General features: G+C 41.1%; 45 protein-coding genes and 1 pseudogene (2 of these 46 cut by a window edge). 35 read left to right on the forward strand and 11 right to left on the reverse strand.

Annotated elements, in window-relative coordinates; all coding sequences use genetic code 11:
• The 3 genes from ABTV71_RS07355 to ABTV71_RS07365 form a co-directional block, all read left to right on the forward strand.
• Positions 1-94: the 3' end of a SusC/RagA family TonB-linked outer membrane protein gene (locus tag ABTV71_RS07355; RefSeq protein WP_433902711.1), read on the forward strand. Its footprint begins 3,068 nt before the window's first position; 94 of the gene's 3,162 nt are visible here — the last part of the coding sequence; its start codon lies off the left edge, out of view; its stop codon occupies positions 92-94.
• Positions 95-113: 19 nt separating this feature from the next.
• Positions 114-1,622: a RagB/SusD family nutrient uptake outer membrane protein gene (locus tag ABTV71_RS07360; protein WP_433902712.1), complete on the forward strand. Its 1,509-nt coding sequence runs from the start codon at positions 114-116 to the stop codon at positions 1,620-1,622.
• 1,034 nt (positions 1,623-2,656) lie between these two features.
• On the forward strand, positions 2,657-4,201 hold the full coding sequence (locus tag ABTV71_RS07365; RefSeq protein WP_433902713.1) for a discoidin domain-containing protein: 1,545 nt from the start codon (positions 2,657-2,659) through the stop codon (positions 4,199-4,201).
• Positions 4,202-4,266: 65 nt separating this feature from the next.
• On the opposite strand, the gene ABTV71_RS07370 is transcribed toward ABTV71_RS07365, so the two are convergent.
• The 10 genes and pseudogenes from ABTV71_RS07370 to ABTV71_RS07415 all read right to left on the reverse strand — a co-directional run.
• Positions 4,267-7,206, reverse strand: a complete 2,940-nt coding sequence (locus tag ABTV71_RS07370) for a glycoside hydrolase family 2 TIM barrel-domain containing protein (protein ID WP_433902714.1) — start codon at positions 7,204-7,206, stop codon at positions 4,267-4,269.
• 124 nt (positions 7,207-7,330) lie between these two features.
• Positions 7,331-8,917: a RagB/SusD family nutrient uptake outer membrane protein gene (locus tag ABTV71_RS07375; RefSeq protein ID WP_433902715.1), complete on the reverse strand. Its 1,587-nt coding sequence runs from the start codon at positions 8,915-8,917 to the stop codon at positions 7,331-7,333.
• Positions 8,918-8,928: 11 nt separating this feature from the next.
• Entirely contained in the window at positions 8,929-12,336 is a 3,408-nt protein-coding gene (locus ABTV71_RS07380; protein WP_433902716.1) for a TonB-dependent receptor, read from the reverse strand.
• A gap of 108 nt (positions 12,337-12,444) precedes the next feature.
• Positions 12,445-13,605 carry a FecR family protein gene (locus tag ABTV71_RS07385; RefSeq protein WP_433902717.1) on the reverse strand — a complete coding sequence of 387 codons (1,161 nt, stop codon included), beginning with the start codon at positions 13,603-13,605 and terminating at the stop codon, positions 12,445-12,447.
• Positions 13,606-13,676: 71 nt separating this feature from the next.
• Complete coding sequence (locus ABTV71_RS07390) at positions 13,677-14,294, reverse strand: RNA polymerase sigma-70 factor (protein WP_433902718.1); 618 nt, start codon at positions 14,292-14,294, stop codon at positions 13,677-13,679.
• A 377-nt stretch (positions 14,295-14,671) separates the two neighbouring features.
• Positions 14,672-16,327, reverse strand: a complete 1,656-nt coding sequence (locus ABTV71_RS07395) for a hypothetical protein (RefSeq protein WP_433902719.1) — start codon at positions 16,325-16,327, stop codon at positions 14,672-14,674.
• Between the two features lie 37 nt (positions 16,328-16,364).
• Positions 16,365-16,523 (reverse strand): hypothetical protein, encoded by a 159-nt coding sequence (locus ABTV71_RS07400; RefSeq protein WP_165308705.1) that lies wholly within the window; start codon positions 16,521-16,523, stop codon positions 16,365-16,367.
• A 324-nt stretch (positions 16,524-16,847) separates the two neighbouring features.
• Complete coding sequence (locus tag ABTV71_RS07405) at positions 16,848-18,344, reverse strand: hypothetical protein (protein ID WP_433902720.1); 1,497 nt, start codon at positions 18,342-18,344, stop codon at positions 16,848-16,850.
• Between the two features lie 666 nt (positions 18,345-19,010).
• Complete coding sequence (locus ABTV71_RS07410; RefSeq protein ID WP_433902721.1) at positions 19,011-19,190, reverse strand: hypothetical protein; 180 nt, start codon at positions 19,188-19,190, stop codon at positions 19,011-19,013.
• 360 nt (positions 19,191-19,550) lie between these two features.
• Positions 19,551-19,943 (reverse strand): annotated as a pseudogene (locus ABTV71_RS07415) (DUF1016 N-terminal domain-containing protein); the annotation flags it as partial.
• A 447-nt stretch (positions 19,944-20,390) separates the two neighbouring features.
• Here ABTV71_RS07415 and ABTV71_RS07420 point away from each other — a divergent pair.
• The 6 genes from ABTV71_RS07420 to ABTV71_RS07445 all read left to right on the forward strand — a co-directional run bounded on the left by ABTV71_RS07420 (position 20,391) and on the right by ABTV71_RS07445 (position 24,260).
• Positions 20,391-21,158: a leucine-rich repeat domain-containing protein gene (locus ABTV71_RS07420; protein WP_433902722.1), complete on the forward strand. Its 768-nt coding sequence runs from the start codon at positions 20,391-20,393 to the stop codon at positions 21,156-21,158.
• A complete protein-coding gene (locus ABTV71_RS07425) occupies positions 21,130-21,621 on the forward strand; it encodes a hypothetical protein (RefSeq protein WP_433902723.1) in 492 nt (163 codons plus the stop codon). The genes ABTV71_RS07420 and ABTV71_RS07425 overlap by 29 nt, the downstream gene beginning before the upstream one ends.
• A 113-nt stretch (positions 21,622-21,734) precedes the next feature.
• Positions 21,735-22,082 (forward strand): hypothetical protein, encoded by a 348-nt coding sequence (locus ABTV71_RS07430; protein ID WP_183078874.1) that lies wholly within the window; start codon positions 21,735-21,737, stop codon positions 22,080-22,082.
• Between the two features lie 4 nt (positions 22,083-22,086).
• Entirely contained in the window at positions 22,087-22,452 is a 366-nt protein-coding gene (locus ABTV71_RS07435) for a hypothetical protein (protein ID WP_433902724.1), read from the forward strand.
• Between the two features lie 369 nt (positions 22,453-22,821).
• Entirely contained in the window at positions 22,822-23,904 is a 1,083-nt protein-coding gene (locus tag ABTV71_RS07440) for a redoxin domain-containing protein (RefSeq protein ID WP_433902725.1), read from the forward strand.
• 77 nt (positions 23,905-23,981) lie between these two features.
• A complete protein-coding gene (locus ABTV71_RS07445) occupies positions 23,982-24,260 on the forward strand; it encodes a hypothetical protein (protein WP_433902726.1) in 279 nt (92 codons plus the stop codon).
• Between the two features lie 43 nt (positions 24,261-24,303).
• Here ABTV71_RS07445 and ABTV71_RS07450 read toward each other — a convergent pair whose 3' ends face one another.
• On the reverse strand, positions 24,304-25,521 hold the full coding sequence (locus tag ABTV71_RS07450) for a hypothetical protein (RefSeq protein WP_433902727.1): 1,218 nt from the start codon (positions 25,519-25,521) through the stop codon (positions 24,304-24,306).
• A gap of 411 nt (positions 25,522-25,932) precedes the next feature.
• Here ABTV71_RS07450 and istA point away from each other — a divergent pair, with 411 nt between their 5' ends.
• The 26 genes from istA to ABTV71_RS07580 form a co-directional block, all read left to right on the forward strand.
• Positions 25,933-27,498, forward strand: a complete 1,566-nt coding sequence (gene istA / locus ABTV71_RS07455) for an IS21 family transposase (protein ID WP_433900457.1) — start codon at positions 25,933-25,935, stop codon at positions 27,496-27,498.
• 59 nt (positions 27,499-27,557) lie between these two features.
• Positions 27,558-28,307: an IS21-like element helper ATPase IstB gene (gene istB, locus ABTV71_RS07460; protein ID WP_286851113.1), complete on the forward strand. Its 750-nt coding sequence runs from the start codon at positions 27,558-27,560 to the stop codon at positions 28,305-28,307.
• Between the two features lie 125 nt (positions 28,308-28,432).
• Positions 28,433-28,765 (forward strand): DUF6984 family protein, encoded by a 333-nt coding sequence (locus ABTV71_RS07465; RefSeq protein WP_433902728.1) that lies wholly within the window; start codon positions 28,433-28,435, stop codon positions 28,763-28,765.
• Positions 28,762-29,127 carry a hypothetical protein gene (locus tag ABTV71_RS07470; RefSeq protein WP_433902729.1) on the forward strand — a complete coding sequence of 122 codons (366 nt, stop codon included), beginning with the start codon at positions 28,762-28,764 and terminating at the stop codon, positions 29,125-29,127. The genes ABTV71_RS07465 and ABTV71_RS07470 overlap by 4 nt, the downstream gene beginning before the upstream one ends.
• Before the next feature lie 413 nt (positions 29,128-29,540).
• Positions 29,541-29,738, forward strand: a complete 198-nt coding sequence (locus tag ABTV71_RS07475; RefSeq protein ID WP_433902730.1) for a helix-turn-helix domain-containing protein — start codon at positions 29,541-29,543, stop codon at positions 29,736-29,738.
• A gap of 634 nt (positions 29,739-30,372) precedes the next feature.
• Entirely contained in the window at positions 30,373-31,287 is a 915-nt protein-coding gene (locus ABTV71_RS07480) for a hypothetical protein (protein WP_433902731.1), read from the forward strand.
• 260 nt (positions 31,288-31,547) lie between these two features.
• On the forward strand, positions 31,548-32,093 hold the full coding sequence (locus tag ABTV71_RS07485; RefSeq protein ID WP_433902732.1) for a peroxiredoxin: 546 nt from the start codon (positions 31,548-31,550) through the stop codon (positions 32,091-32,093).
• Between the two features lie 101 nt (positions 32,094-32,194).
• The gene (locus tag ABTV71_RS07490) at positions 32,195-32,647 is read left to right on the forward strand and encodes a thioredoxin family protein (protein ID WP_433902733.1); all 453 of its coding nucleotides are present in this window, start codon (positions 32,195-32,197) and stop codon (positions 32,645-32,647) included.
• Positions 32,648-32,669: 22 nt separating this feature from the next.
• Positions 32,670-33,314 carry a peptide-methionine (S)-S-oxide reductase MsrA gene (gene msrA / locus ABTV71_RS07495; protein WP_433902734.1) on the forward strand — a complete coding sequence of 215 codons (645 nt, stop codon included), beginning with the start codon at positions 32,670-32,672 and terminating at the stop codon, positions 33,312-33,314.
• Between the two features lie 7 nt (positions 33,315-33,321).
• On the forward strand, positions 33,322-33,849 hold the full coding sequence (gene msrB / locus ABTV71_RS07500) for a peptide-methionine (R)-S-oxide reductase MsrB (protein ID WP_433902735.1): 528 nt from the start codon (positions 33,322-33,324) through the stop codon (positions 33,847-33,849).
• Between the two features lie 110 nt (positions 33,850-33,959).
• Positions 33,960-35,867 (forward strand): protein-disulfide reductase DsbD family protein, encoded by a 1,908-nt coding sequence (locus tag ABTV71_RS07505; protein WP_433902736.1) that lies wholly within the window; start codon positions 33,960-33,962, stop codon positions 35,865-35,867.
• Positions 35,868-36,014: 147 nt separating this feature from the next.
• Positions 36,015-36,602, forward strand: a complete 588-nt coding sequence (locus ABTV71_RS07510) for an RNA polymerase sigma-70 factor (RefSeq protein WP_433902737.1) — start codon at positions 36,015-36,017, stop codon at positions 36,600-36,602.
• A 100-nt stretch (positions 36,603-36,702) separates the two neighbouring features.
• Positions 36,703-37,839 carry a FecR family protein gene (locus ABTV71_RS07515; protein WP_433902738.1) on the forward strand — a complete coding sequence of 379 codons (1,137 nt, stop codon included), beginning with the start codon at positions 36,703-36,705 and terminating at the stop codon, positions 37,837-37,839.
• 222 nt (positions 37,840-38,061) lie between these two features.
• Positions 38,062-40,734 (forward strand): SusC/RagA family TonB-linked outer membrane protein, encoded by a 2,673-nt coding sequence (locus ABTV71_RS07520; RefSeq protein ID WP_433902739.1) that lies wholly within the window; start codon positions 38,062-38,064, stop codon positions 40,732-40,734.
• Positions 40,715-41,608, forward strand: coding sequence for a hypothetical protein (locus ABTV71_RS07525; protein WP_433902740.1), 894 nt, complete (start codon positions 40,715-40,717; stop codon positions 41,606-41,608). Before ABTV71_RS07520 ends, ABTV71_RS07525 begins: the two co-directional genes overlap by 20 nt.
• An 11-nt stretch (positions 41,609-41,619) precedes the next feature.
• A complete protein-coding gene (locus tag ABTV71_RS07530; RefSeq protein ID WP_433902741.1) occupies positions 41,620-42,990 on the forward strand; it encodes a RagB/SusD family nutrient uptake outer membrane protein in 1,371 nt (456 codons plus the stop codon).
• Between the two features lie 8 nt (positions 42,991-42,998).
• Positions 42,999-43,937, forward strand: a complete 939-nt coding sequence (locus ABTV71_RS07535; RefSeq protein WP_433902742.1) for a BT_3987 domain-containing protein — start codon at positions 42,999-43,001, stop codon at positions 43,935-43,937.
• Positions 43,938-43,952: 15 nt separating this feature from the next.
• On the forward strand, positions 43,953-45,092 hold the full coding sequence (locus tag ABTV71_RS07540) for a redoxin domain-containing protein (RefSeq protein WP_433902743.1): 1,140 nt from the start codon (positions 43,953-43,955) through the stop codon (positions 45,090-45,092).
• 11 nt (positions 45,093-45,103) lie between these two features.
• Positions 45,104-46,225 (forward strand): thioredoxin-like domain-containing protein, encoded by a 1,122-nt coding sequence (locus ABTV71_RS07545; RefSeq protein ID WP_433902744.1) that lies wholly within the window; start codon positions 45,104-45,106, stop codon positions 46,223-46,225.
• A gap of 432 nt (positions 46,226-46,657) precedes the next feature.
• Positions 46,658-47,065 (forward strand): hypothetical protein, encoded by a 408-nt coding sequence (locus ABTV71_RS07550; RefSeq protein ID WP_433902745.1) that lies wholly within the window; start codon positions 46,658-46,660, stop codon positions 47,063-47,065.
• A 165-nt stretch (positions 47,066-47,230) separates the two neighbouring features.
• Positions 47,231-48,904 (forward strand): DUF6377 domain-containing protein, encoded by a 1,674-nt coding sequence (locus tag ABTV71_RS07555; protein WP_433902746.1) that lies wholly within the window; start codon positions 47,231-47,233, stop codon positions 48,902-48,904.
• 212 nt (positions 48,905-49,116) lie between these two features.
• On the forward strand, positions 49,117-52,110 hold the full coding sequence (locus ABTV71_RS07560) for a SusC/RagA family TonB-linked outer membrane protein (protein ID WP_433902747.1): 2,994 nt from the start codon (positions 49,117-49,119) through the stop codon (positions 52,108-52,110).
• 12 nt (positions 52,111-52,122) lie between these two features.
• Complete coding sequence (locus ABTV71_RS07565) at positions 52,123-53,616, forward strand: RagB/SusD family nutrient uptake outer membrane protein (protein WP_433902748.1); 1,494 nt, start codon at positions 52,123-52,125, stop codon at positions 53,614-53,616.
• Positions 53,617-53,653: 37 nt separating this feature from the next.
• Positions 53,654-55,117: a SusF/SusE family outer membrane protein gene (locus ABTV71_RS07570; protein ID WP_433902749.1), complete on the forward strand. Its 1,464-nt coding sequence runs from the start codon at positions 53,654-53,656 to the stop codon at positions 55,115-55,117.
• 80 nt (positions 55,118-55,197) lie between these two features.
• Positions 55,198-56,949 (forward strand): glycoside hydrolase family 66 protein, encoded by a 1,752-nt coding sequence (locus ABTV71_RS07575; RefSeq protein ID WP_433902750.1) that lies wholly within the window; start codon positions 55,198-55,200, stop codon positions 56,947-56,949.
• 9 nt (positions 56,950-56,958) lie between these two features.
• Positions 56,959-57,671 carry the 5' end (the start) of a glycoside hydrolase family 31 protein gene (locus tag ABTV71_RS07580; protein ID WP_433902751.1) on the forward strand. Its footprint extends 1,792 nt past the window's final position, so 713 of the gene's 2,505 nt are visible here — the first part of the coding sequence; the start codon lies at positions 56,959-56,961; its stop codon lies beyond the right edge, outside the window.

A 57,671-nucleotide genomic window follows, 5' to 3' on the forward strand; every position in this document is an offset into this window, starting at 1 on the left:
GGGCCTCGATCCAGAGCAAACGGTAGGTGGAGTAACCTACTATCGCTACCCGGCACAGAAGTCATATGCACTCGTCCTAAATGTTTCTTTTTAACACTCATATTTAATTTACCATGAAATTAAAATATATCACCATTGTTTTTCCTTTATTGGCACTCTCATCCTGTCGTGACAGTTTCTTTGAGACTGCTCCCGCTACCCAGATTACGACTCCTGAGGTGTTTTCTTCTGAGAATAATATTGATGCCTTTATCAACGGATCAATCCGTTTTTTGATGGAAAATAGCACCTCTCAAGACAATCCTGGTCTCCCGACCATATTCCTCACTCATGAAGTGATGGGAGAGGACGCTATAGCACGGGATGGCCGCTATGGTTTTCGGGACTCATATCCCTATAAAGACCCATTTGACAATACCACCCGACGGGCGCTTTTCTTTTGGACCTTGCAATATAAATCTATCGACCATGCCAATAATCTGATCGCCAATATAAAAATTGACGATAACAGTAAAGAAACTCTAAAACACCTCAAGGGGCAAGCCTATGCCTTGAGGGGACTCAATTATCTCAATCTCGTACGTCAGTATCAGTTTACCTACGTGAAAGATCCAAATGCCAAGGCAATACCCATTTATACAGAGCCGACGACACCAACGACGGTTCCCCGACCTCTGGCAACAGTAAAAGAGGTTTATGAACAGGTTGTTTCCGATTTGAAAGAAGCCGAAAAATTATTGGTAGGTTTCAAGCGAAAAGTGAAGAACAGACTCGACCTCAATGTCGTTTATGGTCTACTGGCCAGAACATATTTAACACAGGAAAACTGGCCCCAAGCACGGGATTACGCAGCGAAAGCACGTACTGGTTATCCGATTATGACGGCGGAGCAGTACAAGGAAGGATTTAACGATGTCAGTAATCCGGAGTGGATCTGGGGACATCCTCAGACCGCTACCCAAAATTTGGGTGGAGCTTCTTTCTTAGCTTATATTGAGACTACTCCCTATGCGACAGATGCCAAAGGTGTAAACCTATATTTTGGTTATAATAGCATTATTCCCGATCCCAATTTTATCAGCTTATTTACAGCTGGTGATGTGCGTAAATCGCTCTTTGAGATTGCCAGGCAACCTGCTGAGGCGATCTATCGCTCCTATCGCTATCGTAAGTTTAGAAATAAACATCCCAATCGCGATGGACATATCGTTTTAATGCGATCATCAGAGCAGCTGCTTATCGAAGCGGAGAGTCGAGCTCGCCTGGACGATGTAAAAGGGGCTATAGACCTCTTAAACGAATTAAGACGTAAACGGACTCTGCAAGATCTTGATGTCGCAAATTTCGATAAGGCAAAGGCGGTACAGGAAGTTTTATTGGAGCGCCGCAAAGAACTTTGGGGTGAAGGTTTCCGTCTTTACGATATTCTTCGGACACAGACGGCGCCTGTACGTCGCGAAGCCAATGAGACCTTTTTGGATGATGCCGGCAAGACTGTAGCTGTAATGGGACATTATATTCTCAAGTTTCCGGATGGATCCAGCTTATCTCCAAATAGCAAATATTTTTTATTTCCAATTCCCCTAAACGAACTGAATAATAATCCAAATTTACAAAACTGATAGCTGATCAGTTGTTTTTAAGAGTCTCTGAGGCCACCTAGTAAAAACGCTGGGTGGCTATTGTATTTAGTCATATCAGGTATAGTTACTTTTAGATGCGTTAAGCTGATTTAGTCCTTGTTCCTTTGCTTCACTTATCATGATGTTAATTTATTAAATTCTCTTAACTTAATGTCCAGCTAAATGTAGCAACTTCATAGGCCTAAAACTGGAAAATGTTGAGTTTCTTACTGCCAATAATCAGGGTACGATTAGACTGACGGATTATATCACAAATGAAAAAGACCTGTTGTACAATGACAATCATTGCGTATTAGCACCCAAGGATAATTATGACGAGTATGGGACTCTCGCACCGATAACGAATTTTGTAAAAGAACATAGTCGTTTCTTTAAACCGGGAAAAGAGATACTGGGCTTATGTGATTAAATAAATTCAATCTTATTTTTTGTGATCAATGAAGGATAGCAATTTAGCTATCCTTTTTTATGTATTATATCAGCTGTTGAAATTTATGAAATTTCGGTATCTCCCCGTTACTGCTTACATATCGCTTCTTTTCCTCAGATATCCTTATCTACAGACCTACTTTTGCTAAAAATTACGGAAATGATATCGACCGTTCATTTCATGCGCGGGGGTGTTGAAAGATTTCTGCGTAGGCTTATCTATATCGATAAAAGTTATGAGAATGGCGCGCAAAAGCAAGCCCCCATATCCCTTTTTCCTGTTTTCATTTTCAATAGCATTCAGTGGTCGCATGGCCGTTAACTCTTTATAGTCAAATTATTGATTTGATCCAGATCATAGAAGCAATTGGCTTTAGGGGTAAGTCCTTTTATTTTGCACATACATATAATATCAAGTGTACAAATCTAAATTTATCAAGAAAGGAGGGATATGGCTTTTCCATAAATATATCTATTTACAATTCGCTTCAAATAAACAATAGTAATTACCAAACCAAAGGTAACATTGATTTCTTGTACGAAATTTTATCAAACTAAAGAAATAAACCTAATAAATCATAAAAATGAAAAAAATAATCCCTCTGATAATTATTGTATTATTGGCTACGGCCTGTAAAAAAAATCTATATCCGACTGATCCCAACACGGTACATACCTCTGACGGTTTTAGCAGTGATAGATCGAGAAACTTAAATATCGTGTATTTCGTGCCAAGTGATTTAGATACATTGCCCGATTACCAAAGTCGTCTCAGTGATATCTTGCTATGGGTGCAGCGATTTTATAAGGACGAAATGAGCCGACATGGGTATCCGGATAAAACCTTTGGCATGTTTGTCAATAGCGACAGTCTCGTTAGGATAATAACAATTAGGGGAACTAAACCCAAGAGTGCCTATCCTTATGAGGGTGGCAGTGGGGCTGTGGCCCAGGAAGTGGACGCCTGGTTTGCCGCCCATCCGGCTGATAATACGAGTGATCATACATTGATCATCATTCCCCGGTATGAATTTAGGCCCGATGGTACAGCTACCGGAGGACCGTTTTATGGTACCGGCAGATGGTGCTATGCCCTAGACTACGAAGATTTTAATATAGACAATATCGGTAAGGCCAATAATCAGTTTACAGGCTGGTTTGGTGGCCTTGCTCATGAGCTGGGGCATGGGCTTAATCTGCCCCATAATTCAGAAAAGCTGTCTGAAAAACCTCTTTTTGGCACAGCTCTTATGGGATATGGTAACTTTACCTTAGGGAAAGAAGCGACACTTTTGACGGCTGCCGATGCTGCAATTTTGAGTGCCAACCAAATATTTAATAAGGATAGCAAAAAATATTACGATGCCGCCGATGCACAAATCGACCGGATACATGGCTATTATGATATCACGAAGGAAGCTATTGTTGTCTCGGGTAAATTCCATGCATCCAGTAAAATCAATAGTATTGCATATTATAATGATCCCGAAGGAGGCGGCGATTATAATGCAGTAACCTGGGAATCGAAACCGATCGGGGTGGATAGTTTTTATGTAGAGATGAAAATCTCGGATCTACAGTATAAAGCAGATTCTCTGTATGATCTACGATTGAGGTTTGTGCACGACAACGGTATCATTTCTACCTTTACCTACAATTATAAGTTTAGTAACAACTTACCGGTCATCAATTTTAGTACACGGGCAGAATTAAATAAACAGGGTTGGCAGATATATACTTTCAGTTCTGAAGAAACTGCCAGTGAAGATGGTGCTTCTGCCAATCTAATTGACGACAACTCTTCAACATACTGGCATTCGAGATGGTCAAGCAACCCGGCCAGCTTCCCGCATGAGTTTGTAATAGATCTAGGGGCTGCTAAAACAGCTCAGGGTTTAAGTTATAGACACCGGGACGGATTGTCCCGTGCTGTCAGGCATATAGAAGTGGCGTACAGTATGGATGGCCTGACCTTTACATCGGTCGGAAACTTTGAGGTACCTAACTTGAACGGACCGCAATACCTAGATTTTATTGGACCAATATCTTTTCGGTTTTTGAAGATTAAAGCGATGGATGCTTGGGATGCCGAGCAGTTCGCATCAATTGCTGAAATAGGGTTGTATTGAATAAATTGCCGATTATTGTTGCTCAACGCTGATCAATCCCGGCCAGTGTTGAGCAACAATTTAAGCTATTCGGCTTTTTTGCCAAACAATTCTAATTCCCTTACGGCGGGTTTACTATTCTCGGGACGAATGCCTTCGATTCTAAGCCGTAAAAATCGGATCTCCGACTCATGGATGCTTTTTATGTTATAATCTTGCCCCGAAGAAGCTACATGACTTTCAACTGATTTCCAGTGTTGGCCATCTATTGAGGATTCTAGTGTATAGACATACCAGTCACTGTCTTTGCCCCAATATATACGATAAGCATCCACTTTATATCTTGTTTCCAGGTCAATTGAAAGCGTGATCGGCAGTGCAGACTTGTCTCCTTGCCAGACCGTGGATAGATTGCCGTCAAACAGTTGTTGAATCTGTTCATTTGCTTGTCCATTGACTGTGACAGACGTACTGCGGAGATCGATACTCGTTTTGAGCTGCTTTTGTGTGTCTGCATTGACGCTTTTGACTCTTCGGTGGTCATACTCACCTACCCACCCGGCATGTTTTCCATCAGGCACTGGCGTGTTAGGGTTGGCGATGGATTTGATTTCAGCAGCCGCGGACCGGAGGCCTGCACTGCTTGCTTGAATGACCATTGGCCCTGCCGAGTAGGTGGTCCGTATCAGAGCGTACGCAATTCCCCCTTCGGTAACCTGTGGAGAGACGCCGGTCTGTGGGGTATTATTGCCAATCAGCTTGCCATTTCCGGATACTGTCAGCTTGATGGAAATAGCCGCCGCACGGCTTGCTGAATGGACGAGATTCCCTCTTTTGTCGCAGACTTTAATGTAAACCGGAACCATGTCAGAACCTCCCGCAATGGGAGCGATGCCCTGATCCGCAAATTCAATTTCTAAATGATGCGGTGGACCTGGCGTTTCTACACAGTGCGTAGCAACAATATTTCCATCCAGAATGCCTTCCGCTTTTAGCGCTCCGGGCTCATAATCGGGTAATGAAAAGCGAAAATAGGGGCTGCCGCCTTTATTGTAAATAAAGGGCGCAGTGCTGGCGTTGCTTTTTCTGTCCTGTACTCCCACAAGGATGCCGTTTCTGAAAAGCCTGACCGTATCACAATTCGAAAAGACAATAATTGTTGAGTCAAGATCCTGTCGTGCATGATAACTCGCGATGTGTATGGTTGGCCCATAAGCGGGATTACGGGGATCTTGCATGGCCTGCATCTGATAATAACCGAATTTTGGGTATCGGTCCAGATCAACCACTCCGCTAAATGCGGTTACGGGGTCGTATCCACGGGTATAATCGTTGAAACTCCAGAGAAAATAACCGCCGATTCGTGGATTGGCATCCAGACCTGCATGGTCCCAATATCCGCCAAGGGATTCGTCTTTTTCTCCATTTAGCGCATTTTGCCGCAAGATGCACTGATTGATTAATCCCTTCTCACCATAGATTCTCGATGCACGTAAACCGTTTTCCTTGCTTGCATCAGCAAACCATGCGTCCCCCCATTCCCTGGTGAAAGAAGGGGCACCGGGGAATGGGTCGGTTCCGTCCGGATGGATGACTTTGTAAAAAACGTCGTAAAAAGGTCGGCTTCTGTCATTCAGATCGTCTGCCGTAAATAGCTGGTCACCGGGCAGTTCATTATGCGCTATCTGTACCGCCTCTTTCATCCATGAAGAAGGCGTAGGGGATTCATTGAGCGAGGTTTCCCATAAAAAGATAGATGGATGGTTGCGGTCTCTTCTGATCATTTGACGGATATCGCGGTACGTCCGTTGGATGAACAAAGGGTCTTCACTGAAGTACTGCCACCCGGGCTGACATTCGATGACCAGCAACCCGAGAGAATCACAGGCATCCAGAAAGGCTACTGATGGAGGGTAATGGGCCGCTCTCACTGCATTGAAACCTCCTTTTTTCAGCTGTATCACATCACGGACTTGCATCGAATTGCTTGCGGCATCGCCCACATAAGGGAACGCCTGATGCCGGTTTGCCCCTCTTATGTAGAGTTTTTTACCATTCAGATACAAGCCGTCGGCTTCTCCACGTGATGAACGCATATCAAACCGCCTGATGCCTATCCATGTCGTTACCTCATCCACCAACGTATCGTTACGGTAAATCCGGGATACTAGCCGGTAGCGAAATGGACGGTCGGGGTGCCACAGTCGTGGACTGGAAACCTGGAGATGTTGTGAAAATGTGGTGTCGCTATGACGCAGCGATGTTGTATCGTTTGCTCTAGTCACCACATTTCCTGTTTCGTCCAGGACTGTGGTCTCTAAGCGTAGTTGCTCACCTGAAGCTGCTCTTCCATTGATTACATGGGTACGGCAGTTGATCGTGGCCTTTTCTTTGGTAACGGTGGGAAAGCTGACCAAAATCCCTCCTCCTGCGGGAATATCCGCTTCCAGGGGATCCGAAATGTAAGTGCTATCTGTAACGAGCATTTTTACATTGCGGTAGATGCCTCCATAATAATTAAAATCGAGCTTTCGCATCGGTTTACCAGGAGGCGTCTGCGCGTCATCTTTATTTGTTACACGAAGGGCGAGGACATTGTCACGGTCATAGCTTATATAGGGGGTTATATCGACTGAAAAACCGAGATATCCACCGGCATGTGCCACTATTTCCTTCCCATTGAGGTAGATGACGCAACTGCTCTGGACACCCTCAAATTGAAGGGTGATTCTTTTATTATGGTAGCTGCCTGACAGTCGAAAGTAACGACGGTACCAGCCTGTTCCCTGAAAAACAGCGCCACCGTTATGTTTACGTTCTACCCGCATGATGTGCGGGATACTTACAGCCTCCCACTGACTATCGTCATAGTCTACTGTCATTGCCCGGTCTACATCGCCCGGATAAAAGGCCCATCCGGTATTCATGTCGAGTAGAACCCTTGGTGTTGGTGTCTTTGCGGCAAGGAGAATGGATGTAATAGTACATAGAACGGATGTCAGTAGGGTATAAAATATGTTGTTCATGTGATCGGTATGATGTCATCTTTTAAACCACCAAGATCACCATAAAATGCGTTGATTGATGGCAAAATAGTGTTAAGAAAAGCAGCCACTACAGCATGATGCTCCTTGTAATGGCTGCAGTGGGTTAATTCGGATAGCCCGGATTTTGGACCAGGTTTTTGTTTACGTCCGTTTCTTTCCGAGGGATAGGCCACAGATAATCTTTGTTGCTAAAAGTTCTCGACTCGGCTTCAACATGGTCTCCAGTTAGGGTTAATGATCCATTCTTTGGATCTACAGTTCCCAGTCGGGTTCCATATACGGGCCCCTGGCGTACTTGAGGTCCGATTTTCCAACGTTTGATGTCAAACCAGCGCAATCCTTCCAAAGCGAGTTCCGCGCGTCTTTCTCTTCTCAGCAAAGTACGTAACGAATTTTGGGATGCATATACCGCGCGGTTCACTTTGGGCATTCCAGCACGCTGTCTTACCGCATCAATGGCGTCATATACGCTGTTATCAATCGCTCCGGTTTCAATTTTTGCCTCGGCATAGTTCAATAATATCTCCGCATAGCGGATCAGGATCATGTTTAGCCCGGTATTCCATAAATCCGGATAGTCCGAAAGATCTGCGGTGAATTTTTTATACAGATAGCCTGTTTTGGAATTGTTCGATCCGTTGTAATAATCACCTGAGTTTTTCTCAATCGGATTATAGTATTTGCCTTCATACAGCTGACTGGGGTAAACGATCGTGGCCTGTAGACGCGGGTCTCTGTTTTTATAGGGATCATTTTTATTATAACCTGAAGCGGGGTCATCTATGGTTTTCCCGTTAGCCATCTCATAACTGTCAACGAGGGACTGCGTCGGGTTTAACGAGGCCCATCCGCCAAAAGTGGAAGATGGCATGGTCCCGATATTGCCATTCGAATAATCATTTTCTTTGTATTGGATATCAAGAATGACTTCATCGTTGTTTTCATTCTGGATCCGGAAAAGGTCCCGGTAGGAAGGGTAGAGTGTATATCCTAGTTTCATGACTTGTTCGCTCGTTGTGATACAGTCAGCGAAATTGCCCATGTACAACTGCAGACGTGCCTGAAGCGATAATGCAGCTCCTCGGGTGATTCTACCGATATCACTGCCGGAATATTTGACCGGGAGCCCGGGTGAGATAGCTTTGAGTTCGTCGATAATAAATTTCTGGACTTCACTGATTGCTGTCCGGCTGACCCGGTTTGCTTCATCCTGATTAAGTGATTTTGTCACCAAGGGGACATCGCCATACAGCTGAGTCAGGGTAAAGTATTGATAGGCCCGTAAAAAACGAGCTTCTGCTTTCATTCTGGTCTTTAGATTTTCAGCCATGGGGGTATTGTCCACGTTTTCCAAAAACCAGTTGCATTTCTGTATAGTACTGTATGATGGTGTCCATCTGTCTGATATCCATGTGTCCGACGGGCTTGCCGATCCATTGCCCAGACTGGTGTAACCTTCCCAATAATACTGGCTGTACACGTTGTCCGATAATCCATCCATGTAGATGACATGATAGCCGTCGCTCCATGAATTATAACAGCCGTTCAGCGCGGTCAGCGCATCGCTTTCCGATGACCAGAGCGAAGAATTGCTATAGGCATCTTTTGGATTTCTGTCAAGAAAATCCTTCTGACAGCCGGAGAATGCCATGGAAAGGATCAGAGATAATATAAGAGGTGTTTTTTTCATAATTTAAAGCGTTAAAAAGCAACATTTAATCCGATCGTATGCACTTTGACCTGGGGATAATAGTATATCCCGCTACTATACGATGCTTCGGGGTCAATCCAGTCCTGAAGTCCGCTGAAAGTGAGTATATTCTGCCCACTGTAATAGATCCGTGCCCGGCTAATCCCCAATTTTTTAACCAGGGTAGTAAAATTATAGCCCACCTGTAGATTCTTTAGGCGGATATAGGACGCATCTTTGACCCAGAAGGAAGAAGGATTGTCGATGGCGTTATTCTGATTTTGGGCGTAAAGGATCCTTGGGAGTGAGGCATTGGGGTTATCTGGGGTCCAGGAGTCCAGGAGGGCTGAGGTCGGTTTTCCGGCAGCATCGCTCACTTGCCCGAGTTTTCCTTCCAGATAGGTATTTACACGCGCAGCACCCTGAAAGAAGAGCGTAAGGTCAACATTTTTGTAAGATCCTCCTATGTTCAGTCCAAAAGTTGTTTTTGGATAGTAATTCCCCAAATATTGCTTATCGTCGCTGTCAATGATTTTATTTCCGTCGATATCTCGGTATTTGAGGTCTCCGGGAGCAGTGCGGTCGCTCTGGAAGGCATGCTTCTCTACTTCTTCTTTGGTCTGGAAAATTCCTTCAGCAACATAGCCATACAAGGAGTTGATCGGCAGGCCCACTTGTTGTATGGTGGTGTTTGTTAAGTAAGGCCCTGTACCATACAGGTCTGTTATCTTGTTGTCGATGAAAGCGATATTAAAGGAGCCGTTATAAGAAAAATCACCCTTATGGTCTTTGTAGCCGATCATAAATTCCCAGCCTTTATTTTGTACAGCGCCTGCATTCCTGGTGGGCGGTCTGAGTCCATATACACCGCTGACAGGGACATCCAATATCACATCATTGGTTTTGCGGTTAAACCAGTCGACCGTCAGATCGATTTTACCTTTTAAGAATGACGCGTCTATACCAGTGCCGTAAGTCGTGGTGCTTTCCCACCGCAGATCAGCATTTGCACCACTGGTTGGCGCTACGCCTGTGGCGATGGTCGGTGTAGTACCGCCAAAAGTATAGTTTTGTTCTGAACTGATAACCGTGATATAGGGGTAATAAGGTGCGCTGGGAAAATCGCCGTTTGCCTTCACTTCCTGATTTCCCAGCTTTCCCCAGGAACCGCGGATTTTGAACGTGGACATCAGCTCATTTAGCGGCGTGAAGAAACTTTCTTTGTGGACATTCCATCCGGCAGAGAAGGAAGGAAATGCACCCCAGCGGTGTTTGGGTGAAAATCTGGACGTACCGTCATGTCTTAAATTGGCTTCGAATAGGTACTTTCCGGCAAAATCATAGTTGAGTCGGCCAAAATAGGAGCGTAGCGCCATCTCATAACTATAGCCATTTGCGGTCTGTCCGGCAGTCGATCCGAGATTAATTTCGCTCAGCTCATTGTTTAAGAAACGTTGCCGGTACGCGCTGTTCTCTGTATACTGGGTCAGCTCTTGAAAATAACCGCCCAGTACCTTAAAATTGTGGTCACCAAAGCTTTTGCTATAATCTAAAAGCCCCTGCAAAGTGGTTCTGCGAAATGTGGTGTTTTTGTCGGTCAGTTTATTGGGACCCTGGTAAAATGTTTTGTCACCCGCCGCATTGTAGTATTGAATATCAGCGATGAAAAATTTATTCTGTGCGATCGATGAAACATATCCCAATGTAGGTTTAAAGTGTAGTCCCTTTATAATTTCCCAATCTGCGCCAACGTTGCCCACGAAATCATAGTAGTTTTCACGGTTGAATGATGGCGATTCTAACCAGGCCATCGGGTTTCCGTCTGAAATACTTCCATAGTGTCCATTTTCGTATTTATAGGGAACCATGGGGACGATCCGGTTGATCTGACGGATGATCTGTGTAAAGCCCGGGACTCCGGGCATGCTTGACTGCGGTTCCTGTAATGGAGAGAAAGTATAAGCGAGATTGCCATGAACGGTCAATCGATCATTGACTTTAGATTCTAGATTAAAACGGGATGTATAGCGTTTGGCATTCGTTTTTTTGACGAGACCATTTTGATCAAAATAGCCAAGAGAAAGCATATATTTCGAATTTTCATTTCCGCCGTTCACACTAAGGTAGTGGTTTTGTTGTATGCCATTTCCGTTATAGGCCAATCCAAGCCAGTCTGTGTTCGGATAATTAAAGGGATCGGAACCGGTTCTAAACTTCTCGATTTCCTCTGCTGTATAACGGGGCTGTCTATCTTCGTTTTGCAAAGCTTGGTTGTAAAGGTCAGCAGCCTGCCATGAAGGAAGGTAATCAAAGAGGCCGGTTGCGCTTTGTTTGCCCACATAGCTGTTATAAGAAAGTGTCGTTTTTCCTGCTTTGCCTTTTTTGGTCGTGATTAATATGACGCCATTAGCAGCCCGCGAGCCATATATGGCAGCTGAGGCGGCGTCTTTCAGTACAGAAATCGTTTCAATATCGTCGGGGTTGACGTTGTTCATCGTCGAAATCATGCCGTCTACGACGACCATTGCGCCGGCGTTGTTCAGTGTTCCGATCCCCCTGACCCGAATTGTCGCTGCATCACGTCCCGGCTGTCCCGAACTGGCCGCTGTCACGGTGACACCTGCCATTGTCCCCTGCAATGCATTCCCTACGCTGGTTACAGGACGATCGCTCAGCGCCGAAGAATTGACTGTTGAAACAGATCCCGTCAGATTTTCTTTTCGTTGCTGGCCAAAACCGACCACCACGACTTCCTGTAAGCTGGCTTGATCGGACTGCATGGTTAGGTGGATGGTCTCCGGACCCTTGACGGTGATTTCTTGTGCTTTGTAGCCCACATAGCGGAACACAAGGGTGCCTTCATGGGGGACCTTCAGCTGGAATTTTCCGTTAGAATCGGTTGTTGTGCCTATTCCGGCACTGCCTTTCAATACAATGCTGACACCGGAAAGGACTTTGGATGAATCACGAACTGTTCCTGTCACCGTGAAGTCCTGTGCTTTGGTGATGGTAGGTAACGCTTTGCGCTGTATCACGATCGTTTTATTTTTGATCGTATAGATGACAGGCTGGTCTGCAAAACAGATGTTGAGTGCATCGGTGAGCGGGACATGGGTCACGTTGATAGCAATAGGCTTACTTTTCATCAATACTTCATTTTTGTAAATGAAGTCATAGCCCGTCTGCTGTTTGATCATATTAAATATTTCCAAGAGTGTTGCATGTTCTTTTTTCAGTGTTACCTGCTGGCCATTGACAGCCAGTGACGACTGCAGAAAGGTAACCGTGAGAATAATACAGGTTAGGCATATTTTAACCAGGTCTCTTTTTAAGATAAAACCGCATGATTCGCGCAACAGGTTGCAAGCGATTCTACAAAACGGAGTGGGAGAACTTTCTCCCCTTGAGTTATTCAACATTTTTTTTAATTTAGGGTCATCAATTGAAGTTCATTTGATCAGGATCATCTACTTTAAAGGATTGGTGCAAGTAGTACATGCTATTTTTTGATCCATTCGTAGTTTTGTCTAAGGAATAACCATAATCCTCCTTCCTTTTAGGTCAAAGTGGATACCGGTTAACTTAAGAACCTCCAGCACTTCATGGATGTCCTTGCCACGTGATATTGATCCACCAAATTTTATCTTTCCGATATTGCCGTTGTAGACAACCTCAACATCGTACCAGCGGGATAGCTGTCGCATAATCTCTTCCAGGGGCATTTCGTCGAATGTGAAATCTCCCGTTTTCCAGGCAGTGGACTGCCCTACATTCACCTGCTGTATGCTGAATTTCTCGCCGTTGAGCACGCTCTGTTGTCCTGGCTTCAATAATTGTGGAGCGAATAGATGGGCTGGTGAGACCTTTACACTGCCCTCGATTAAGGTTGTTTTGACCTGTTCTTCTTCAGGATAGGCACTGATGTTAAAGACTGTCCCTAGTACCTCTACTTGCTGTTTATCCGTTTCCACAATAAAGGACAGCCGTTCCTGTGGGTTGCTTTTTTTTGTTACTTTTGCCACGTCAAAGTAGCCTTCACCGATGAGTTTGACACGCCTATTATCCTCAGAAAAGTAGCTTGGAAACGTTAATGAAGAAGAGGCATTGAGCCATACTGTCGTGCCATCCGAAAGTTTTACTTTAAACTGTCCCCCGCGTGGAACAGTAATCGTATGCAAGTCCGGTTTATAATCGACGCCATTGATATGGCTGTAATCCAGTTCGCCTTTGCGAGACAGACGGATAACATCGCCCGAAGCGAAGCCGATTTCTCCTGAGGCAGTGCTGTCCAGATAAACTCTGCGTCCGTCGGCGAGTTGTAACACGGCCCGGTCGGAGCCGGGGACAACAGTTGCACGTTCAGTGATTTCTTTTTTTTCAGAGCTGTGATATAACCATAGCGTCACACTCGCTAAGCATAGGACAATTGCCGCCATAGCGATTTTTAGCCAGCTAAAAAATGGATCGGATGCCTTACGTATGGTCTGATTATCGCCGATGCTCCGATTAATTCTCTGCCATAATATATGCTCCAGCACTTTTTTGTTCCCATGTACGTTTTCGTCCCACTCGTTCGGCTGGGATTCGATATGGCTATAAAATGTAAAAAGCTGTTCTTCCTCTCTCTTGCTAGCTTTGCGTTTCAAGTATTTTCTGATAATGTGCTGTATGGTCTTTTTAGTTTTCATCGGTCTGTTATTGTATGTGCAATAAAAAAGCACCAGCCCCTAAGGGTGGTGCTTTATTTTTTTAGTATAAATTAGTTGAAAAGATTCAGTATTGTCGGTAGCAAAACTGGCAAGGTCCAGGGAGATAAGTACTTCTTTAGCTTTTTTATAGCTATAGTAATCTGGTTTTCAACTGTTTTAATGGAAATATTAAGATGCTGTGCGATTTCCTTGTTGCTAAGCTGCTCTTTTCTGCTCAAGTAAAATATTTTGCTGCATTTTTCTGGTAATTGTTCAATACCATGCTGTAGTGCTTCTTCGATTTCTTGATAAAGATACGCTTGTTCAAAGAAATCTGCAGGTAATTTGGTTAGCGCCAAAATCAAATTATTCCTGCATTTTTGTTCATTTATGCTACGAAATACCTGGAAGCGCACGGCCTTAATGAGATAGAACTCCAGGTTTCTGATATCCAAAGAAGCACGTCTGTTCCACAATTGAGAGAAGATATCCTGTACAATATCTTCACACACTTCCTTGTTCCGGAGGATGTTGTAGGCAGCAAGGTACATTTTGTGCCAAAAGCGGCTATATATTTTTTCAAATGCTGCTATCGACCCCTCGGCAAGGGCACTAAGAAGTAATGCATTATCAAATGGAGGATCTTTCTTTTCTAAATCTGATAAATAAACATTATGAATAATTTCCATAGCATTTGAATGGTTATTAGTTTTTCTGTACGGTTATTAAGGCACTGGTTGATAACTTGAAGGCGATCTGAGGCGAGCATTTTGCTGGTTGGCCAAATTAATGGCTGTCGCGTTCATATGGTGTGCCCAGATCAGATAGGTTTTTGTTTTAGCAGAGCCAATTATTAGGATTAGCAGTCTTAATTGATTTTATTATATTGTCAAACACGGGTTTGTATTGATAAGTGAAAATCTTTAGGAAGACGTCACTAAGGGTGTTTAAAAGCTGATAGATAATAAAAAGCAACCTATTAAATAATAGGTCGCTTTTTACCGTTATCTGTAAGGAACGCCTTCCCGTTAGATAACTATATTATCCATAAAAAAGAACGCAAAAATTAATTTCTTACACAACGGACGTTTTTCAGCTGGGTTTCTACTAAATCCACGCCAATAACTGACACATTGAGTAAGCTAGCTGTAAGGTCGTCATTGTGAATATTGAAAGCACCTCTATCGGCGTGATAATACCATGCACCAAAACCAAAAAGCCCGCCAAGGTTTACTCCCGATGTACCTGTCCATAATTCGGCACGATTACCATAATTGGCCAGGTTGATCTGTAATATACCATTGACAAAAGCAAATGAGTCACTGCCACCGTTAAAGTTAAAATGAAGCTTGTTGCTTGGATATGGAGCAGCAGTTCCGCTTGCATCATATTCAAAATAACCACGGTTGTTAACCGAACCATAAGTAGTTTGCTTACCACCAATTCCTAATACTCCAGTAAGCTTTCTGAAATCGCTTTCACTTGCCTGGCGCCATACGCCAGTAGGATACACCTGAGCACAAGGATCACTATTTACGCCAAATTGATCCGGAACAAGGCCTTTAAATGAGAAGTATGTATTTCGGGCATTGGAGTGCGCATACGTATGGTGAAAACGATAAGGGTTGTGTCCGGCTTGGTAATAAATGTTTTGTCTAGCCCATCTGGTCCCTTCCACCGTCAATGGAGATTCTATCAAGTTGACCAGCAAACGGTGACTGTTTCCTAATACCGGAGTGATGTTGAATGCAAAGTTGACAGGAGTCGCCGAAAATTGACGGGTGGAGTTGTCATCAATCTCTAATGCCAGATTGGAGACACTCACTTTGATCCCGCCTGTTACTGCTGCTGGATCAGCTGTGTACGTATAGGCAATTTTAGCATCTTGATAAAGTGCATTGATGTCCTTAAAGTCGACAAACGGGATTTCGTGGTCGGCGGTGACAAGGTCACTTAAGGCACCGCTGGCGATATCAATCGATGCTGTTTTGATTCCGGCTACTGCAACCGTTGCTCCGCTCATATTTGCAAACATGCCTTGTGTATTTAATTCTATACCAAGTCTTGCAAATTTGTGGTTGAACATAATATTGATAGGCACATTGACGCTACTGCCACCAGTTGGGACCGATACTTCACCCGATGTATATAAGATATCTTTTCCGCCGGGAAGGCTGATTATGGTGTTAGCAGACGTTACATTAGGAATATCATCTGCTGTATTGTACGAAAGTGCCACCCATTTATACGTTGTTCCTTGCGTCACATCAATAGTTCCCTGAGTTCCGGCAATAAACTGCTCAGAAGAAATCAATTGAGTTCCATCTTGTGAAAATAAATAAAGACGGTATTTTACTCCATTTTCTATAGCAGCAGCTCTTGTCGAGCTACCGCTAGTTGAAGCTGCTTTAGTTAAAGATTGTGCTGCCTTAAATGGTATGTTATTATCTGTCTGTAGAACAGCATCAAATTCTGGAAATTCCAATACTTTGGTATTCGCTGAGTTTGACGCAGCCACTTTTGCTTGCGAACCCTTTGTCGATATAGATTGACTCTCATCAATACCCGACACGTTCAACATTAATTTTGTCCCCTCGACTTTAGCTGTTTCTTCGATTTGTTCCTTGTCTTTCGAACAACTTGAAAAGGTACCACTTCCTACTAGCAAGAATGCAATGGAAGCAATGGTCCAATTTAATTGCTTTTTATATAATACTCTCATAAAAATCTTAATTTTGTAGTTTTTTAATAGCTTAATTTTATAGATCTCCATTGCCACTACCATCCGAACCATCACCCCAGTCACCTACACCAGGGTTAGGGGTACCTGTTCCAGAACCAGCAGCAATCCCTTGCTCCAGCTCAATTGTAAGCACGCTGATAGCAGGTGCTTCATAAGTTTTCTTTTCTGTTTTCATTTTGAATTATTTAAGTTTTAAATCATTGTTAATGATTAGTCGTTGGATTCAAATACATGGCCGAGCTTTTCCGGGAGCTGGGCAAGTCCTTGGAAATCCGATACAAACATGAATATTTTATGAGATAGAAATGAAAAATCAGTCCCCCCAAGGACTACTCTTGTTTTGTTAAGTTGTTGTTTTTTAGTGTTTTAGTTTTTACTCAAGGTGTTGGATGGCATCAAAGGAGACTGCTGTTTATTGTTTGTTATCGAAAATATTTTAATATTGTATGGTGATAAATAATTCTGAACTGATCTGGAGTTGATGTTTTAGGTGGATTTCTTAACCTTCCGTTGGAGGATTGTCGTCTACGCGGTTTCGGAGCCAAAGGATAAAGTCTTCTTCCGGTGCAAGTCTCAGTTTTTTTCGCAGGTTATAACGATTGTTTTCAATAGTTTTGGTCGCTTTGAAAGTATAATCTGCAATTTCTTTTGTTGAAAAGCCCAGATAGATATAAGCACATAGGATTAATTCAGACGATTTGAAATTTGCATCGATGCACAGCATTCTTTTTAAGAATTTCGGATGGACCTCTTGAAAGCGAGCCCAAAATGTGGGTGAATTTTTCTTTGCTAATTCAATAATCTCTGAAAATGATTCATTCACCTTAAGTTCCAGGGTCTCTATAAGCTCTTTCTTTTTCGCTATCTCGATTTTCTGTGCAGATAAGAGCTCTTTCTTTTTTTGCTTGTACTCCTTATATTTCCATAGAAAAAGTATTAAAGTGACAAACAGAGCTATACAGAGAACTATTTTTAATTGATAATCTCTATATTTTATTGTTCTTTCTTCCTTTTCGATATTTTCTAATATGGCCTGCACCCTTTTTCTGTTTTTATTCTCGTCAATCAATCTTTCAGAAGCAGATAACCGAAGGTATTTTTCTCCTTCTTCATACCGATTGATTTTATTATAACTCTTTGATATTTTTAGGTACAAGTCTGCAGAGGTAGATCTATTCCACATCCTTTTCTGCTTGTCAGCAATAGCGAGTAAATAAAATTCTATGGCTTTTTCTGTTTTTCCCATCTGCATATAGTAATCTGCATATAATTCCAGAAAGAGGGTGATCGGCCTATCGTCTACTATCGCCTGTTGATGGGCCTGGTGAATAAAAGGAAGAGCTTCTTTGGGCTTTAATTGTTCAATGTAGGTCATCGCCTTGTAATAGAATAAATTTGCTTTTACATTGTAAATTTTTTTAAGGTTATGATAAACAGTGTCTGGAACTGTTTCTGCATGTTTGAGTGCTCTATCAAGGGATTGGTGGGCAGGGAGATAGTCGTTGATTATCGTGTACGAAAGGCCTAGAGAAGCAAGACTGAGCGCTGCGATCATTACGGATTCGGGATCTTTTCTTGACATTGTTAGATCTATTACTTCCTGATGCTGTTTCGCCTGCTGTTTATAGAGATGGAGTCGTGAGTAATGATAGCCTTTTAGAGACAGGAAGCGGGCTTTTAATAGATTATTCCTTCTTGTAGCATCTTCTTCTAGCCCTTTTTCAATGAATGGAAAGGATTTTTCATATTCTTCCAAAATATTTAGGCTATGGGCGATATAATAATAAGTTTCAGCCTTCCTTTTTGAATCATTTGTTTTTTCAGCAATTAAACTGGCAGTTTTAGCATATTCCAAGGATTTGAGACCATCGCTGTCCAGTAAGTTATCTGCCCGTTGTAGCAGGTCATCAATTTTGGAGTTTTCTTCTTGATCGCGACTACAGGAAACGATAAGTAGTGCACAAATAAATAATGATAAAAATTGAAGATAGTTCATTAAAAATCTGTTTAGCATAGTTATAGATAGATATTCTTAAGTATTAGTATTTATTTCAATGATATTTTCAGCTATTTGATATCCTTTTTATCGCCTATATGCAGTCGAATAAAGAATAATGTGCAATGCCGTTCAATATCTATCAAAATATAAAAGACAAGTACCGTAATAATTGCTGTTTTACGTTATGAGCAATACTTTAGCTTCCTTATTATATTAAAATATCAATAGTAGTTATGTTTTTTGTAAATTGGTGCCATAATAAGAGGTCTTGAGCTTGGTTTTTCTTTAGATTATTATACAGAACTTTTTCAAAAATCAGATGAAAGAAAATCAACATGAATTAGTCAAAATGGGGTACAGAAATTACAGAGCGGTATTTTGAGTTTTTGAACCAACATATTGATGATGTTGTGTTGGGTAGAGTCGGAAATTAACGAGATCGCATCCGCACATTTCCTTTCCCAGACCCATAGCTGATATTGCACGCTTGCTGACTTATGCCCCCCAAATTTTTCCAAGTTCTTTAAAAAGTTTGTCGGGAAAACTCCCGGACAATATCGTACAGATCTAAAAACGAAAAAATTTAAAACCTCAGTATAAAACAAATGACTTCTTGTTATTGCAGCTCTCCCCTCCAGCGATAAACTAAATAGCTGAATATTGCTAGTTCACATTTTTGGACCTGCTTCTTACGTGCTTTCGTAACCAGGCTATAATAGTTCGTCTGTCGGTAATATTATATTTTTCCATGGCTTCTTCGAGGAATAGTTCTCCCTTTACGATAGAAAGAACGATCAGTTCCTTATTCTCTTTAGCATAGCGGTTAGCAGAATTCTTTTTCATAATTTTTATAACAATACTGATTAAAATAGTTAAGCTGCCTTATCAAATAACTGACAGTTGGCTCTGTGAAAATTCTGAGAAGTATCACAAAAGTACTACTAAATTGAAAAGTTTTTTTTGGGGGGTGAAAAAAAAACACCCCCCAAGAACTACCCTAGGAAGGTCAATCTTCTAGTATTTAGTTATTTTTGGCTATTAATATAGAAATAGCCGAATTTTTGGCTACATCATATTTAACAGAACTTGAACCCGCTATTCAAAGCGATATATATGAAATTACAAGGGACATTGGTTAACAGTGATTCTGAAATAGGCTCATGAACAGCAAATTTGCTTTATAAACAGGGTTGACAAATAAATTTATTTGCCCGGATATTGACTTTTGTAAATCGGTCTTTTATAATGGAGGGTATGTAAATATAGCTCCCGCTCACCAACGTTTTTCGAACGCGGAGGAAATGAGAAATTATAGGCCTTTTCCTCAAATAAAAGTATTAGCGCTGAATAATGAATTTGATTCAAAACTGGATCTGTTCTATTCTTGCTTAATGCGTCTTTTGTCCAGTCGAATTTTTTGGTTGCTTGGATATAAAATTTACGCTCTTGTTGATCCTTACATTTAGATAATATGGCTATATGTTTTGTCCAACTAATTTCTCCAACCAATGGTTGGAGATTTGGATTATCATTATATTCATTATAAAATTGAGCCATATACCACAGATTTGTTATAGAAAATCCACCTATACCCGGAAACTCCTTTTGAAACTACCACCTACATAAACCTTCTTTTCCTCAAATAGGGAGACCACCTCGAATACTTTTGCTGTACACTTTAAAAGAAAAGAAAATGGCAAATCAGCTTTTAATCAAGAACACATGCAGGAGATGGGTAATCTCTCTCCAGAAGAAATTACAGGACTACAAGGTACTACTTCAATCTATTCAGGAGTTAAGCTACTATAGTGCCGGTAAGGGGAAAATATCAGTCTTCCGGGGCGAAAATTCTATACTTCAAGAACACTAAGTATACCACATGATACAATTTTCGTGAATGTTTCAGCTGTGTTGAAGTACAATATTCAAGTTTTGTATTTCTATTTAAATTTGTATTTTAGTACTATGTTCCGGCTTTCAAATCGTGCCCGAACGCAAACCCCGAAACGTTATCCGAATTATATCCAATCCAACTGCTGCTAAATGAAAGATACTGATTTTGAAGATTTTTGGAATGGCTTAAGCCAACTTTGGAAAGCTGATCTATCTCACGGACTAGGTAATGATTATTCTCTACGGGGCAAAATTCCGGTATCATTTGAAGAACTTAATAAGGTAAAACTTTTGTATTTATGTCAGCACTCTAATCTAGAACCATTATTACACCTTCCCAATTTGGAAGCTTTATTTTTGTCTGGTTGGGTAAATATAGACTATACAAGCCTAAGTAAATGTGAGAATTTAAAAGAGTTAGGATTAGCTAATACAGATATTGACAATCTGAACTGGATTACTTCTCTGAAAAAGCTGAAAAAACTGAGTATAAGTAAAACAAAGATCAAGAATATTGAGCCATTGCTTAGTTTACCTTCACTCACTGAACTTAATATATCGGAAACAGATATTGTAGACTGGAAACCGTTAACTAGCATACACAAACTCTCTAAACTTTATGCATTCTACTGTAAAAAACCAATTGATTTAGAAACAGTTTCAAAACTTAAAAATCTTACACTAATCGACATTCGTGGTAATGATATTGAAAATCTAAATTTCTTATCCGAGTTAAAAAAACTAAAATGTATTTGGGACATAGATTGTGGTACTAACAATTATGATGTATTAAAAAAGCTTCCAAGCCTTAACCAAATTGGTTGCAGAAAAGAAGTATTCGAAGAAATTAAAGATTGGTTTATTGACAAAACAATGCATTATAATGTGAATGGGAAAGAAATTACAATTAAAAAATAATACGTCGTATAACAAGGATTTGCCAAACCGCGCTTTCGAGTTTACGAAAATAAAGAGGAAGATAAGTTTACCACAATCTGAGTTATTTAAAGATATTGTAGCTATAGATCTGGATGGTATTTATCTTGATCTACATAATGAATATGACTGCATTAGATTGGCATACAACGCAGCATATAACGAATTTCGTCTTACGTTTAAACGAATTAATCTAGCTACTGACGCCAACTATAGTCTAGTTGATCTCGTATTTATTGATGCTGTCATGGAGACATGCTTATTTGTTCTTGACGGAGATGTTTCCAATGAATTTAAGACGATTGACCTGATATATCGAGGTCGGTTTGAAAATGAAACTGCGCTAGCTGAGTTTGATGGCTCTGGGCGATCATTGTACTATATAGTTTTTTATAGCGGTATTGAATTAAAGGTATTTGCAACCTCGTTAATCGTTGAGTTGTAGAATGATCATGTTGCTATCACTTCTATTTTAAATTTGGCTTGAATTGATAATTTGTTGAAATTAGACGAACAATAATCCTCATTTTTTTGATAGTTAAATTGACGATGATCATTATGCGAAAAATGCAGTTCAAATTATTTTTTACTCATCGAGTAGAGGATATTTTCAATGACAATATCGATATTCATATTATACTGAGTAATGACGATGTATATGTTGCTACTTTGTTTACGTTAAACAATATTGGGATGTTAATGCGACGTGACGAGGCTTCCTATTTCTGGGCTTCCGATATGATTATTGTGCCGGATTTATCTCATTTGACAATCCGTAAAGCTATTCAGGAGGCATTGGATGACGGGTATTTTGAAAAAGCCTGCTCAAAAATAGGTACAGTTAAAACAGTGTTTGATTATGAAGGATGGCAATCCTATAACCAAGTTGATAAAACTTCTATATAACTGAATGATATTAAAGCAAGACATAATCATGGCACTCAGCAAAAAATTGTCTCTGCCTTACAAAGGGACAGAGCAAGACTGGGATATTGAAATGGCAGACTCCTCGCGGATAAATGAATTTATTGATTTGTATCACCAACATGATTTAGCATTTGAGGAAAGGATGGCATTGATGTCTCTGATTGTTGCGTCCTATGACGATTATCTAAATGAGTATGACCTATCTGTAGATTATAGATGGGATAGAATTAGAGCGATGTTATCAAAGGATAAAAGATATTTTGTCGAACTAATAGATTATTGGTCATTGGATCATGAACACGATGAAGATCACATTTTTAAAATAACACCTCTTATGAGAACTGTCTAATCAATATGGATGGCATTAAATTAAATAAATTCTTGAATAGAATACCAATTGCATTGATGTTTTCTATTTCTAAACCCTTCGAATTCGACGGGTTTAAAATTTGGGACGGTACAGGGCAATACATTCATTCCTCATCTGAACGTTGGGCATCGGATATGAGCGGCGTGCTCGGAACTCCCTGTTGAAATGCTTAGGTCCAAAAGCGGTTTTTAATAGTTTTCTGGAAATATATTATGCTAGAAAAATCATTAAAAATTTTCTATTTTCGCTTTTGGAATTTAATCCGAAATCTAAGTTAAACTATACCCCTGAACATATAAATTTATGAGATTAGCATTTCTCACTTTAGCCTTGCTATTAAGCTGACAATTGTCTTATGGACAACAAAATTATTTTACTATTGAAGGAAAGCTGGCCAAGGAGACGGCCTATAAATATATTTATCTCAACTATCAAAGTACGGAAGGTTTTAAACAGGATTCATCCCTTATTAAAAATGGAGCTTTCTATTTTAAAGGTATTCCAGTATATGGAACTCACGCCTATATTCAGCTAAAAGAAAACGGCGCAGCGGATCCTGATAATGGAAATCAGTTCGATTTTTCGATTGAGCCAGTAAATTTTAAGATTTTTGTGGATGAAAATCTGAATGAATCACGTATAGAAGGCTCTCCGATCGACAAAGATTTTCAAAAACTTAAACGGATATTAGAGCCAGCCTATTTAGCATGGGAAAAATGGTATGAAAGATATGATCAATTCAAAGCTTCTGCTAGTCAAGATAGTATTGAGCTGAATAAGTATAGTATTGAATATCAAAAACTCGAACAGGACGAAACGGATCTGGCCGTTGATTACATTATTAACCATCCTGGAAGCCTCCCAAGTTTAAATACGCTGGAAAGATTCTCCCGTCGATTAAAATTAAGACAAATAGAAAAATTGTTTGATAGTTTGGATGATAGGATCAAACAAACATTCGATGGTAAAGAGTTTCGCAAGCAGATTGAGCGTATGAACGCTGTTCAAATTGGGAAAATAGCACCTGATTTTAGTGCTAAAGATACATCCGGAAATTTTGTATCCCTAGGCAGTTTAAAAGGAAAATATCTGCTGTTGGACTTCTGGGCAAGTTGGTGCGGACCGTGTAGAGAGGAAAATCCTTATGTGGTGAAAGCCTATCAAAAATTCAAAGCTAAAAATTTTGAAATTTTAGGGATTTCTTTGGATGATGAAACTACGAAAGAAAGATGGCTTAAAGCCATTAAAGAAGATCAATTGGTATGGCAACAGGTTTCCGATCTTAAAGGCCGGCAAAGCGATGTAGCTGAATTATATCATGTGAGAGGAATTCCTCAAAATTTTCTTTTGGATCCCAAGGGCGTGATTATAGCCACTAATCTTAGGGGAGAGGAGCTTTTAAAAAAACTGGAAGATATTCTAGGGAAATAACTGAGTAAGCTAAAAAGATTCGTGTAAAGACAATTAGTACGCAAATAAAAGCGAAGCATTTTTATAACTGCAGACCTATGATAAAGTATCTAAAAGAACAGCGATTACCATTTTTTATTGCTCTAGCGTATGTAGGTATAGGTACTTTATCTGTATGTTCGATTTTTCCTGATGATCCGTTTTATAACGAATGGTTTGTTGTCGGTACGGTATTTACGTTTCAAGTATCGATTATAAGCTTTGTATATCGCTATGCCGAAGGAGATCTACTTTACCCAGTATTTATCATTCAGGCAATTATGTTTGTACTTACTTTTTTTATCCTGAGTCATCTATTAAAGGCAAAAAGCAAATAAAAAAGAGCGGTTGACAATGAGGATGAAAAAGCGTTGATAATCTCTATAACAACAGTGCAAGATTAAAATACATATCTCTATAACGCATAAAATCTTCATAGCTGACACCAAGCGACAACCCCTTCACAAAAAATCTACTGTTAAAATAGATAGACTTTGACAGATCGATTTTATAATTGGTCTGACCTTCAAAAAAGGAAGCCGATATTGCGGTATTGATATTAAGCTTTGTCAAGCCTTTTGATGCAGAGAGGTAGATAGCACTTACGTTACCTTCATTCCTCAGATAATCTATACCGGCGCCAACGTTAAAATTGTTTCTAAGCTGCAATCTATACACGAGTTGATGGTTTTCAAACTTTTCGTTAGCATTTCTTATATTGATCTTTCTCTTCTGATACCTATAGACTATATAATCAGTGAGATTAGCCTTATCATAAAAGATTTTACTCTTAGCTAGGGCGGTGTTCAGATGATAGAATCCATTCCTGCTGAAATTATATTGCAGCGATGCTCCCATGTTTACTTTTGTTCCTCCTATATATCCTGCATTATAACCGGTATAAAAACCATAGGGGAGTTTTGTTGAGGCGCTATAGCCTGCCCAAAAGCTGTTCGAAACATAACACATTAATGCTAATCCACCAGTATGATAACACCCTTTATGGGGTAAGTTGTTTTTGAAAGACTTGAAGGTTTCTTCTAGTTTTAGCGTATCCGATAAGTTATTCACGAAATCCGAAATTGCTCTTGCTTCTGGCAGCCCATGTTGAATGGAGGGTGTCCAATAGCTTTTTGTGCTGTAAATCCCTTTGTCTGCCTGTTCTATGTTATAAGTTATACCGTCAGCCCCCTTGCTCCATCCCTTTATCTTTTCGCCTGCAGGTATATTTAGCAACTTAAGATTCAGAAAAAGTTCATAAGCGGTCTTTGCCTGATCGGGGGAAAGGGGAGCTTTATTGAATAAGGTATCTGTTCTGTGATCAGCAGATTTTTTTTGATGGTATATATAGTTCGTTACCGTACCTATAATGCGTGTACTGTCTGCAGTGATATCAACTGCCTGTCCGTGACCCCAAAATCGAAATGCCAATTCATGATTAGACTTTTTTAGATCTGACAATTCTAATTTTTTCGACAACGCTTCTTGGCGAACATCAATTGTCGTTGTATTATCCTCCATCTTTTTAGATTGCGGATATACATAGGGTAGTTCCAGTAGAAAAAATACCAATAAAATCGCTGTTCGAATTTGAATCATATCAATTTTTCGCTATACCACTATCCACCGTTGGAGCCCATAAGTCTGTCTCTTCAAAACCTGTTGAAATATTATAGTGTCCGGATCCTCTATTTATACTTTGTATGCTCATCATAAAAGGTTTGGCAAATAAATATAGCAAAAGTTTGATTTGTTTAAGTGATTATTGATCTTTATATAGATGAATCTTTGATAAGTGTAATCGGTAAATCAGAATACACAACTTTTGGCAATTTAGCGTGCAGCAAAAATGGCAATAACGGTGCAGCGTTTTTGGCAATAACGGTGCAGCGTTTTTGGCAATAAGGAATGCAGCATAATTGGCACTAATCAATACATAGTTCATCTTTTGGGACGCGGTGTCCCAAAAGAAAAAACAAGCTTTGTCGGAGCAAAAAGACAAAGTTATTTATGAACTATTATTTAAGTAAACTTATGACCTATCATGAGGTTCACAGAATGCATCGGGAAGGCAGTTCGATTCGCAGGATTTCCGAACATCTCGGTCTGAACTGGCGTACTGTAAAAAAGCTTCTGAGCAAAGACGACCGAAGTTACCAAAAAGAACTGGAAGCGCCCCCTTCCAAGAAAAAGTTATTGGATCCCTACCGTGATTTCGTAAAGGAAAAGCTGTCGCTGTATAACGATACCTCAGCGGCCCAGATGCATGACTGGCTCAGGGAGCATTACCCTGACTTTCCGCAAGTCAGCCCCAAGACCGTATTCAACTTTGTTCAGGGTATCCGGGCGGAGTTCAACATCCCCAAAGAAGTGAGCGGCCGCGATTTCCAGATGGTCGCGGAGCTTCCCTATGGTGAGCAGGCGCAGGTTGACTTTGGTTTTTACAACATGACCACTACGCGCGGTAAGCAGAAAAAAGTACAGTTTTTTACCTTCATCCTCTCCCGGAGCCGCTATAAGTTTGTTGTTTTCAGCGATGTGCCCTTTACCACGGCTATGGTGATCGCTGCCCATGAAGAGGCCTTTCGGTTTATCGGCGGAGTGCCCCGTGAGATCGTCTATGATCAGGACAGGTTATTTATGGTATCGGAAAACCTCGGTGACATCGTCCTGACCTCCGAGTTTTCCAGCTATGTACGCGATCGTGGCATCAAACTTCATTTCTGCCGTAAAGCCGACCCCCAGAGCAAAGGGAAAGTGGAGAATGTGGTCAAATACGTAAAGCAGAACTTTCTCTACAATAGGCCTTACCGTGACCTGGATACGCTCAACGATGAATGCCGGGCCTGGCTTTTCCGTACGGCCAACAATCTGCCCCATGGTACCACGAAACTTATCCCACTGGAAGAACTGCACCGCGAACAGCTATTGCTGGAAATGTGGTATGAAATAGCCCCGCAGACTCCGGTAAAAAAGCTTTACGCTGTCCATAAAGACAACAAAGTGTCGTATAAAGGCAATTTCTATAGTGTCCCCATCGGCACCTACAACGCGGGAACCATTAAAGTGCAGCTGGGCGAACTTGCGGGTAAGCTGCTCATCCGGGATCTCTGTGGAAAAGAAATATGCACGCACGATATATGCAGCCTTAAGGGCAAAAAGATCATACTGCGCAGCCATGGCCGGGACATGGAGCCTAAAATAGCAGAAATAGTAGATCGGATCTCTGATCTGTTTGAAGATCCGGGTAAGGCAAAGCAGTGGATACTGGCCATAAAACTTCACAAAAAGCGGTATATACGGGATCAGTTGCAGATGGTCGAGCGTACTGTAAAGGATAACAGTGCTGCACATATATCGCGCGCACTGGATTATGTACATGCCAACAACATCCTGAGCGCTACGGATTTTAAAGCCTATCTGGAATACATCCGCTCGGAAAAAAAGCAGGAGCCTGAGCTGGATACCAAGATCATACGGCTCAACCCTCTGGATGGAAACAGCAGTACACCATTGGATATTGAACCCCAGAAAAGTGACTTAGATGATTACGAGGCGCTTTTCGGCTGCAACTAAAACAATCGCTCCCTGTCGTTGCTTCGACAGGGATATATAAATCTTATCAGGCAATAACTATGGACAATCAAAAACAACAGGTAAAACAACTTTGCGCCGACTTCAGGCTTTCAGCGATAGCTGCCGGCCTGGATGATATCCTATCGGGGGCAGAAAATGAGCAGATAGGCTATCTGGAATTACTCTCCCGTCTTTTCAGGGCCGAGCAGCAGCACCGCCGGCAAAGGGATGAGAGCAGACGGATGAAATCTGCTTCTCTGCCAAAAAACAACGACCTCTCGCTCTACGAAGCCAAACGTAACGGGCTTACCGACAAACGGCTCGCTGCACTACGGGAACTTAACTGGATCGACCAGCTGTTTAATCTCGTGCTGATGGGACCCAGTGGAACTGGAAAAACAATGCTTGCAGCAGGCCTGGCAAGAGACGCTGTCAAGGCAGGCTATCATGTGTATTTCAGGACGATGGAAGAGATCGTTTCTACCTTAAAGACCAGGGACTTTGTACGTTCACAGGCTGCTGAATACAAAAAAATGCTGCGGGCGAGCCTCATCGTTATTGATGATGTCATGCTGTTCCCTCTGGAAAAAAATGTCGCGGTCGCTTTCTTCAATTTCATCAACCAGATCTACGAATCTACCTCCATCATTGTAACGACAAACAAGAAGCCGACAGAATGGGCTAAAATGCTGGAGGATGAAGTTATTGCAACGGCACTTTTAGATCGGATATTGTTCCGATGCGAAGTGATAAACCTCACAGGGGAAAGCTATAGAATGCAGAATAGAAAAACGTTCTTGGACAAGTAAATTTTATAGCATACTTTTGGAATGGATTGTGTATTTATTAGTGCCGAAAATGCTGCACTCCAACTTACCAATTATGCTGCATTTTTATTTACCATTTACAATAAGCCAATAGAACTATGCGAAATATGAAAAGAAGACTTAGCTCTGCGGAAATAAAGCTGATTTCCTATTTGGTGCGGGATACGCCAGAGGGACCCCGTATTACAGCTTCGTTGGAAGACCTGTTTGTTGAAGAAATGGACGATGGTGGAATGGGTAGCCTCCATGTAATTATAGAAGGAGAGGATCATAAGCGTTCAGGTGGTGTGCTAGCCGACATGGATTCTCATGATGTCGACGGAATGTATTTGCTTATCTCTGTTATAGTGGATACTGATGATAATTTTTATGAATTAGATATTTTCAAAGGTGATTTTTCTCCTTTGATACAGCTTCCATATGTATCAATAAATTTATGATGCGGTATTTAAACGAAGATGAAATTCAATGCAGATTGAGACTTGGAAAATCAGTGGAGCAATGGTTGGGTGTTGTTCAGCAAACAGATTATACCATACTCAGATGGTTAAGCATTGATAAGGAAGGCGACGAAACCTTTTCCGTGGCTTATTTCGAATCAATTGATGAGGGGAATGAAGACTTCTTGGACATCTATGCGTTTTCGTTGGTTGACCCAGAAGAGCCATTTGGTGTGATAAATACATTCTCTTCAATTACAAAAGCGTTGGAATTTGCAGAAGTTACCTACAAAGCGTCTCCTCACAAATATACTGCTGCAGGAATGATTCAGGATGAGTATAGAGATTATATTAATAATTGACTTTATGTATGTAGACATACATAATATTCCGCAAAGAGTGCATCGCAATGTTATTCATTGAAGAAAACTATCAAATATGAAAGCTGCAATTTTTCTTTTTTTTATTATCATACTAGCCTCTTGTCGTTACTATACTGGCGAAATGATACCGGGCTGGATAAATTGAATAGCGAAAAATTGATTTAAAAGCTCAATAAGGATATATTGGCATTGAAACTTAAGGCGATTGTCTTTTTGTTAGCACAATCCCAGAACGCCGCAACGATACAATTAATTCTTTCGCAGCTTTTTCCCCGACAACATTTTCTTTTAAACAAATTATAGAGGCAAACTTATTTTCCCAATTATCCATCGAACAGTTAGCCGAATTAAATAATCTCAGCCTGTCTTCCTTTAAAAGGGAGTTCGCGAAATTGTTTAATGATACTCCGGCCAACTATATCAAAAATAAAAAACTCGAAAAGGCTGCTGAACTGCTCCTGATATCAGATGAGCGAATTACCGATATCGCATTTCAATGTGGATTTAATGAGCTGGCTACATTTACTAAAAGTTTCAGCGATAAGTACAATATGACTCCCAGTCATTATCGTCAGAAAGTCCGTGGATAACGATGTAATGAGTCCCTGATTTTATCTCCTCAGCAGCAATTAGTTCAAAAAAAGCACTCCCAATAATTAAGGAATGCTTTTTTTGAACTAAAGAATCAAATTTCTGGACTTAATTATTAAATCATTTTTGAACGGCTTCTCCAACTTTGTAATGTTCCTTTAGGCATCGTTCTCAACCGCGTTTCATAAAGAGAAATGGAAGTCAAGGTACATAGTGTGTTTAGTTAATGAGAGGCAGCAATTGATGGTTTAACTGTGTATGTCAATGGGAGTAGAGTTTAGTATTCATATGAAGAGAGTCTTTGATGGCTGCTTTGAAACAGTATGAAAATGACGACGCTATTGCTTATGACGAAAAACTGCACAGGATGAGCGGCTGCCTCTTACTTATTTTATTCTTTATTAAATAGCGTTTAATTATTAAAAGTGTTGCAAAATGAGCTTGTCAGGTTTAGGGGTTTTATATATGGTTATCTGTGTCATAACCATTATCGTACTGGTTATCACGGTTATTAATTATGGTAAAATTAACCTTGTTTTATTATTAAGGAAAGTTTATCATAAAGCCTTTATTTTGATTGCATTGATACTAATTGGTTGCTCTTTAGATGCTAAAGCGCAAAACATGGTGAGCATGGCATCGATCCATCCAGTAGCAGATACCGTTGGAATAAGCAAAAATGAACTCGCTATACGTTATCCAGCCTTACGCCGATTTGGGGTGTCAGCAAGCTTTTATGGTTATAGTGAATTTCATGCTAAAGTAGTGGACAATACTTTTGCAACAGGTCAAATGAAGACGCAGCGAGTGAGTTCTTATTTCAATACTCCAGCTGCTCATTGGGATAATAACTCGCTTTCAGCAACCGTATTTTATACCCATACATCTACTGAACTTAAAGAAATCACAGGTCCATTTGGAGAACTGTTTTCAGATAAAAACACCTTAGATCTTGCGCTTAACTATTCTAGGTCGGATAAGATTTTTGATCAGGCTATTATTTATTCTTTAGTTGCCAGAGCTATTTCCGATAACCTGAATACCATCCGGCGATTTAATTTCAATGGGAGTTTTTCTCTACCATTGCGAAAGGATGATAATACCTCCTTTTCTTTAGGCCTTTTAGTTCTAATTGATCCTTCCGCCCCCTTTCCGGTTGAGCCGATCGTAAATTATTACCGTAAGTTTGTGCCTTCAGGCCTGGAGCTGATCGTAGACCTTCCAAATGGCGTAAATTTAAAAAAGTCTGTCGCTAAAAATACGTGGCTGAGTATAGGATCCAACCAAACATCTTATAGTACTTTTTATAACCATCATAGTGGTTTTTTAGATGGAAAAGTGAGTTACAATACAATCGAGCTCAAGAGTGGTGCTGCTTTTGAATATCTTTTTGCGAAAAATATCATAGTCAATGTGGGCGGGGGAATTAACAGCTTTTTAGCTTCCAGATTGTTTAAGGATGGAGAGAATTATAAGCGTGCCTCGATTAGAAGTACAAACAAAAGTTCTCCCTACCTGACCCTGGGGCTGTCTCTTCTTTCTTTCTGATTAGGTAAGCGCAATATAGATTAATATAGTCCCGAAAAAGAATATTACGGGACTTATTGTTGTAGGATAGCTTAATATGAGTCCCTGGAATTAATAATGCAGATCATTGAACCGATTCAACAACATTTCCTTTATGGATAAACAATCTTTGATGTGGACTAAATTGACAAATTGTTGGTCTGAAATCAAATTTATTTTTCTTTTCAATAGCGCAATTTTACAATGTCAATAGTGACAAGCAAATTTCAAATTTTATGAGGATGGTAACATTAAAAAAAAGTAACCTTATTTTATGGATGGTTATGTTGATTACGGGCTTAGGATCAGTCAAACTGATGGCGCAAGAGCCATTAGAAATAGGTAAGAAGGTTCCCTTGTTTACCCTAAAAAATCAGGATGGTAAAGAATTTCAGTTGTCAAAGCAGATTGGCAAAAAGAAGATTGTGATTTTCTTTTATCCAATGGATGAGAGTCCCGTCTGTACGAAGGAGGCCTGTGCTTTTCGTGACGCTTATGAAATGTATAAGGAGGCAAACGCGCTGGTAATAGGAATCAATAAGGGTACCGTAGAGAGCCATAAAGCTTTCCATGAAAAACAACACCTACCCTTTGACCTGTTGAGTGATCCTGACAACAAAGTACTTGATTTATTTGGTGTGAAGGAAGAAGATCTTGGCAATATGGTTTTAAGCGGCCGTGAAACTTTTGTCATCGGCAGAGATGGCACTATTGTATATAAATTCCGCGATTTCATGAAGGGTGACGAGCATTCTAAGCAGGTGCTATCGTATTTGAGTAGCAAATAGTGATTTATTTAAGGGAAATTTTTGACGGTTCATCATAGCGGGGTGGAAATCCCACTCCGCTATGATTAGATCTAAGTTTTTTATCATTTGACAATTTTGCAATGAAAAATTTAAAAAGCGGTTCATTTATGAGTTTGTCCTGTTTTCTGTTGCTTTCAGCGCTTTCGGGAAGTTTACAGGCGCAGCAAAAGCAACGGGCCAAACAGGAAATCAATTTTAGTACAGCAGATTATAAGCATGTCCTTGCTTCAGCAAAGGCAAGTAAAAAGAAAATATTTATCGACGCCTATGCGTCTTGGTGCGCGCCATGTAAGGAGCTTCAGAAAGTTACCTTCAAAGATACCAAGGCTGCAAGCTACTTTAATAAGAACTTTATTAATATGCGTATTGATGTGGAGAAAGGTGAGGGAGTTAAACTGGCGAAGAAGTGGGGAATATCGGGACTGCCGACTTTACTTATCCTTGATCAAAACGGACATGTATTGGATAGCCACATTGGTTATGTTGATGGCAACGGACTTATGGAATTCGCTAAGGATGCAGCTGGGCAATAATTTTTTTTTAAATACTAAAGCAATGAAAGATTTTTTTATTCTAATATTTATCTTTTTCCTGTTTTCATTTACAAGAGTTTCCGCTTCTTGCCCCAAGAGAATTCCAGATTTTGTTCTTCCAGACGCTGCCCTTAAATTGGATACAGCGACCTTTGCTTCAGGCTGCTTTTGGTGTATAGAAGCCAAGTTTTCGCAACTTAGGGGAATTCAGAAAGTCGTCACGGGTTATACTGGTGGTCATGTGACTAGCCCTACCTATAGGGAAGTATGTACAGGAACGACAGGACATGCCGAAGCCGCGAATATTATTTATGATCCAGATCTCATATCTTACGATGAACTGCTGGAAGCCTTTTTCCTTTCACATGACCCTACACAGCTAAATCGACAAGGGAATGATATCGGTCCACAATACCGGTCAGCAATTTTCTATCATAACGATCAACAGCGTGAAAAAGCACTTTATTATATAGCTAAGTTAACTGAGCAAGGGATCTATCATGGTCCAATCGTAACGGAAGTTACAGCTTTCACACGTTTTTATAAAGCAGAAAGTTATCACCAACAATACTATAAAAAGAATACTGACCAGGGGTACTGTAGGTACATAATCCAACCAGAGCTGGAAAAATTCAAAAAAATATTCAAAAAAAAGCTTAAATATTAATGTAGTTATGATGAAGAATTTAGTTTTTATTTTAATGTTAGTCCTTTTTGCAGGAATTACATATGGACAAAATATGAAATCGGACAAAGGCCATGAGCATAATCCTTACTACTCGACTACCGATACAACAAAGTTAAAAATATCGGAAGCCCAATGGAAAAAAGTGCTACCCACTAATTTATATCTTGTTGCAAGAGAAAAGAATACAGAGCTGCCATTCACCGGCAAATATTGGCGTAGCAAAACGAAAGGAACTTATTATTGTGCCGTCTGTGGAAATGTACTATTTCGTTCGGATGCAAAGTTTGCCAGCAGCTGTGGATGGCCATCTTTTTATGAGCCTCGGCATAAAAACAGCGTTATATACAAGGATGATCGGTCGCACGATATGATAAGGACCGAAGTGTTGTGTGGGCGTTGTGATTCGCATTTAGGCCATATTTTTGATGATGGGCCAGCGCCTACATACAAAAGATTCTGCATGAATTCCATCTCACTGGATTTTGAACCTGATAATAAGGTAAAAGGCAGGTAGTACTCGTTATAGAGGTGATTTAAGATCTCCTTTTCGACTTGATGATATCATGGTTCATTCATAGCGGTTTTTCTATTAAAATTTTTTGATCACCTATTTGATTATTTATTATGTACCAGAAGTTAATGCACTTGCTGGCGGTACTTGTTGTCACAATATTCAGTATTGCAAATGCAGGAGCACAGATACAGGAAAATCCTGTGAAATGGAAATCTTCGATTGAAAAAGTAAGAGGCGATACGCTACAGGTAAGATTTCAGGCAACTATTGAAAAAGGCTGGCATATCAACAGCCAATTCAATAAGGTTGTGGATGGACCACTACCCACCCTTTTTAATATTGCGTCCTCCGAACAGTATACTTTGGTCGGATCTGTGATAGAGCCCAAACCACGAGAACGAGTGGAAGAGGCCTTTAATAAACAGACTTTGTACTATTTTGAAGATGAAGTTGTTTTTCTTCAAAAACTGATACCGAAAGTTAAAGGTCTTATGACCGTGAAAGCTACCGTGGATTACATGGCATGTGGAGACAAAATGTGTTTGCCACCCGAAACTGAAGAGATTATTATAGACTATAAGGTAGACCATTCAATGGTAGATAGCCGCAGCGCTGAGACAAATTTATTATGGATCTTTCTAAGCGGTTTTTTAGGCGGCTTTTTGGCGCTGCTTACACCGTGTGTCTTTTCAATGATTCCGTTAACGGTAAGTTACTTCACGAAGAATGGTGGATTTAAAAGAGCTTTTGTTTACGCCGTTTCTATTATAATAATATATGTTGCCCTTGGGCTTAGTGTTACGTTAACGTTGGGGCCCGATGCGTTAAATGCACTTGCAAGTAATGGAATTGTAAACTTTATTTTCTTTCTGATCTTTGTAGTTTTTGCGATATCATTTTTGGGTGTATTTGAAATTACACTACCAAGTTCATGGTTAAACAAATCTGATCAGATGTCTGATAAAGGCGGGCTGATCGGGTTATTTTTTATGGCCTTTACTTTGGCCTTGGTTTCTTTCTCCTGCACGGGCCCGATTATCGGGAGTCTGCTGGTCCAGGCTGCTGTCGATGGCAACGTTGTTGGTCCGGCAATGGGGATGTTCGGATTTGCTTTGGCACTTTCAATTCCATTCATGCTTTTTGCTGCATTTCCAAGTATGTTAAAAAAACTCCCACGATCGGGAAGCTGGCTAGGCAAAGTGAAAGTAACTTTGGGATTTTTGGAACTAGCCTTGGCTTTAAAATTTCTTTCCACTTTTGATTTAGTGTTTCAAATAGGCTTTTTAAAAAGGGAACTTTTTGTTGCCATCTGGATTGTCATCTTTTTACTGCTAGGCTTTTATGTGCTTGGTAAATTAAAGCTTGATGATGACGAGCATAAGTCGAAAGTGCCTATCAGCGCTTTAATCGCATCGATTTTTATCTTTAGTTTTGTCGTTTATCTTATACCGGGTTTACTCGGAGCACCTCTAAAACTTGTTAGTGGCTTTCTGCCACCATCGTTTTATAAAGAATGGAAACAGGAAATAGTACCCCCAATAACAAGTGATCCGAAAAATGGAGCTATCGCTCATAGGCAGGGCTGCCCGCAGAATTTAAACTGTTTTCATGATTATGAGGAAGGAATAGCCTATGCTAAGACGGTATCCAAACCAGTGCTCTTGGATTTTACTGGATGGAGTTGTGTGAATTGTCGCAAGATGGAAGATAATGTCTGGAGTGATTCCGAGGTTTGGAAGAGGCTAAACGATGATTACGTTTTAATATCTCTATATGTTGACGATACTTCGGATCTTCCTGAAAGTCAGCGAGTAGTGTCTAAATCTACAGGTAAGTTGATTAAAACGCTCGGTAATAAGTGGAGCGATTTTCAGACCACTAAATTTCACACGAACTCGCAACCCTATTACGTGGTTGTGGATACAAACGGAAATCAGCTGACAGATGCTGTTGCCTATGAACCGAACGCTAAGAAATACGCTGCTTTTTTGCAAGCCGGAATAGAAAAGAATGATTAGGAGCCGATTCGCGGCAGAAGCTTGTATAAAATGGTAATCCAAGCATTGAAATAGAAAAATATAAAAGGACTTAAGTTTTCGGATTTAATAAAAAGTAGCTAAACCCTAGCATTAATATGAGTATATCATTATCTTCGTGATTATAATATGACTCCATATATAAAGTTTACCGATAATGAATTGGCTACCTTGCTAAGCACAGGCGATGAAATTGCTTTCAAAGTGATCTATCAAAAATATTGGGACAAACTGATTGCAATCGCAGGTAAACGATTGGGGGATATTATTGAAGCTGAGGAAATTGTTCAAGATATCTTTCTTAATCTTTGGCGACGAAAAGCCAATTTTGAACTTAAACAAACATTTGATCATTATTTTGCGGTAGCAGTCAAATTCGAAATCATCAATAGATTGGCAAAACGCGCACGGGAGCGTGAGCGGAACAAATTATTTTCGCAAGGCCTGGTTGAAGGATTTGAGCCAATGATGCCCTTGGATCTTCGAATACTTCAAAAACAGCTTGAAGAAACGATTAGCTCACTTCCCCCAAAGTGTCAATTGGTATTTCGCATGAGTCGTGAGTCAGGCTTGAATAATAAAAAGATTGCGGAACAGTTGAATATTTCTGAAAAGGCAGTCGAGAAGCATATTACGCAAGCTCTGAAAAAATTGAAATCTCGTTTTGGAATCCTTTTGCCAATTGTTATACTTTTATTTCCGGACATAAAACATTAGCTGTTGGCTGTAAAATCAACATAGTATTTTTTTTCATAATTTTTTAATATTAAGGTAGGGTAAATTCGGTCACGATTGGCTATATATAAAACAGGCAATTATGGATCGTTCAAAAGACCCAAATTATATTTCTCATCTTGCAAGGAAACTTCAGGAAAATACGATTACCAAAGAAGAGCTGGAGGAATTCGAAGCTTGGTACGATGGATTTGATAATGTGCTGGAAATCACTTCAGGTGAATCTCGCGAAGATATGTTACAGCGAATATATGATCAAATCGCACAAGAAGCCAATATTCGACCAGCTGATAAAGTGTCAAAAGTCTGGTTTATGGCTGCGGCATGTTTACTATTCGTATTTTCTTTTGGAGGATATTTCTTTTATCATTCAGATCTACTTGATAAAGCTTCATTTTCCCAGCATGAATCAGTAGTCCCCGGAGGGAATAAGGCTATCCTAACTTTGGCGAATGGTCAAAAAGTAAAGCTAGATGAGGTTGGTGACGGGCAATTAGCCGTAGAGGGCAATAACAATATTATTAAAAGTTCTGATGGTCAGCTACGTTATGAAGCAGATTTTGATGATGGCAAAAGGATAAAATCGGTAGGCATTAATGAACTTAGCACACCTTTAGGTGGACAATATCATCTTATTTTGGCCGATGGTAGTAAGGTTTGGCTAAATTCAGGATCATCCATTAAATTCCCGACGAGTTTTAATCCGAAAGAAAGAAAGGTAGAGGTCGTGGGTGAAGCCTATTTTGAGGTTAGCCATCATCCCAAATGGCCCTTTATCGTAATAAGTCGTGAACAGATTGTCCAAGTGTTGGGGACACATTTCAATGTGAGTGCATATGAAGATGAGGATCGCATGAGGACGACATTGCTCGATGGTTCTGTCAAGGTTAGCACAGTTAAAGGAAGTAAAATGTTAAAGCCTGGACAGGAGGCTGTTGTCAACGGCGAAAATCTTTCCGTAACCAATGCGGATACAGAAGAAGCTATAGCCTGGAAGGAAGGCTATTTCAGATTCAATAATGAAAATATCGTGCCTGTGATGCGCAAGCTGGCCCGTTGGTACAATGTTGAAGTAACATTTCAGGGGAAAATTACGCAGGAAGCATTTAACGGAAAGATTTCGAGGTCAAAGAATTTGGACCAGGCTTTAAAGATGCTGGAGAAAACAGGGGTTATACATTTTAAAACCGAAGGAAGGAGGGTAATAGTGACACAATAACCTAACTAACGCTATGGATCTTTAAAGCCATTCCGGATTCGGCCCCGGAATGGCTAACGAATGGATCCAAAATAACATCCTAATTATTTATGAAATGCGTAATACCTCTCATCCGGAAAATGTTACGGTAAAAACGCTTAAACCCAAGCTTTACAAATGTACAAATTTTACACCAAGATTATTGTACGGCCACCCGGCTGTATACCTAAAATACTATTGACAATGAAGTTGATTGTACTTTTTATGACGGCGTTCATTTTGCAGGCTGGTGCTGATGTCCTTGCGCAAAAAATTACGCTCCAGGAAAAGAATGTTCCACTTGGCCAGATCTTCAACAGGATCAGTTCACAGACGGGTTATGATTTTTTATATACTACCTCCCTTTTAAAAAATACGAAGCCTGTAACCATTAATGTAAGGAATATGGAATTGCGGGAAGTACTGAAAAAGGTTTTCACAGGACAGCCCTTGGATTTTATTATTGAAGACCAGTCTGTGGTAGTGAGGCAGTCGCCAAGATCGAATTTGACAGTTCCTGTTATTGAAAAGGGGGGGACAATAGATGTTTCCGGCCGTGTGGTGGATGCTGAAACGGGCAAGCCCTTGTATGGGGCAACGGTTTTGGTCAAAGGCAAGATGCAGGGCGGCAATACTGCTCCAGACGGTACTTTTCTTATTCGTTCTGTGGAGGATAACGACGTTCTCGTCATTGCTTTTCTCGGATATAAGTCGAAGGAAATCGCAGTCAAGAAAGAACTTGGAATAATCCGTTTGGAACCCAATGTCAGTAACCTGAGCGAGGTGACAGTTGCTGTAAATACAGGTTATCAGATCATTAAGCCCGAGCAGAGTACCGGGGCGGTATCGCAGATCAGTACGAAAGCCTATGAGTCCAGGATCAGTACCAACTTTTTAGATGGTCTGGTCAATCGTATTCCCGGTCTAATGATCAACAATAATGTTTCCTTTACCAGTACGACACCGGGCAATACAGGATCTTCTTCCCGGAGCTTATTTAATATCAGGGGTATATCGACCATGTCCGCTAATCAGAATCCATTGATCGTCGTCGATGGCTATCCGACCGAGCTGACATTGGATATGATTGATCCCAATGATATTAAAAATGTCACGGTGCTGAAGGATGCCGCCGCGGCAACTGTATATGGTGTTCGCGCATCCAACGGTGTGATCGTGATCGAACGTAAGCAGGCAGCGGCTGGAAAACCGCTGTTTGACTTTAGGACTACAGTGGGAATAACACCAAAAGAAAATTACAAGAGATACCGTTATGCAGACAACGCATCTGCAATATTGACCGATTATCAAAAGTTTATTTATTCAAAAAGTGTTAATCCCGATACTTGGTATCTACTATCCACCATCGGCAGTGCGGAATCATCCGCACGCTCACCGCTCTATTACCTGCTCGCGCAATCGGCGGCAAAGGTCATTACACCTGACCAATTTGAACGTTCATATGCTGCGTTGCAGACTTATGATAACAAGGAAGAGTACAGCGATGTTTTTTTACGTGCCGCCGCAACACAGACCTATAATCTGAAAGCTTCCGGAGGAAATGAAAATGCACTGTACTATATCACTACAAATTACACAGGCAATAGGCTGCAGGGCATAAATAATGACAATAACCGCTGGTTAATTTCTGCCAGGAGCAGGTTTAAGCTTGCCTCGAAGTTATCCCTTGAATTAATTACCGACTATCAGGAGTTGCGTTATAACAATGCCCCGGTTCCGGGGCTGACGGATCTATTTCCATATGAAAGGCTAAGAGATGTGAATGGCAGCCCGGCCTATTCAACAGCATTATCCTCCCTTAATCCGTTTTACAATAATTCAATTATGGGCAGGGGCCTAGAAGATGCGCTTACTTATCCCTTAGTCGACGTAAACGAGATCCGCGATCGGAATAAAACGGTTAATAACCATATTACAGCCAATTTCAATTACGACTTTGGAAAAGGTTTTGGTTTGACTTTTGGGGGGATCTATGAAAATTCGCATAGTGATATCACGCACTATGCTTCGGAGTTTTCATCCGAAGCCCGCAGATATATAGACGCATATGTGACGACAAATCCAGACGGCACACTCAAATTTAATGTGCCAAAGGGCGGGTATCTCAGACAGGAAGGCGTAAATTTTCATAGCTATACGGCCCGTGCAAATCTGAGTTATAACAAAAAGATCGGCAAGGATCATTCCATCAATGGAATCTTGGGCGGGGAACTACGGAATGTCGTTAATAAGAGTAATCTGGCCAGTTATTTTGGTTATAGTAATGAGACGCTCCTCCAGCAGCCTGTGGATTACGCGGCTATTACCAACGGTTCCCTTAAAGGAACATTTTTGTCTACTTCGCCGTTTTTCGGTCAGTATGGCTCACTGTTCGATCAAGAGTATACGGAAGATAGGTTTCTTTCGGGCTTTACTAATTTGCTATATTCCTATAAAGATAAATATTCCCTCAGTGGTAGTGTGCGTATTGATCAGTCCAACCTGTTTGGAACGAACCCCAAATATAAATATAAGCCGCTATGGTCCGTTGGGCTAGCATGGAATATAGAAAAGGAGAATTTCATGCGTGGGCTTGACTGGGTAAATAACATCAAGCTAAGAACCTCGTATGGGTTTAACGGAAATGTGGCCAAATTATCGCTTCCGCAAGTAATTGCCCAATACAAAGTAAACCTGTTTACGTCACCTACCAGCACCGCACTGGAACGGCTTTCGTATGCAAACAGTAGTTTACGCTGGGAACAGACTAAGAACTTTAATGCCGGACTGAGCTATCGCATCTTCAAGCATATCAATGGTACCATTGATTTTTATACAAAAAAACAGTACCGATCTCTTGGGAAATTCCTTTATTGATCCGACAATCGGTGTAAGTCCATCGATTATCAACAATGCATCCATAAATAACAAGGGCTTGGAGCTCAGCCTGCATGCGGACTGGATCGTGCGGAAGGATTTTAACTGGAATACCGGGCTGATTTTTGCGCGAAACACAAGCAAAGTTTTGGATGTGTATCAGCAAGGGGCCTATAATCCGCAGACATTAAATGTACTTGGTTATGTGAAAGGTTATCCTGTTGGCGCATTATTCGCCTATCGGGATGCTGGATTGGATAAAAATGGTTTTCCGCAGGTAAAAAATGACCGGGGAACAATTTATCCAACGGACAATAGTGTAACTGGGTCGGGGCAGGATCTCATCCTCTCCAGTGATACCTCTGGGGTGGTACGTTATGCCGGATCATCCATCCCTACGATGAATGCTGGATTGAGCAATCGCATAGATATTGGCCGGTTCTATATTTTTGCGATGATCAATTACTATGGCGGGTTTAAAGTCCGTGTACCGGCACCTAATCCGACAGCACTCAGACCGATCGAAGGTGCTGAAGACTATTGGAGGAACCCTGGGGATGAAAACCGGACTAATGTGCCTTCCTTGGCTGCTTTGGCCGGAAATGCCTACAATTCCATTTATGCCTACAATTTCTCAGACCGGCATATTGTCAATGGAGACTACCTCACCTTGGGCGACCTGACCGTATCGTATAGTTTCGACGACAAAAGATTTGTCAAGAAATTGGGTTTCTCTCATTTTGAGGTTAAGCTGCAGGGGTCAAATCTTTGGACGGTGGGTTTCAATAGGTTCAACTACAGCCCCGCGACAGGAAGTTTTCAGAAAACCTACGTTACGCCAACCTACACATTGGCATTATTTACAACTTTTTAAACCAGCTATCCATGAAGTCATATAAATATATAATAGGATTATTTATTCCATTGTTCGTTTTGGCGGGATGTGATAAGTATCTGGACATACAACCCAAGGGCAGGACACTGTTGACGACGGTCAAAGACTATGACCAGTGGATGAACGATCCCTGGTTAGGGGAGGGCTTTGGTTCTCAGATCGGTATTACCAATTACTTCGCTGATCATGTGGACTTTGTTAATACTCCTGTACCCGCGGTGCAGCCGGGTGAGCTGATGTATGTATGGGCACCGCAGTTTTCATCGGACCTGACCAGTGCTCCAGCCTTATGGGGAGAACATTATGCGAAGATAAACCACTTTAATACCGTTTTGTTGGGCATTGATGATGCAACAGGGGGCACCGCTGCTGAAAAGAAACGATTGCGGAGTGAAGCATTATTGGGTAGGGCTTTGGAATATTTTTGCCTGCTCAACGAATATGCGAAGCCTTATGATGCTGCCACCGCAACAGAGGACTTAGCTGTTCCTTTTGTTACATCCAATGATGTAACACAGGTAGTACCGGCAAGAAGCAGTTCTGCTGATCTGTTTAAACATATCGTTGACGATCTAAATGAGGCGCTAACGGATCTTCCGGTCGACAACAGCAGCAATCGGGTCAGAGGTTCAGTGGCTGGAGCTTACAGTGTGCTGGCACGTGTTTACTTCTATAGCCGGAACTATTCGGAGGCAGCGAAATATGCAGAGTTGGCTCTTTCCAATACACAGGCAGTGATGATCAACTTTAATGGTACACTGCCAAGTTCAGATCTGGTCAGTATCCGTCCAGATGTAATTTATGGCCGTTATGTAATAGGCAATTTACCCATGACCCTGGACTATATGCGGAGTTTTCTGCCTGGTGATCTGCGGGTAAGGAGATTATATCAGAGTCTGGATAACTATACTTTTACAACCAGGGGGGCAACTTCTTTTGTTCCGCTGCGTGTAACACCGACATTGCAATATGTAAATACGGGCACCTCGGTACAGGAAATGAAACTTATCATCGCTGAAAACGCAGCAAGAAAGAATGAATTAAGTAGTGCGCTCAAGCAATTGGATGATATCCGAAAAACCAGGATTGCCACAGCGTCTTATGTGCCTTTTCAGTCGACGGACCAGGAAACCGTATTGAAAGAGGTTCTGCTGGAACGGTATCATGAACTGGGCTGTTCGGGCCTACGCTGGTTTGATATGCGGCGCCTTGACAAGGAAAATCGAATGGAAGCTGTACATCGTTACGATGCTACGGGTAAGGTGATTGCAACTTTAGAGGCACATAGCAACAAATACACGTTACAGATTCCTGTTCAGGTGCTTAGTTTCAATCCCGGTATGCCCCAAAATCCCCAATAATTCAAGCTATGAAAAAATATTCTTTCACACTTTTTATCCTGGCATTCCTATTTGCCGGATGTTCAAAAGAACAAGAGACTACTGGTCTTGGGGATGGAACGGTGTCTTTTGACCTCGCGGCCGAAAAAGACAGCATTCAGGTTCCCTTATCCATTATTTCGGATACGATTTCTGAGATTAAATTTAGGGCAGCATTGTCTGGATCCACAACATCCTCCAGGGACCATTGGATTAATTTTACGATAGACACTACTAAAATTGGTCGTTATCGTCTTAAATATGGTCAAGCGTCTTTGCTCCCTGTTAGCTCATACCTGTTCTACAAGCCACAAGTCCAATTAAAAGCAGGTTCATCAGTTTCTGAAGCCGCCGAATTAAATATCATTTCCCAGACCAGACTAGTGGAATACAGTACTTATGTACTGCCCGTGGTTATACAGTCTGTGGATGGCCAAGTTGAAGGCCCTGCCAGTACAAAGGTGATGTATTATGTGTTTAAAACGGGCAAACCGCTTGTCATCAGCAAAGCCGGCTGGGCGATCGCGGGCGTATCTTCTATCTTCAATGCTTTTGCTGCGGCTAATGTGATCGACGACAATAAGACAGGTACTTATTGGGCCAGTAATATTACACAATCCATGCCTCAATGGGTATCCATAAATTTCAACCGGGATGTAACCTTTTCGGCGCTGACCTATTCGGTTCCACCAATTTTAGCCTATCCGACACAGGGTGGTTACCCTACCTCGATTCAGATTGAGACGAGCATGGACGGTGCAAATTGGGTTAGCAGAGGGGTGTTTTCCGGCGATATTGCGAATAATTCGCAAACACTTAATACTGGTTTGACTACTGCCAGATACCTCAGGTTTACCTCCCTGGCATCAGTAAAATATGCATCTACTTATTCAACAATTTTTATCAGCGATATTTCGCTGCTCCCTTAAAATAAAAGAAAAAATATGAAAATAATTAAGTTTTTAGTTGCCTTAGTGATCCTTAGCCCCTTGAGTCTAAGCGCACAGCAGGGCTTTATGGTACAGGGCAAGATCAGTCCAATGGCAAATACGCAAAAGGTTTATTTGAATTACTATAATGAAGGCAAAGAAGTGAAGGATTCCGCGACAGTCAAAAAAGGAGAATTCAGTTTTAAAGGACAGGTGAGCAATCCAGTGGCGGCGATTTTAACACTCAAAAAGCAAGATGCCAGTTTGAGTAAACAAGAAGCTTCCGAAGAGCTTTATTTTTATCTGGAGAATTCAAAAATTAGCATTACTTCATCAAATTCCTTCCGATCCGCAGTTGTAAGCGGTTCACGTACCAATGCTGAAAACCTGGAACTTCAGGCCATCCATGCACCCTTTCGGAAAATTGCCGATTCGGTGATGCGTGTCTATAATGGCTGGACCCTAGAACAGCGAAAAGACAGCACGCTTACAAAAGCGCTTGCGGCACCGATGCGTGCGACGCAAAAAGGTTATGATAGCGTGAGCCGGATTTTTATCGCTAATCACCCAAACTCTTTTATCGCGCTCCGTTTATTCAAAGAGATCGAACTAGGTTATAATTTTAATCCGGATACAGCGGAAAGACGATTTTCCAATTTCTCGGATCTTGTGCGTAATTCCTATGCAGGAATCGAAATGTCAAAAATAATAAATAAAGGCAAAAAGACCGATGTCGGCGCTATGGCCATAGAATTTGTGCAACGCGATACCTCTGGAAAGGAAGTGAAACTATCGGATTTTAGGGGTCAATATGTTCTTCTGGACTTCTGGGCTTCCTGGTGTAAGCCCTGTCGTGCCGAAAACCCTAATTTATTAAAAGCATATAATAAGTTTAAAGAAAAACGCTTTACTATTTTGGGTGTTTCATTGGACGATGCGGATGGTAGAAGGGCGTGGCTTCACGCTGTGGTACAGGATAGTATGCCTTGGACTCAAGTGTCGGATTTAAAAGGATTCAAAAGCAAAGTTGCGGTAGATTATGGTGTGGAGGCTATACCGACCAATTATCTGATTTCTCCGGAGGGAAAAATCATTGCCAAAAATCTACGTGGAGCAGAGTTGGAGAAGAAGCTTGCTGATATTTTGGGAAATTAAAAATGAACGATATGAAAATGAGATTTTTTTTAAAAATAGGGCTTGTGCTTGGGTGTTTGCCAATGGGGCTTTTGGCGCAAAATAAGTACACGATAAAGGGTGAGTTATCAAACCTAAAAACTCCCGCTAAGGCCTATTTATTGCTAGCCGAAAATGGAGGCTTTCAAAACAAGGATTCTGTCACTGTAAAAAACGGGATGTTTCAGTTCAACGGAACTGTTGATGCACCACGGCAGGCGCTTATTTCTCTTGTTCGCCAAGGGAGCAAAGGCGGGGCGGCTTCGAATGATTATTTAGGTTTTTTTATCGAAAATTCGGTTATACAGGTGACTGCCAAGGATTCGATCAAAAATGCGACAATAGAAGGGTCGCAGGCTGAATTGGAAAGTAAGCAGCTGGAAGCTTCGACCAGACCCCTGACAAATATAATTATCAAAATGAACGATGAATTTGCGGGGAAACCAAAGGATGCTGCCTGGCAGAAAGCTTCGGACAGCGTCGCCGGGATCATTGCCAAAATCAGGGATTTGCAGATAGATTTTGTCAGGTCACATGCCAATTCTTATATGGGTTTGTATGTTTATTATCATAATCTGTTGAGCCGAAAATTCAATCCTTTGGAAATGGAACCTATTTTTCAGCAGTTTGCGACTGGTTTACGTGATTCCGAACTGGGGAAACTTAGTTTGGAAAAGATCGAAGCAACCAAAAGAAGCCAGGCAGGCGTCAAAGTGACTGATTTTACACAGATGGATTTATCCGGAAAGCCTTTTGCACTTTCTTCCTTGCGCGGTAAATATGTGCTAGTCGATTTCTGGGCGAGCTGGTGTGCTCCATGTCGGGCTGAAAATCCCAACCTTGTTAAAGCATATACCGCACTAAAAGATAAAAATTTTGAGATTGTCGGCGTATCGCTTGACCAAAATAAGGACGCCTGGGCGAATGCAGTAAAAAATGATGGGCTTCCATGGATCCATGTTTGTGATTTAAAGGGGTGGAAGAATGAGGCTGCTGCCATTTATGGCGTAAGTGCCGTCCCCCAAAATTTTCTGATAGATCCCAATGGTGTTATTATTGCCCGCGATCTGCGCGGAGCGGGGCTTACGGAAAAATTATTGACATTGATTAAATAAAAAAGCACTGCCCTGTTTGTGTAAAACTAAACAGGGTAGTAATTTAAAAGTCTGTCGATTTTATTAACTTCTTCCAATGGCTGTAATGTGAACTTAACAGATATCCTGCCTTTGGGAGAAAACAATCCTTTCCAATAAATCTATTTCATCATTTGATAGCGGAGTGGAAAATTGGATATATTTTGTACTGCATCCGCCGCTAGAGCTCGTAAATCAGTCTCTTCAGAACCTGTTGAAATAGTGTAGTGTCCGGATCCACTATTTATACTTTGTATGCTCATCATAAAATAACTGGCAAATGAATATAGGGAAATTTTGATGTAGATGCTAGAATTATAGATCTTTATATTGATCTAAGATAGTGAGAAACATGAAAAGAATACTTACTTCTGCAGAAATAAAGCTAATTTCCTGTCAAGTAAATCATTAAATATGAAAGCAGCAATTTTTCTTTTTTTTATTATCATACTAGCCTCTTGTAGTTACTATACTGGCGAAATGATAGGAACTTACAGCCCTGCTAACTATACAAACACCTATGATACTATTCAGCTAAGAACTAATAATATATATTATCGCCGGGTGTATGATCGGAATAAAAAGCTAGTGCTGAAAACTAAAGGAAAGTGGAAAGTAGATCACGATTTAATAGTGTTCGAACCCCCTTATTTTTGGAATTTGGATGGAGATTTAGTGAAGTTTCCTGAGCTTTTAAACGATACAATAAGTAATGGACTTGGATATATAGGTGTAAATAGCGGTAGGATAGAATTTTGTGTTGGCCATTATTCTGCTGATATCCCAAATCAAAATTGTTATAAAAAAGTAGCAGATGAATAGCTAAAATCTAACAATTATAAACCAAAGATCCCTTACAAAAGTTCAACAGCATGACAAAACCCTCAGTATATTCGTTATGAAATTTGCCTTTAGAATATACGCACGTTTTGTTTTAAGCCTAGAAAATGTTACTATTGTGTTTTGTCACTTTTGGTTTAAAGTATCATGTATAGACCTGTCGTATGTATCCTGTTGATTGTCATATCGGTTATCCTATGTAAAGCAGGAACCGAACAGGATACGTCGTTGATACAACTGCTTCAGATGATCGACAAAAAGGAAGAGTTTATGGCCATCAAAGAAGTGAGAATAGACGACTTGGTACGACGGCTTCATAAATCAACAAATAACACTTCCGCACAATACGAATTAAACAAACTTCTTTACCAAGAATATGCTTCCTATAAACTAGATTCTGCGATTATATATGCTAGGGGAAATGTAAAATTAGCAGAAAGGAGTGGCAATTCCTTCCAAATCAATGAAAGTAATCTGGATCTTGCTTCATTTTACTTCACAGCAGGTATGTATATTGACGCCTATAAGATATTGGTCACTGCAGATAAGAACAAGCTTCCTAGGGAACTATTGATCAAGTATTTTGATGCGTGGAAAAGGCTCTATAAATTTTATTCATTTTCAAATACCGATGATCGGCAGTATGCTATTCGGAGTGACCACTATCGCGATTCGCTATTAAGTGAACTGGATACGGCAAGTAGTCAATACCGTATTGTTTATGCCGAAAAGCTCCATGATGAGGGGAAATTTGAGGAAGCGAAAAAGAGGTTGATGTATATGCTTGATCTTTCCCAAAAAGAGGATCATGAACATGCCATTTTATGTTATGCCCTGGCAAATATCTACGAAAAGGAGGGCGATGTTGACCTTCAACGCAAATATTTGACATTGTCGGCGATTAGCGACGTTAAAAATGCTATCAAGGAAAATGCCTCGATGCAGGCATTAGCGACCTTATTGTATAAATCAAATCATATTGAAGAAGCCTTTAGCTGTATCAAATCTTCTATGGAGGACGCTATATTCTGTAATGCCCGTTTCCGGACCTATGAAGCTTCCCAAATTTTTCCGATCATAAACTCAGCTTATCAAGAAAACGAATTACAACAAAAGGCAAAATTGACCATCTTTCTAACGATTGTTAGTATCCTATCATTGTGCCTCGTTATAGCAGTTATTTTGATCTACAGACAGATGAAGCGGGTAAATCGTGTCCGTAGCGAGCTCTTCGAACTCAATCAAAAATTGCAGGTGCTCAATCAGCAATTGAATACAGCCAATGACGAACTTCATACCACCAATAGCGAAGTGCTGTCTATGAATAGCGAGTTGGCAGAAACCAATCATATCAAAGAAGCCTATATCGGTGAGTTCCTCAACCTATGTTCCTTATATATTGATAAGCTCGAAAAATTCCAGATTTCGCTCAACAAGATGGTCATGGCCAAGAAGATCGAAGAGCTCAAGCAGATGCTTAAATCACGTGATATGATCGACCATGAAGTAAAAGAATTATACGTCACTTTTGATCATGTATTTTTGCATTTGTATCCGAACTTTGTAGAGGATTTCAACGCACTACTAGTCGCAGATATGCAAGTTGTCTTGAAGCCAAATGAAGTACTGAGCCCGGAGCTACGTATTTTTGCATTGATACGTTTGGGTATTACAGACAGTGCAAAGATAGCCCGTTTCCTACACTATTCAACCAATACCATTTATACCTATCGGACCAAATTCAGAAACAAAGCTGCTGTTCCGCGCGAAGATTTTGATGAATTGGTCACAAAAATAGGTCGAAAAGCCCTAAAATATTGACCTAATCTTCTATATATTTCTTTGAAGTATTTGATTTAATACTCTGTTCTTTAGACTTTTATGTTTTTGTTGTTTCTATATTCGGCGATACACCTCTTTTATCTGCTCTTTGATCCTTCTATTTTTGGATAAACCAATTAGGGGACGATTTGACACTAGGTTCAAATCGAAATTAAATAACAATTATAAGTAATACGTAGAAATCAAATTTTATGAAAAACCAGGGGCGATTACGTTTTACGTATCCCATTCTTATGCTTTTAATGATTTTGATCAGTTTAAATTCATTTGCACAACAGCGGGAGATTCAGGGTACTGTAAAAGACGAAAACAAGCTAGCTATTGAAGCTGTTTCCGTCAACAACAAGGGGACAACCCAACAAGTACAGACAGATCGAAATGGCCATTTTAAAATGACCGTTGCACATGGTTCAGTTTTGAGCATCTCCTATATCGGCTACAAGACTCAGGAACTAAAAGTAGACAATGCATCAATTTATAATATTATATTAGTCAAGGATAACACAGCACTTGACGAGGTGGTTGTTATTGGATATGGGACCGTTAAAAAGAAAGATCTGACAGGTTCTTTAGCGTCTGTGGGTGCAGAGACAATGAAAGATAAGCCTGTGGCAAATGTTGGCGAAGCGCTTCAAGGACGTGCCTCTGGTGTACAGGTTATCAACTCAGGCGCGCCCGGAAGTAACGTGTCCATACAGATTCGAGGGCTGGGATCAATCAACAATAGTGCTCCATTGTTAGTGATTGATGGCGTTCCAACGGATCTGTCGCTCAATGCGCTCAACCCAAATGATGTGGAGACAATCGATATCCTCAAGGATGCCTCTGCTACTGCCATTTATGGTTCCAGAGGAGCCAATGGTGTTGTATTGATTTCAACAAAAAAGGGTAATAAAAATAAAGGCAGTATTACGGCAAGTGCCAATTACGCGATTCAGCAGGCAACGAGCCTACCCAAAATGCTGAATGCACAACAGTTTGCGTCGCTGCACAATGAGATGATGGCCAACAACAATAACCGTCAACGACCGGATTTTGCCGATCCTACATTGCTTGGCCGAGGAACAGATTGGTTAGATGCGCTCCTACAGACAGGTAAATTAGCTAATTATGCCCTTAGTTATGCTGGTGGTGGAGAAAAGAATACCTACTACGTCTCTGCTGGTATACTCAATCAGGATGGCATCGTGAAAAACACCGATTACAAACGGTATAATTTTCAGTTTAACAATGAAGCTAAACAGACAGCATGGCTCAAATTGGGGAATACACTCACGCTAAGCCATGATGTAAAACACAATGGTTCCTATAGCGTATTGAATACGCTGGCCTCATTGCCTACACAACCAATTTTCAATGAAGACGGTACCTATTCAGGTCCTGGAAATGAAGCTATATTCTATGGCGATCTGCGCAATCCTATCGGTACTGCCATGCTTGAACAAAATACAACGAAAGGCTATAATCTTCTTGGAAATATCTATGCAGAAGCAAGTTTTTTGAATCATTTCACCTTCAAATCTTTGTTTGGCCTCGATTATAAGGCTTGGGACAATATGACCTTTTCGCCTAAATACAATTGGAAACCCATCCCAGTTCCCAATTCCTATCGGAGTGAAAGCTTCAACAAGAGCCTGACCTATTTGTGGGACAATACCCTCACTTATACAAATACTTTCGAGGGTGGGCACGAAGTCAATGTGATGTTAGGATCTAGTGCGCAAAACAATGATTATAATTACATGAATGGAAGCATCAAGGAATTTCTTTCTGATAATAACAGCCAGTTAAACAATGGTTTATTAGATCCAACCGTAGGTGGGAGCCGCAACGAATGGGCGCTATTGTCATTCTTCGGACGCGCCAATTACACGTTTAAAAATCGTTATCTCCTTACGGCGACGGTACGTCGTGATGGTACATCAAGAATTGCTTCGGCCAATCGTTGGGGGACTTTCCCTTCTTTTTCTGCCGCCTGGCGTATCTCTGAAGAGTCTTTTTTTAACAAAAATGATTTTTGGAGTGATGTTAAACTCCGTATCGGTTATGGAGTTACTGGTAATCAGGCTGTGTTGGACAACTATGCTGCATCAGCCCGCTTAAAAACTGGTCAATATGTTTTCAATGGTATTCCCGTTTCGACATTGTACCCACTCGTTATGCCTAACCCGGGCATACGCTGGGAAACGATCAAACAACAGAATGTTGGAATTGATGCAAGTTTTTTCAAGAACAGGATCCAGTTGACGATGGATGCTTACATCAAAAAAACCTCAGATATGCTTGTCAGGATGAGCGTGCCCATTACGACAGGATATTCAGACAGCTATACACCAATGATCAATGCCGGAGAGGTCGAAAACAAGGGTTGGGAATTAAGTTTACGTAGCCAAAACCTAAAAGGAGAATTGGTTTGGAATACCGATTTCAATATCTCCTATAATAGAAATAAGGTCGTTAGACTTGATGGCGATGTACCTATTTACTATGGTTATCAATCCCATACCATTGGACAGCCTGTTGGATCATTTTATGGCTATTTGACCAATGGTATTTTTCAAAACTGGGCCGAAGTGAATAGTTATGCTTATCAATATCAAGGGGCAGATCCCGCTAATAGTACGGCACCCGGCGATATCAAATTTAGGGACATCAATAAAGATGGAGTTGTTAATGACTATGACCGGACCTATTTAGGCAATCCAACACCAAGTTGGAGTTTTGCCATGAATAATAAGTTGTCCTATAAAAATATAGATCTTGAAGTATTCTTTCAGGGGGTGTCTGGAAACCAGATCTATAATGCCAATAGAGTTACCTTGGAAGGTATGTATACCATACGAAATCAGACGACTAAGGTTCTTGATCGTTGGACCGCTGAGGGAACCAGCAATGAGGTGCCGAGAGCGATTTACAGCGACCCCAATAAGAATACACGTAATTCAGATCGTTTTATTGAGCAGGGAAAATACCTGCGTCTGAAAAATCTGACCGTAGGTTATACCTTGCCTGAGGCTGTAGCCAAACGTCTGCATGCAGGACGGTTGCGGTTTTATTTTTCAGGGCAGAATTTGTTTACTTGGACCAAGTATTCTGGCTTCGATCCTGAAGTGATAGGAGGTGTTGACAATAGTAACTACCCGATCACAAAAAACTTTAGCTTGGGATTGGACCTTAGATTTTAACTAATTAGACTCATGATGATGAAAAAAATATTTTATATGGCCCTTGCGGCGATGCCCCTTTGGTTGGGCTCATGTTCAAAATTTTTGGATAAAGAACCTCTTGAGGATCCCAGTGCCGAATCCGTCAAGGATGCTTCCGCTGCCATTGCAATGATCAATGCGGCTTATCAGCCACTCCAACGACCCAAGTTATACAATATGCGGATATGGTCATTAGACATTATGGCAGGGAATAGTGCCGTGGGTGCAGGTGGTGGCGATGATGGAATAGAAACGATCCAATTGTCCAATTTTTCCACTGGCCCAGACAATTTTTCGGCGGTTGATCTTTGGCGAGGACCCAATCCCGGTATTTTATATTGTAATACCGTCTTGGAAAATGTCCCTTCGATGGATATAGATCCCCAATTGAAAAACAGATTGATTGGCGAAGCCAAATTCCTCCGTGCGAACTATTTTTTTATCTTGGTTCAGCTGTTTGGCGATGTGCCGCTTTCGTTGGTACCCGCGAAACCCGGAGATGATCTCAAACCGGCTCGCGTGAGCAAAGAACGCATCTATAATGAAGTCATTGTTCCAGACCTTAAGGAAGCCATCACACTTTTACCACGTCGTGAGGAATATGCCGATCAGGATAAGGGGCGCGTCAGTAAAGGAGCTGCGGCAGGCCTTTTGGCAAAAGTTTACCTCACACTAAAAGAATATCAGTTGTGCATTGATCAATGCAATCAGGTTGAGTCGCTGGGGTATGTGCTTAATGCCGACTATAGTGATTGTTTTGGGGGTGAGCCCCGTCATAAAAATACAGCCGAATCGCTCTTTGAAGTGCAATATTATGGACTTACCAAGGCCGGATTTTGGGACGATGAAAATCAGGCAAACTGGCTGAGTACCTATATGGGACCACGCAATTCCGGCTGGGTGGGCGGTGGCTATGGTTGGAATCAGCCAACAGCGGAGTTTGTCTCCCAATATGAAACTGGAGACTTGCGCAAAGATAAAACTATTTTGTATGAAGGAGGACCACTTTTCGACGGTAAGGCCTACAAATCCAATATGTCCTCCACAGGATATAACGTGCGCAAATTTTTGGTTCCATTGTCCATTTCACCCGATTATAATACCAATGCGGCGAATATCGTTGTGTTACGTTATGCAGACGTGCTATTGATGAAGGCTGAGGCACTCAATGAACTTGGCAATACGGCTCAAGCGGTGGATCCCTTGTATTTGGTGCGACAACGAGCTGGGTTGACCGACAAAAAGTCAATTACAGGGCTTTCCCAGGCTGATATGCGCGAAAAGATCCGTCACGAAAGAAGAATAGAACTTGCTTTTGAAGGACAACGCTGGTTTGATATGATTCGCTGGGACAATGGACAGTATGCACTTAACTTTCTGCACAGCATCGGTAAGCTCAATGCGACCGCAAAACATTTGTTGTTACCTATTCCTCAAGTTGAGATTGACGCCAATCCAAATTTGAAGCAGAATCCCGGTTATTAAATCCTTTTGGTAATTAACCAACTAACAAATTTAAAAGATGAAAAGACTATATTATATTATCAATTTGATCTTGATTTCGTCCTTGTGCTGTCAGTCCTGTAAAGACGATTTTAACCATGTCCTCTATCCTGATGGCCCCTTAGAACTCAGTGTCTCGACATCAGATATTGTATTGAATGTTGCCGCCCCGGAGCAGGAAGCTGTCGTATTCGATTGGACATCGGGTTCTAATTTTGGAACGAATGCAGCCATCAAGTATACCCTTGAAATCGGTGAAAAAGGGAAGGATTTTAAGCCTGTCATTAGTAGTACTTTTGAGAAAGGATTGCGGTCACAAAGATATGTTACCAAAGATTTTAATCAATTGTTGATTGAGAAGCTTGGCATCACAGCAGGAAGCGGAGCACAGCTGGAAGCTCGTGTCACAGCAGAGGTTCAAGACGGGCAAAGTGCAGCACAGCTGTCTCAAATAATTAGTTTAAAGGTCAAAACCTACAAGCCGGTTACCGAAACACTCTATATCCTTGGTAGCGCAACAAGCAACGGCTGGGATGCGAATAAAGCCAGCAAGATGAATCCGATACAGGGTACGCCAGGAGCCTTTATATGGCAAGGCGTACTGAGCCCGGGCGAGTTTAAGTTTATCAGCACTTTGGGCAATTTTACACCTTCGTACAACAAAGGAACAAGTAATGAAAAGCTCTATTATCGTGAGTCGGAGTCAGATCCCTACGATGTTCCATTTACCGTTGCCAAATCTGGACTATACCAAGTCAAAGTCAATCTGATCGATCTATCTATTGCCATTGCCGAAATTGAAGGAGCTATGTATGATGCACTGTGGTTTGTGGGTGGCTTTACCGGTTGGAACTTTCAGCCTATGGCGAAAGACCCGAATGACCCCTTTATTTTTACCTATCATGCCGTCTTAAACTCTGGTAATAGCACAGACGAGTTTAAGATTGCAACGAAGCCAGATTTTGATCCAGGCGTTGTCTTTTTGCGCCCGGAGACAGATCAGCAAGGCGTTGGAACAGACCTACCTGTCGTCAAGTGGTCAGAGAGTGAAAATAAAAATGATTATAAATGGCGGATTAATAAAGGAACCTATAAGATCAGGCTGGATCTACGGACCAATAAAATTACCATTGCTCCTTTTACACCGTTTGCGGCTATTTATCTTGTGGGCGATGCGACACCCAATGGTTGGGATATTGCCGCAGCAACCCCCATGGTCAATGGTGATACACCCCACAGATTTACCTGGTCTGGAACACTTAAAGCCGGTGAATTAAAGTTCAGTTGCGATAAACAGGCCGATTGGAATGGCGCATGGTTTTTGGCCTCACAAAATGGCAGGATACCCTCAGGGCAGACCGAGCAGATGATCTTTAGCAAGTCTGGCTCTAATCCAGATAATAAGTGGAAAGTGACCACTCCGGGTATCTACAGTATCACACTGGATCAGCTACAGGAAACAGTCACAATTATCAAACAATAAATCAATCTTAAGCTTTTTCCTCCATCAACAAAATGGAGGAAAATAATAAGCTTCTGAGTGCATGATATAATTATTTACAGATGAAACGAATATTCAGACTTGTGGTTGCCAGCGGGATGCTTCTAAGCGGGAGCTGCAACAACTATTACGATATTGACAAAGATCCGATCACCTATGGGCAGACCTATTTTAAGCCTGTCATCAATACAGATAAGGCAGTTTATAAACCTGGGGAAAAGATCACATTTACAGCTGCCATCTCCGACTATAATTTGAGTGTCGCCTATACCTATCTGGGCGAAATGATCAAGGAGGAGCCGCTTTCGCAGTTGAGCTGGACCTGGACACCACCTACGACAGACTTTCGGGGCTACATGGTCTATCTTTTTAAAACTGGTGATACAACTAAAAAGCCGCTCTACAGCATAGCCGTTGATGTATCTTCTGACTGGCGCAAGTTTCCACGGTATGGATTTGTATCCAATTATGATCGCCTTGATCAGCAGGCAATACAACGCAATGTCGAAACGCTCAACCGTTTCCATATCAATGGAATCCAGTTTTATGACTGGCAGATGGATCAGCATAAACCTTTGGCCGGTTCAGTATCCAGTCCGGCTGATTCCTGGCTGGATCTTATCGGCCGGACTAATTACAAATCTACCCTGGATGGGTATATTCAGGCCGCTCATGATAAAGGTATGAAAGCGATGTTCTACAACTTGTTGTATGGCGCTTTGTCCAATGCGGCAAGTGATGGGGTATCCGAACAATGGTACCTTTTTAAGGATAATCAACATCAGGAGAAAGATAGGCATCCCTTGAATGCACCCTTTCGCAGCAATATCTATTTGGTCGATCCCGGCAACTCCGCCTGGCAGACCTACATTAACAAAAGACATCAAGATGTATTTGCGGTCTATAATTTTGACGGCTATCACATCGATCAGTTGGGAGACCGCGGAAAACTATATGACTATACCGGCAAAGAAGTGAAACTAGAGCAGCGCTACGGCTCATTCATAGCAGCGTCAAAGAAGGCTTTTCCGGGTAAGTATCACGTGATGAATGCAGTTAATCAATATGGTCAGGAGTCTGGGATAGCATCATCTACTGTTGATTTTTTATATACCGAAGTTTGGGAACCCAACAAATCATACGATGAATTGGTGAAAATTATTCAGGACAATGACCGTTTTGGCAATTACAATAAGAATACCGTATTAGCAGCTTATATGAACTATGCTAAGTCCAATCAGGCTGGCTTTGTCAATGAACCAGGTGTGTTGCTGACCAATGCGGTCATTTTTGCCAATGGAGGGGCTCACCTTGAAATGGGAGAACATTATTTGACCAATGAATATTTTGCAAATAACAACCTGCAGCTTAAAGGAACAACAAAGGAAAAGCTGATCCAATATTATGACTTTATGGTCGCCTACCAAAACGTATTGCGAGACGGTGGTACAGCCGCGGTCTTTAGTGTCACCGGTACAAACGCTTTGATTATTAGTAATGGTAAAGCAAGATCAGGCAGTATTACAAGCTATGGGCGACATTTTGCTAACCGTGATGTAATCCATTTGATCAATTTTAAGGATGCCAATACTATGGAATGGCGCGACACCAACGGGACCCAACAGGAACCCTCCCGTATCGATGGCCTACAGATCAAGCTCGACGTGACACGTACTGTCAAGCGAGTATGGTTGGCATCGCCCGATATGCAAGGGGGCGTCGCTATTCCGCTTACTAAAGCGCAGACAGGAAATAAATTGACCATCGATCTGCCGGGGCTCAAGTATTGGGACATGGTTGTGATCGAATATTAAAAACCTATTATGCATAAACTAAAATCTTTTTATTTGATGCTGTTTTGCCTGATCTCCATCGTTCATGGAGCAGCAGGGCAGGTGATGAAAGCGACACAATGCCAAGATTATCAGATCGAGGGGAGAAAGGTGACTTTCAATTGCAGCGACGGTGCTAAGCTGGAGTTTTATTTTTGCAGCAGTTCTGTTGTTCGGATATGGTATGATGCCAGCGGCACACTACAAAGGAAGAACGCTTCCTTTGCAGTAGTTCATGAACAGCTTGAGGACATCGGTGAAATCAAGGTGAATAACGAACCGGCAAGCTTCGAAATCTTCACCGGAAAGCTGCGTGTCCGCCTCAACAAGGATCCCATGCAGTTGCTGATTTACGATAAGTGGCAAAAGTTGGTTTTTAGTGATTATAAAAGTCTTGGACACAGCACGAGCGGCACCAAAACCGTGGCACATAAAGTACTGCGTCCCGATGAGCAATTCTTTGGCCTTGGCGAAAAGACTGGACCGCTCAATCGAAGAGGCCGGTCTTACAAGATGTGGAATAGCGACAAACCCTGTTATAGCAGTCAAGAAGATCCATTATATAAGAGTATTCCTTTTTTCATGAGCAGCTACCATTATGGTATTTTTTTGGACAATACCTATAAAACAGCTTTTGACTTTGGAACCAGCAGTACAGAATCCTATTCTTTTGAAGCACCAGATGGTCCCTTCATCTACTATTT

It is taken from the genome of Sphingobacterium puteale, from assembly GCF_050986225.1.
Classification (GTDB): domain Bacteria; phylum Bacteroidota; class Bacteroidia; order Sphingobacteriales; family Sphingobacteriaceae; genus Sphingobacterium; species Sphingobacterium puteale.

Excerpts from the sequence above, each read along its gene's own strand:
- ABTV71_RS07425 (WP_433902723.1), top strand. The coding sequence starts at position 21,130 with ATGGGAAAGAAATTACAATTAAAAAATAATACGTCGTATAACAAGGAT.
- ABTV71_RS07540 (WP_433902743.1), top strand. The coding sequence starts at position 43,953 with ATGAAAATAATTAAGTTTTTAGTTGCCTTAGTGATCCTTAGCCCCTTG.
- msrA (WP_433902734.1), top strand. The coding sequence starts at position 32,670 with ATGAAAGATTTTTTTATTCTAATATTTATCTTTTTCCTGTTTTCATTT.
- ABTV71_RS07400 (WP_165308705.1), bottom strand. The coding sequence starts at position 16,523 with ATGAAAACAGAAAAGAAAACTTATGAAGCACCTGCTATCAGCGTGCTT.
- ABTV71_RS07450 (WP_433902727.1), bottom strand. The coding sequence starts at position 25,521 with ATGATTCAAATTCGAACAGCGATTTTATTGGTATTTTTTCTACTGGAA.
- msrB (WP_433902735.1), top strand. The coding sequence starts at position 33,322 with ATGATGAAGAATTTAGTTTTTATTTTAATGTTAGTCCTTTTTGCAGGA.
- ABTV71_RS07380 (WP_433902716.1), bottom strand. The coding sequence starts at position 12,336 with ATGTTGAATAACTCAAGGGGAGAAAGTTCTCCCACTCCGTTTTGTAGA.
- ABTV71_RS07530 (WP_433902741.1), top strand. The coding sequence starts at position 41,620 with ATGAAGTCATATAAATATATAATAGGATTATTTATTCCATTGTTCGTT.
- ABTV71_RS07520 (WP_433902739.1), top strand. The coding sequence starts at position 38,062 with ATGAAGTTGATTGTACTTTTTATGACGGCGTTCATTTTGCAGGCTGGT.
- ABTV71_RS07535 (WP_433902742.1), top strand. The coding sequence starts at position 42,999 with ATGAAAAAATATTCTTTCACACTTTTTATCCTGGCATTCCTATTTGCC.
- ABTV71_RS07570 (WP_433902749.1), top strand. The coding sequence starts at position 53,654 with ATGAAAAGACTATATTATATTATCAATTTGATCTTGATTTCGTCCTTG.
- ABTV71_RS07390 (WP_433902718.1), bottom strand. The coding sequence starts at position 14,294 with ATGGAAATTATTCATAATGTTTATTTATCAGATTTAGAAAAGAAAGAT.
- ABTV71_RS07480 (WP_433902731.1), top strand. The coding sequence starts at position 30,373 with ATGGCATCGATCCATCCAGTAGCAGATACCGTTGGAATAAGCAAAAAT.
- ABTV71_RS07435 (WP_433902724.1), top strand. The coding sequence starts at position 22,087 with ATGATATTAAAGCAAGACATAATCATGGCACTCAGCAAAAAATTGTCT.
- istB (WP_286851113.1), top strand. The coding sequence starts at position 27,558 with ATGGACAATCAAAAACAACAGGTAAAACAACTTTGCGCCGACTTCAGG.
- ABTV71_RS07360 (WP_433902712.1), top strand. The coding sequence starts at position 114 with ATGAAATTAAAATATATCACCATTGTTTTTCCTTTATTGGCACTCTCA.
- ABTV71_RS07405 (WP_433902720.1), bottom strand. The coding sequence starts at position 18,344 with ATGAACTATCTTCAATTTTTATCATTATTTATTTGTGCACTACTTATC.
- ABTV71_RS07490 (WP_433902733.1), top strand. The coding sequence starts at position 32,195 with ATGAAAAATTTAAAAAGCGGTTCATTTATGAGTTTGTCCTGTTTTCTG.
- ABTV71_RS07395 (WP_433902719.1), bottom strand. The coding sequence starts at position 16,327 with ATGAGAGTATTATATAAAAAGCAATTAAATTGGACCATTGCTTCCATT.
- ABTV71_RS07465 (WP_433902728.1), top strand. The coding sequence starts at position 28,433 with ATGAAAAGAAGACTTAGCTCTGCGGAAATAAAGCTGATTTCCTATTTG.
- ABTV71_RS07515 (WP_433902738.1), top strand. The coding sequence starts at position 36,703 with ATGGATCGTTCAAAAGACCCAAATTATATTTCTCATCTTGCAAGGAAA.
- ABTV71_RS07365 (WP_433902713.1), top strand. The coding sequence starts at position 2,657 with ATGAAAAAAATAATCCCTCTGATAATTATTGTATTATTGGCTACGGCC.
- ABTV71_RS07485 (WP_433902732.1), top strand. The coding sequence starts at position 31,548 with ATGGTAACATTAAAAAAAAGTAACCTTATTTTATGGATGGTTATGTTG.
- ABTV71_RS07430 (WP_183078874.1), top strand. The coding sequence starts at position 21,735 with ATGCGAAAAATGCAGTTCAAATTATTTTTTACTCATCGAGTAGAGGAT.
- ABTV71_RS07550 (WP_433902745.1), top strand. The coding sequence starts at position 46,658 with ATGAAAGCAGCAATTTTTCTTTTTTTTATTATCATACTAGCCTCTTGT.
- ABTV71_RS07575 (WP_433902750.1), top strand. The coding sequence starts at position 55,198 with ATGAAACGAATATTCAGACTTGTGGTTGCCAGCGGGATGCTTCTAAGC.
- ABTV71_RS07565 (WP_433902748.1), top strand. The coding sequence starts at position 52,123 with ATGATGATGAAAAAAATATTTTATATGGCCCTTGCGGCGATGCCCCTT.
- istA (WP_433900457.1), top strand. The coding sequence starts at position 25,933 with ATGAACTATTATTTAAGTAAACTTATGACCTATCATGAGGTTCACAGA.
- ABTV71_RS07505 (WP_433902736.1), top strand. The coding sequence starts at position 33,960 with ATGTACCAGAAGTTAATGCACTTGCTGGCGGTACTTGTTGTCACAATA.
- ABTV71_RS07370 (WP_433902714.1), bottom strand. The coding sequence starts at position 7,206 with ATGAACAACATATTTTATACCCTACTGACATCCGTTCTATGTACTATT.
- ABTV71_RS07375 (WP_433902715.1), bottom strand. The coding sequence starts at position 8,917 with ATGAAAAAAACACCTCTTATATTATCTCTGATCCTTTCCATGGCATTC.
- ABTV71_RS07510 (WP_433902737.1), top strand. The coding sequence starts at position 36,015 with ATGACTCCATATATAAAGTTTACCGATAATGAATTGGCTACCTTGCTA.
- ABTV71_RS07410 (WP_433902721.1), bottom strand. The coding sequence starts at position 19,190 with ATGAAAAAGAATTCTGCTAACCGCTATGCTAAAGAGAATAAGGAACTG.
- ABTV71_RS07470 (WP_433902729.1), top strand. The coding sequence starts at position 28,762 with ATGATGCGGTATTTAAACGAAGATGAAATTCAATGCAGATTGAGACTT.
- ABTV71_RS07555 (WP_433902746.1), top strand. The coding sequence starts at position 47,231 with ATGTATAGACCTGTCGTATGTATCCTGTTGATTGTCATATCGGTTATC.
- ABTV71_RS07545 (WP_433902744.1), top strand. The coding sequence starts at position 45,104 with ATGAAAATGAGATTTTTTTTAAAAATAGGGCTTGTGCTTGGGTGTTTG.
- ABTV71_RS07420 (WP_433902722.1), top strand. The coding sequence starts at position 20,391 with ATGAAAGATACTGATTTTGAAGATTTTTGGAATGGCTTAAGCCAACTT.
- ABTV71_RS07560 (WP_433902747.1), top strand. The coding sequence starts at position 49,117 with ATGAAAAACCAGGGGCGATTACGTTTTACGTATCCCATTCTTATGCTT.
- ABTV71_RS07385 (WP_433902717.1), bottom strand. The coding sequence starts at position 13,605 with ATGAAAACTAAAAAGACCATACAGCACATTATCAGAAAATACTTGAAA.
- ABTV71_RS07445 (WP_433902726.1), top strand. The coding sequence starts at position 23,982 with ATGATAAAGTATCTAAAAGAACAGCGATTACCATTTTTTATTGCTCTA.